Origin of the sequence: Mycoplasmopsis anatis, assembly GCF_900660655.1 — a bacterium.
Classification (GTDB): Bacteria; Bacillota_I; Bacilli_A; order Mycoplasmatales; family Metamycoplasmataceae; genus Mycoplasmopsis; species Mycoplasmopsis anatis.
The window spans coordinates 807,400-865,070 of sequence record NZ_LR215035.1; the positions used below are offsets into that span (position 1 = coordinate 807,400).

Consider the following 57,671-nt stretch of genomic DNA (forward strand, 5'->3'; position numbering starts at 1 on the left):
ACAGAAAGCAAATTCATTTCCGAAAATAAATTTGCAAAAGAACTAATCAATTCTCAATTTCCTGATGAAACACAAAAAAAGGATTTTATATACAATCAATCAAAAATAATCGCTAATAAAAAGCAAGAATTAAAATCTGCACTAGTATGATTTAGTCCATTAAGAGTTTCATTAATCAACAGTCAAAGTGATTATAAAAATTTAATAGAAACAAGTCAAAAAATACTTGAGAATAATATAAACAAAAACTGACTTTGAATATTAGATAATATAAAAAGTTTTGAATTTGTATTTAACCCATACGGTTCAAAATTCGATGATCAAGGAACTGATTATTTTAAGAATGTTTTAGAAAATGTAGAACAGTTTAATCCAAGCTTAAAAATATCAATTAATAATAATCAAATTCAAGATGTCTTAACAATTAATGTAAATAATGATAAAGAAGATTTATTTCAAAATAAACAAATTCATTTTTTAATTTATGATAATAACAAGGCTATCAAAGTAGTAACTTACACTCAAAATAATCAAAATTATTTAAAATTAATTCCAGATTTATTTTACTCGCCATTTAGCAAAAATGTTGACAATTTTAAAAATAATTTACTAAACTTGGAAAAAGTAAATATCAAGTCCAAGGAATTACTTATTAACAAAGATATCGAATATAACCAAAATTTTTATGATAACTACAATCATCTTAATAGTTATAAAACGTTTAATGATTTCAATCAATTCAAAACTTTTAGTTCAATTTATGCTGATATAAATGAAACAACAATGAAAACAATTTTAACTGATCAAAGTATAGAAAATGAAAACAAAATATTTAGATATACATGGAGAAATATCAATGATTAAGAAAAGAAAATTTATAATGTTGCTTTTGTCACTTTTTGGTGTTGGTAGTATTGTTTCATGTAATAATCAAGCAGAGATTAAAAATTCTTTAAGCAAAATAATTGATGAAAAATATGATTATATCGATAAATTAGAGAGCGCTGAAGAACAAAGAACAACAAAAATTCTCAATGATTTGCTCGATAAAGTTTTTGCTGATAATCTAGTTGAAAGAAGAGAGTTTTTGGATCAACAAAATGATGTAAATTATCAAAAAGAAATACTAAAAAAATTACAAGAATTATTAGATGAAGCTAAAAATCAATCAAATTCAATTATTGATCAAGAAGTCAAAACAAAGTTTATAGATAATTTTTATGAAAACAAAATTTTTCCATTCTATTCAGAGAATTGATATTTCATATTAAAAAACATTAATCTATTTTATGGAGAATTTTATAATTGATTAACAATTCCTAAAGATGACAATTCTGGTTCTTATCACTCTGAAAAATTCTTAAGTTCATTAAGGAATTTAAAAACACCTAAAAATGTCATCTTTATCAATTCAATCTTAGACAAACTTGAAGAAGGTGAGGAATCTGCTGAGAGTTATAGTAATTACATATTTTACCTCTCAAAAAATAAAATAATATTTAGAATTAAAATAAGTAGAAATTCAACTTCTAAAAATAAATTAACAATTGAGCCATGAATTTGATACTTTTCATTTTCAAAAACAAATAATATTTCAATCAAATTAATTTCAAATATTTTACACTCTGCCTACGTTCATGGTGATCAAATTGGTTTTGATCGCTTTGAAACAGATTTAGTTGAAAAATTGAGATATGGTGTTCCTTCAAAAATAATATTAAAAATTAAGGATAATTATGAAAATTAATAAATTACTTACATTATTTTCTATACTCAGTTTATCAATTTTGCCATTAAGTTGTCAAAACACAGGAAGATACTCAACAAAAAAAGAAATCATTACAACTAGTATAAAAAATGAAAATTACGTTCTTGAACAACAATGAAATAACTTCATAAAACAAGAATCAATAAGTAAAATTTTGAATTTAATTTTTGATGACGATACTAAAAAAACTGAATTTATTAATGCACAATTTCAACTAATCCAAAACACTAAGTATGCAGAAGAATTTAAGAAAAGTTTAATTTTTTCAAATAATGTTTCATTAGGTTTTGGACTTGATGGCGGTTTTTTTTCTGAAAGACCGTACATATTAACTCAATCATCTAAATTTTTAGAAGAAGCTAAGAGTAAAAATTGACTTTGACTTTTGTTTAACTTAACAAAAATTGAGTTTGTAAACTTCCCTGTTTTTGATCAATTTGTTTCATCAACTGATGAGACTTCACTAGAAGCTAAGAAAAACGGAATGGAACTTGGAATGTTCTACACTCCTAAATCTAATATTTTTATAGATTACACATATAAAATTGAGTCAATAAAAGATTATTCTGATACATACCAATTTTATTTATTAACTAATGAAGGATTTATTCTTAACTTAAATATAACAAAGTATGTAGACAATTACTCTTGAGAATATAGTAATTTAATAAACAATGATGGCGAAAATTTCATAGAAGAATTGAATTTAAGTATCAATGAAAGTAATGATGAATCATTTAAAAATCAAGTAAATAATATATTAAGTGAATTTACTCAAATTCATGCAATATATAAAGCTAAAGTAAAAAATAGTAATAATGAAATAAAAGACTATAGAAATGCATTTAATAATTATTCAGTTGAATTAACTAAATATAAAAACCAATTAGGGTTGTTAAAAAATGGTGCAAATTGAAATATTCAAGAGCCTATAAAAGCATCACAAAAAGTTGATGATGAAGTTGAATTATTTTCATACATATACGTCTATAGTAAAGTATTTTTAAATAAGAACAAAAATGATATTTTCGATATAAAACAATATGTTAAAAACACTGTGTCTTTTAATGATATACCTCATAATAACGAAACTAACAAAATAATATTCAATGATTTCTATGGTGGTAGACCAATAAGATACACTTTTTATAATATAAAGTTATAAACAATCTTAAAAGTAAAATTAATTTACTAGTTAATTACATTTAAAGCGGGTGGTGACTCCGCTTTTTGATTACAAAAAAATGAAGCAATAACGCTTCATTATTATTGTTTGAATATTAGTTACCTTTAACAACAGACATAACTTCATCAGCAAAGTTAGATTCAACTTTTTGAATTCCTTCACCAACTTCATATCTAATAGCTTTAACTAATGTTGATTGTGAATTTGATAAATATTTTTCAACCGAAACACCATCATCCATTACAAATGGTTGTTTAACTAATGTGATTTCTGATAATTGTTTTTCTAATCAACCTTCAACAATTTTTTCTTTAATATTTGCAGGTTTGCTTGCGAAGTTAGCAGGTTCAACAAAACCAGCTTTGATTTGTTCCATTCTATCAGCAGGAATATTTTCTACTAAAACAAATTCTGGGTTCATTGCAGCTAAATGCATTGCTACATTTCTTGCAACTTCTGAATTTGAACCTTGAATAGTTGTGATAGCTCCAATACGCCCATTAGTATGAAGGTATAATCCTAAAACTTGGTTAGCACCTGCTTCTACCTTTACGAAACGACGAAGAGAAATTTTTTCTCCGATTGTAGCAGTAGCTTGTGCACAAGCTTCAGAAACAGAAACTCCACTTTCAAGAACAACTTGTTCTGCTTCTTCAAGTGTTTTTGCATTTGATTTGAATAAACCGTTAGCCACTTCTTTTAATAATTTAGTAAAGTGTTCATTTTGTGCAACGAAGTCAGTTTCACTATTAACTTCGATCATAACAGCTGATTTTTCATCACCAACAATAGCGATTAATCCTTCAGCAGCAATTCTTCCAGCTTTTTTAGCAGCTTTAGCAATTCCGTTTTCACGTAATCATTCAATAGCAGCTTCAACATCTCAGTTTGTTGCTTCTAATGCTTTTTTACAATCTGATAATCCAGAGTTAGTTCTTTCTCTTAATTCTTTAATTAGGTTAATGTTTGACATAATTATTCCCCTCTTAATTCTTCGGTTTGTTGTCTAACTCTTCTTGGTTGAGCTTGTGATGTTTGTTTCTTTTGAACTCCTTGAAATTCAGGTAAAACAATTTTTTCATCTGGTTGGTAAGCAAATAATTCCTTGCCACCTTGAGCTTTTACAATAGCATCAGCAAGAATTGTCATAATTAATGAAATACATTTTGCTGAATCGTCATTAGCAGGAATACCAAAATCTACGAAATCTGGGTCTGCATTTGTATCAAGGATACCAATAACTTTGATTCCTTTTCTTTTTGCTTCTTTAACAGCAATTGCATCTTCATTAGGATCAGCAACAATCATAACTTGTGGTAAACGTTTCATTGAACGAATTCCATCAAGGTTTTTGTGTAATTTATCTAATTCTTTTTGGAAAAGAATAGCTTCATTTTTAGTGTATCCTTTAAATTCGTTTTTAGCTTTAGCTTCAAGTTCTTCCATTTTTTTAACACGAGACATAATTGTTTGGTTATTTGTTAATGTACCTCCCAATCATCTTTCTGTTACATATAATGAGTTTGATCTTTCAGCAGCTTCTTTAACAGCACTTTGAGCTTGTTTTTTTGTTCCAACAAAAATGAAAGAAGCTTTCTTACTTGCTAATTTATTTACAAGCGAGTAAGCGAATTCAAGATATTTTTGAGTTTTGGTAATGTCAATTATGTGTGCACCTTTATTTTTCTTGTTAGGTACAATGTAATCTTTCATTTTAGGGTTTCAAGCATGTGCTTTGTGTCCAAAGTATGCTCCTGCTTCTAATAATTTATCCTTTGAAACAATAGGATTTTTAGGTTGTTTTTCAACTTTTTCTACTTTATTTGTCATTTTTCTCCATTTTTTAGTTTGTTAGTTTAACTTTTACTTCTAACGCCTAGCACTTTAATAAAAGCACACCCATGCGAATCCATAAAAGTAATTTGGTTTAATTCAAATTTTAATTAGTATTAAATATATTTAATACTTTTTTATTTTACCATATAAGTTGTTTTTTGGAAATTCATTTTACTTAATGCTAGAATTTTATCTAAAAAAATAAATTAGTTGATTTATAGTACTTTTTTTCATTAAAAATATTACTAAATTGTAATATATGATATAATTGGCACATGAAAAAATTAACTAAATTTATATTTTTGGGTACACTATCAATGAGTTTTATACCTTTTATGTCAACAAGTTGTTCACAAAACGAAACTAGAAAAGTCGATAAAGTGACTCCTGCTGTGATCAATAAAAATAATGAATTAAATTCTACAGTTAACCAATTTAATGAATTATTGACTCAAATATTAGAAGGAGATACAGAGTTAACTTCATCAATAAGAAATATTGAAAAATTTATTTTTGAAAAAACCTTTAATCAAGAGTTAAACAAAAAAGATAATAATATTTACAATGCGTATAACGAATTTAAAAATTCTTTAGGTGAGTCATTTAATGATAATAAATTCAATAAAATAAAGCAAGAAATTTATAGAGAAGTTTTACATTTATCTGAACATAATAGAGAAAATATTTTGATACAAATTCAAAATATTAAAAATTTTAATAAAGCCTCTAATTATGATGATTTTATCAAAAGAATAAATTTAAATCAAGAACCAAAAAATGAGGAAATTCAAAATCATCAGTTAAAAATTTATAAAGCATATGAAAATTATGTCTTTGATAAAAATTACTATGAGAATATTCAGTTAAATCATAAAGATCATGAGGGTCATGATCATGAAAATGAAAATCATATTGATGTCGATGGTCAAGAAAATCATAGTCATGGCTTAATTAATTTAATAAAAGACATTGATTTAGCTATTCAAAATACCTTGAATAAATTTAATTTTGATGAATTATCTGATAGCTTGAATGAGGAACAATTAAATAAGCTAAATAACTTAAAAAATTCAGTAAAAAGTTTTATAAGAATTTACGAACAAAATGATTTAAACAAGTTAGTGAACAAATTAATTGAATATGTTAATAAAATAAATAATCTTTCAAAAGAAATTTCCAATGAATTACTTAAATAACTAATATAATAGATTTATGAAAAATTCAAATAGATTATCAAATAAGAAAAAATATTTAAATTATGTAGAAAAAATGAAAGATGCAACTAAGGCTAATAATGCTTTGATCTACTTGATATTTGTATTTTTAGGTGTTATTTGTTTGGGAATTGGTATTTACAATACTGTTACAATCAAATTTAATAACATTGATTATTTTGCACTAAGCTTTGCAGTTGTTTTATTACTTTCAGGATTATTATTTCTAGTATATGGAGTAATTTTAACTATTACAACTTGAAATTTTATTTCTAGTAAAAATCACAAAGAAAAGCTTAAATGATTTAAAATAATTAGAAGATTCTTATTTGATTTTAACAATTATGACTATGAAGAAATATTTAAGAATGAGTTGCAAAACCCTGAGTTTGATATAGTTAAAACTGAAGAAGACATTTATAAAAGACTTTTTTAATTTTTCAAAAAAATAGTATGATTTTTAAGCATTGGTTGACAGCTGTTATTTTTAATAATAGAGGAAAGTCCGCGCTAGCACAGGCTGAGATGCCTGTAGTGATCATGCCAACATTAATAAGGTTGGGGTAATTAAATTACACGACTAGCACCACAGAGACGAGAATTGTGAAACGGGTAAGCTCCATGAGCTAGAAACTCAAATTAAGGTAGAGGAATCTAGATTCGGGAATTGAACCGATATAGAAGTTTATAACTAGATAAATTGTCAACACCTATATTAATAGGTACAGAACGCGGCTTATAGATGCAAAAAATGGCTTATGCCATTTTTTATTTATAGAGTAAAATAATTATATGAAATATAAAGTAGGCGAAATAGCATATGGTAAAGTTTTTGAAATTCAAAGTGATTACATTATTGTCAAAACATTAAATGAATGGGTATTTAAAATTTATTTATCAGATATTTCTGATTGAAAGAATATTGATCTAAATAAAATTTTTAATGTTGGTGAAATTATTAATTTCATTATTAAAAGTGTAAACCCATCTAAAAGAGGTATTGGAAACTTTAAGGCAAATCATCCTAATTTTTTGAGAAGTCCGTTTAATCATGAAATTTTAGAAACAGCTGGTCATTTTGATAAATTAAGAAGACATAGTCTTAACGAAATAGGTCTTTATGAGCATAAAAATATCAAAGTCAAAAATAATAAATAATATTGAATTTAACCCAAAAATTATGAATCAAATAAACGAAGTAAATTCAAAATTTAAAAGCAAGAACTTTTTGAATAGTGATTATTTCGAGTTTATGGAAATTGCATCTAATGTGAATAATAAAAAAATTTCTCAAATTATTAATTGTTTAAATGAAATTATTGAAAATAAAACTCAGACACTTGTTGTTTATTCTAACAATAGGGTTGAACATAATATAAATCTAATTAAAAATTATTTGTATAGTAAGTCAAAAAAATGATTTAATTCCACTATTGAGATAGTTTTTTTAAATTCAGATGATAATACTGAAAAATACAATAAAAATTTGGAATTTATATTAAATAAAGTATCAAAATTTAGTTTTATTATTATTAGAAATGAATTCAATTTATATGAAAATACAAGCCGTTTCAAAGATTTTATTAAATTATTTACAAATAAATTAGGATTTGAATATTTCGGAAATAATAGTTATCTTTTTATACCTTCAAATTCCACTAAATTTATCAATGAGTTTTCATTAAATAGTAGGTTCATTTCATTAATTAGCTCTAAAATTTCAAGAAATTTATTTTATTTTACTGATTATATGTTACTTCTGTATGCATTTGCTGGCGTCAATATTTATGAATTTATTAAAGGTTATAAAACCTGTTTTGCACTTAGCAATGAGGATTTTGAAAATAATTTGCCTCTCGAAATTGCATCACAGCTTTATTTTAATCTGACTAGAAAAAATGAGTTTAATTTAATTTTCTTAGCTTACAATTCACCATCATTAAAATTGTTAATAAATGATTTAACACAAAATTTAAATTACATTGATTCATCAAATTTTTATGATAGGTTTGAATTACCACATAATATTTACCAAAATTATCAAATGTTTTTAGAGTACAACAAAAATAAATCGGTTCTATTTTTTAACTTACTAAATGAAAAAATAGATTACCAAATTAGTCCGGAAGTTGATAATGACTATCTAGGTCAAAACATTATTATAAATTCTCTTGAACAGCTCAATAATGACGTTTCGAATTTATTTATAGATAGTTTAAGTTTTAATAATTCATATACTCAGTCTCTAATTGTTGAAATATACAATAACGATCATTATCATTTAGGGTATATTCTTAGTTTAAATTCATTAATTCTTGTTTATCTTTCAATTTTTAATAATGTAAGTGCATTTAAAAAATAAAAAACTCAAGTTGAGTTTAATTATGCAAAAACCACAAAAGATAATCAAAATATAAATATTGTAATTCCAAAAAAGATCAATGTTGAAATCGCATCGGTTAATGTCGTAAGAATTGGTGCGGACATAACAGCAGGATCTTTTTTTAGTTTTAGAGCAAAAATTGGAATAATTGTACCTAAAAATTTAGCTAAAATTATGACTAATCACAAGGCTATGGATGAAGCCAAAATCATAAAAACAATCGAAATTCTTTCTTCATTATTTAGTAAATCACCAGAAACTAAAAAGTAAATACTCAATCTTAATACATTCACAAAAAATAGAATAAATCCAACAATAACAGAAATGTTAAATTCTTTAAGTATTACTCTTTTTATATCTTTAGCTTCAATTTCCCCTAGAGCTAAGGAACGAGTTATAGTTGTTGAAGATTGCGATCCTGCATTTCCTGCTGCACCAGAAATAACTGGTATTAACGAAACAATGATGGCAGTTGATAAAGTAACTCCTAACGACTTAATAAAATTCTCTGAAATGTCAGTAAAACTTTGGATAATAAATTGGCTTAGTGTAGCCGAAACCATTAGAACAATAAGTCATAAAATCCTTGACTTTACAATACCTAGTACAGTTGTTTTAATATATGATTCTTCTTTATCTTCTATAGTAATACCAGCCATTTTATACATATCTTCAGTTGCAGAATTACGAACAATATCAATAACATCATCAGATGTAATCATACCAACAAGACGATTATCGCTTGTTACAACCGGAAGCGATGACATGTCGTGTTCGGCGAATATATTTGAAGCATGCTCAGTATCATTGTGAGCATATACCGAAGGTACAGCTGAATAAAGTGACTCTATTTTTTCATTTTCATTAGCAAAAACAATTTCTTCTAAAGAAATAGAGCCAAGAAGAACACCTTTATCATCGGTAACGAAGAAATAGTGTGATAGTTCAGCATTATTCTTTTTATAATCACGTTTGATTTTATTCAATGCTTTTTTACAAGTATAATCAGCCTTAATAGTTGAAATATCAACTGACATGATACTTCCAACTTGATCTTCTTTATATTTTAAAATGTTATTAATTAAATTTCTTTTTTCAGGCGGTGTTTCAAAAAGTATTCTTTTTTGAATATTAGCTGGTAGATCTTCAATAACGTCTGCAAGTTCGTCACTTTGAAGTTCTTGAAGTATCTCCATTCCTCACTCTTCAGTAAAGCTAGTTGCTAATTTTGTTTTAACATCATCTTCAAGATAGCTAAATAATTCAGCAGCTTCATCTCTTTTTAAGACCCTTAAATAAAATAATTGATCTTCTAGTGAAAGTTGTTCAAAGCAACTTGCAACATATGCAATTGGATATTCATCAAGGAATTCTCGAGATAATTTTACGCTCTTATTTTTTACCAAACTTTGTAATTCTTCGAACATTTGATCAATATTGTTGTCCATATGACCTCCTTGAAGTTTTTAGTTAAAAAACTAGTATTTACTAGTCTTTTAAATATTTAATTAATTGCTCTTGAAACTCTTCAAGTTTTATGGGAACAATGTTTCCATTTTTAGCAATTGAAATAGTACCTGTTTCTTCAGAAACAACTATAGTTGTAGCATCACAAATTTCACTAATTCCCATTGCTGCTCTATGTCTAGAACCATATTTATTGTCCATACTTTTTCTAGTAATTTTATAGAATGTTGATGCATAGTAAATCTTATTATTTCTAATAACCACAGCTCCATCATGTAATGGACTTTCTTTATTAAAAATCGAAATTAGTAGAGAGCTTGAAATATTGGCATTTATAATAACTCCATCAGTTCTTAAATTGTCAATATTATCACTGTTCTCTATCGTAACAATAGCACCAACTTTATTTTTGCTAAGAAAGGCAACCGCTTCTCTTAATTGGTTGATAAGTCTAACTTGAGTACTTCTTCCTAATTTGTCATATTTACTTTTCATCATTTTTGATTTAATAAGCTCAAGTAATTTTGGTAAACCAACCAAGATTAAAACAAAAGAAACCAAAGCAGTTATAATAATTAACAAAATTAATTGAGTAGTTTCTAACATTTTTCCAGTTGACACACTTGCAGTAGTCACTGTGCTTGAAACATCTTTAAGTACATTAACTAACATGAGACCTCCTAAACTAATTAGTAAAGAAATGAACAAAAGCAAATGCTAAAACTATTAATGATAAAACTAATAAACTACCTAGAATTTTAAATAATAATTCATGTCTATTGCTTTTTCTAACATAACTAGATGCATTTGATTTATCATTAACTTTAACTGTAACATCTTTGTTATTTAATTCAATTTGATTCTGTTCATAATCATTTTTAAGAGCTTTTTTTCTTGCTTCAATTAATTCGTTGTTGTTCATTTTTCTCCTAAATATATAAATTATACTAAATAATTTATTATGAAATTTTAATGGTTTGTATTTGTTCTTTGATTAGTTTATCTTCAAGAGAACTAATCATATCCAATTCTTCTTCTAATTTTATAACCGTTTCTAAGTCAGGTTTAGTTACAGGTTCTTTTGGAGCAAAAAGCTCACATGTTTCGTTTGCTTTAATAATCGACGTTTCATAAGTTCCAATTCTACGAGCAATATTGATTATTTCGTTCTTATCATAACTTAATAATGGTCTAAGAATTTGCATTTCGGTGCTTTTACCTATAACAGCCATAGATTCTAAGGTTTGTGAAGCAACTTGTCCAAGATTATCACCATTAGAAAGAGCGATAATTCCTTTATTTTTAGCTATAGATTCAGCTATTCTATAAAAACTTCTTCTCATTAGAGTAATTTTGTAACTTTGATTTGATGTTAAAGCTAAATAATTCATTAATAATGTATAGTTTGCTAAATGTAAGTAACTTACACCTTGATATTTGCTTAAAACTTGCACAAAATGTTTCATTTTGTTTACTGTTTTTTCATCAGTGTGAGGAGGTGTTATAAAACTAAGAAACTCAATTTTAAGTCCTCTTTTCATTAATTGCAAGGCTGCAACAGGACTATCTATTCCACCACTGAGTAAATGCATAATTTTTCCACTTGATCCAACTGGCAAACCGCCTATTCCTTGGATATAGTCTGAGAAAATGTATACATTTTTTTCTCTTACTTCAATATAAAAAGTCTGATCTGGATCATGTACATCAACTTTAAGATTAGAATTTTTTAATACATGAGCACCTAAAATATTGTTGATTTCGCTTGAATTGATAGGATATTGTTTGTAATGTCTTCTAGTTTCAATCTTAAAAGTTTTACTTTCATCTCTTATAAGCATTAAAACATTTTTTTTGATTTCTTCCATTTCGTGAGAACATACTATAACAGGCGAGTATGAACTAATTCCAAAAATATATTGTAGGTTATTAATTGTTTCTTCTGAATAATCGGTGTACATTCTATCAAATTGTACGTCCACTTTTTGGTTTAAAATTCTTTCTGCATTTTGTTTTAAGCAGTTAGTAAAAAATTTTCTATTTTTTTTCTTTAAGACTAGCTCACCATATCTAATTAAAATTTTGCTATACATTGTTATGTCTCTCTTTCTTTTGATAAATTTCTAATATTTCTTTGAAAGCTTGATTATATTTTTTATCATTATATAAATTTATAGCATTTTCAATAATTTCATTATTAATTGTAGAGTTTTTTAATTGGTTTATTCTATCATATATAAACTCAAATGAATCTTTATATCATCTTGCTTGCGAATATAAATTAATTATATAAATTAGTTGGCTTTTTCATGCATCCATTATAGAGTTTATTTCATCAACTTCAATAAATTTATTATCAAGTGCTTTAGAATATGCTAAATGAATTTCCTTAAGTTTATTTAGTTCTATTTCACTAACTTCATTTTCAAGAATATCTACATTTAATAATTGATAATAAAGTGATTTAGTGTTTTCAAAATATTCTATAAAATTCTGTTTTACTTGATTATCTTTTTCTTTATTTGTTATATTTTCTTCAACTAATCTTAACGCCTGCGAACAGTTGTTTAAGAAAAAGTTTATATTGTTAAATAAATCTTGGTAATTCTTATCATCACACTTTTGTATAATTTCATATGATTTATTAATATTCTCAAATAATTCATTTATTTGATCCTTAACACTTAAATCAAATTTAGCAAGTTTTACATATTCATAAATTTCTTTGAAAACTTCAAAATAAACTTTGATATTTTCTACTATTATTTTCTTGTTATTTTTATTTGTATAAAGTTCGAAAATTAGTTTATAAATTTGTCTTAATTTCTTTTCTGTTGATTCACAATTTTCCACTTTTAAGTTTTTTTGTAGTTTAATAATGTCATTTTTCAAATTAGATAAATATATATTATTTTTGTTATTTTTTAATACATCTGGCAAATTATTGTATAACGATCATTCAAAATTTGCCGCCTTATCTATTCAAATTATCAATTGATGCATCTTATTTTGCAAATCGTTGATTATAAAATCAAGGTTATCAAAATCCGCTGATACTTTTTTATTTTCAACGGTATTTAATTCTTGTGAAATTAAATTTATTTGTTCTATAATATATTCAAATGAATTAACTAACTTAAATCGATTTAAGTTTGAATATTGTCTTAAATTAGTAATTATTTCATACATTTTTGATCATATTTCATCAATTGTATTTCATTTCTCATTCAATTCTTTTGAAATGTCGAAAAACTTAACTGTTAGTTCATCTAACTTTTTGTTATTCGCAACGATTTTTTTGTAATTTTTAACTAAATTGGACAAATTCTTAATCGAGTATAGCTCATTCATTTTTTGATAAATTTCTTTAATAACATCAGTTTCTAAAATAATATTTCTATTTAACTCTGACAGCTCTTTGTAGGAGATAATTGAATCGTTTTTTCTTTTCCGTACATTTTCAAATCTAGTCATAATATTACTAATCTTTTGGACTTTTTTATTTACCGAAGTTTTAAGATTATTAGTTTTTTCATAAATTAACTTCACAACTAACTGTAACACTAAATATACTATTGCAGCAAGTAAAACTGCAACAGCAACTGATATAATAGTTATAACTACAATTTTTATTGTTTCAGACTTAATTGAAGTGTTATTAGCAATTTCAAAAAGTTTATTTTTAATGTCCATATTTAGCTTCCTCTTATGTTTTAAAATAATTATATAAAGATTAGTAAAAAAATGAAAATATTATAAAATATTTAAGCATAAATACAGCGGTTTATTATTTTTAGAATTGATTTTGTTAAACAAAGTGAAAAGTAGAAGAGCTGAAAATTCGAAATCTTAAAATAAAATCAACTAATTAGGAGTAAACACCTTTATGCAGAAAGAGGAAAAAATGTCAAGATATACTGGACCAGTATTCAAAAAATCACGTCGTTTAGGTTACTCTATCTTAGAAACTGGTAAAGAATTTGCTAAAGGTAGAAAAAGAACATATGCACCTGGTCAACATGGAAACAAAAGAGTTAAACTATCTGATTATGGTTTACACTTATATGAAAAACAAAAAATTAAATTTGTTTTTGGAATTAACGAAAAACAACTTAGAAAAGTTTATGTTAAAGCTTCAAAAATGAAGGGTGTTACAGGTACAAATTTAATTCAATTACTTGAAAGCCGTTTAGATAACTTAGTTTACAGAGCTGGTTTTGCCACAACAAGAAAACAAGCTCGTCAATTAGTTAATCACGGACATTTCACATTAGATGGTAAAAAGGCAGATATTCCATCAATCAGTGTTAAATTAGGTTCAAAAATTGAACTTAAAGAAAAATCAAGAAACAATATTCAAATTAAAGAAGCTTTAGAAAATTCTAACGCATCAGCATGATTAACAAGAAAAGATTTCACAGTTACTTATGATCGTTTACCAGAGCGTAATGAAGTTCACACAGAAATTAAAGATGCTTTAATTGTTGAGTTCTACGCTAAATAGCATTAAGGGAGTAAATATGAAAAAAAATATTCATCCACAATATCACGAAGTTAAAGTAACTTGTTCAACATGCCAAAGAGAATTTGAATTTCGTTCAACTAGAAAACAATTTACAGTCGATGTTTGTTCTGGTTGTCATCCTGTTTACACAGGAAACAGAGCAAAAGTTAAAGCTACAGGTAGAATTGATAGATTTAACAGAAGACTTGAAAAAAAACAAAATTAATTTAATTTATAAAACACCAACAAGTAAACTAGCACAACGAAAGTTGACAAAAAATTATTTTAAGACATCATTGCAAATTACTTTGGTGTTTTTTTTTTTTTTTTTTTTCGCTTTGACAATCTACAATTTTAGCATTCTCATAAAAGAATATATTACTAACAAAGCAATTTGAACTACCTACTTTTAAAGTAGTAAAATTATATTGAGATTAAATTTACCAAAAAATAATACTAGGAGATGAGAAATGTTAAGAGAAAAACAAAATGATAGAGTGAGACGGAAGAAAAAAGCAGCTTTATGAATTTTACTTCTAGGTTCAGCTGGTTTAGCTGTCACTGTTGCATGTTTGCATACAACAAAGTTAACATATTCAAAAGAACAAGAAACTCTTAAGACAACTATAAAAAATATAGAAGATAAATTAAATGAATTTAAGAGCGATGATAACTCAAGCACAGAATTAGATGAATTTAAAAAATCTTTAGAAGAGGCAAAGAAAGTTGCTAATTCGAATACTGATGATTCAGAATATGTAAATACAAAAAAAGATATAACTGACAAGTTTAATAAAGTAATTTCAGAACAATTAGCAAATCAAAAAAATAAATTGAATAACAATATCAAAACAACCAATGATTTGATAAATAACTCATTAAATTCAGAGATTTATAAAAATATTGTAGATGAATTAAAATCTTTAATTGATAACTATAATCCTCTTATAAAAAATGAAGAAGCAACCTATACTGAATTAGTTAAAGCCAACAAAACTATTGAAGAAGCTGTGAAAAATGCGGAGGAACAAAAAAATAAAATAGATAATTCAAATTCTAACAAGGACAAAGATTATCACTTAAAAATCGAAGAAATAGAAAATAAAATAAACGAAATTAAAAACAATATTATAAACAACAATAAAGAAAACAATGATGAAAAGCTAAATGAGATCATTAAAGATTTAGTTGATTTTATTGATCAAATTGATGGTAAAATAAACCAAATAGATCCTGATAAAATTGACGAAAAAAAGAAAGAACTAGAAAATTTAGTTATCGATACACAAAACAAATTAGATTCATACAATAAAGAGAAAGAACAAAGTTCTGATAAATATAATGAAATAATTTCAGAAAAGGATGAAATCAGTAAAAATCTTACAGAAAAAGATCAAGATTTAAAAAATGAATTAGATCAGGCTTTTTCTAAATTGCCTACACCAGAAGAGATTAAAGATAAAACACTTTCAGAAATTGAAGAAAATATTAATAAAGCCGAAAATATTTTGACTGACATTAAAGACCGATTAGGAAATAACGGTTCAAGCAATAATAATTCAGGATATCAAGAAAAAATACAACAACTAAAAGATAAAATCGCAGAAATTAAAGAAAACATCCTTAATCCAAACAAAAATAGTAATGATCCTAAAGTGGATGAGATATTAACTGATTTAACTAATTTAGTGAATTCTTTAGATGGTAAAGAAAGTACTTTAACATCTCAACAAATCAACCAAAAAATTACAGAACTTATAACTTTAGAATCCTCTACTAAAGAAAAGTTAAATGAATACAATAATCAAAAAAATAACAATTTAAATCAATATAATAATACGCATAAAGAAAAAGACGCCTTATCAGTAGAATTAACAAATAAAGAATTCTTAGATTTAAAAAATGAATTAGATCAGGCTTTTTCTAAATTGCCTACACCAGAAGAGATTAAAGATAAAACACTTTTAGAAATTGAAGAAGCTATTACAAGAGCAAATGCTGAAATAGAAAAAATTAAAAATAAAATTATTGGAATTGAGAATAAGAGAAACGAAATAAACAATACACATGATAATATTTTAAAAAATGAGCTTAACAAATACGAAGGTCTTGATATCAAAGAACAGTTAAAATCTAAAATAGATGAATCAATAAAAAATGTGGATAAAACCACAAATATTGATGAATTAAATAGAAAATTAGAGGAGATTAATTCTGCATTAAAAAGGGCAGAACAAGATAAAAAAGAGTTTGATGCTGCAAAAAACAACCTCAATGAAATGGTATTTAACGCAAGTAAAGAAGATGTATTCAAATATGTATTATTTAATGGGTTATGAGATGAAATGAAAACGGTGTTGGATGAGGTAAATGGTAAAACATATAGAAATACATTTGAAGTTGAAGCAAGTATATATCAAGTGGACAATAAGTACAAAGATTTGGTAATGAGAAAAAATGAAATATTAGAAAACGCTATTAATACTGAAACTAATGAAATATACTCAACATTAGGTGATGACTTATCTAGTTTAAGTATGGCAAGTGATATAATCGACGAACTTAAAGCAAAAGTTGATAATGAAAATGAATCTGAAAAAATTGTGTACTATGAGAATTTAGTAAACATTAAAGAAAACGCAAAAGAATATGCTAAATACTTGAATTTATTTAATGATATAGAATTTAATTCTAATGTTCTTAACGGTAATACTTCACCAATAGAATTTACTAAATTAAATACACCTTTAGCAGAAACATTCTATAATTATTATCTTGAACAAAAATCATATATTAACCTAGTTAAAACACCAATTGAATTTAACAAAAATATAAATACAGTTGTTAATAATTTGAAAATAAAATACGAGGAATACAAAAAAACTCGTAATATTAACTCAATTAACATGATTTATGATTGAAGGTACAAAAGTCTTTCACTTAACCGAATCGATATATATGAAATTCAAGAAGAAAAAGATAAAATTAAAAAATTATTTGAGGAAATGCATTCAAACAATGAAAATCTTACAAGTGATGAAATATATCAAAAGTGAGAAAGAATTACTAATGAGTTATTTAATATTTATGTTCCAAAATCTCAAAAACTTGATAGTGACATTAAAGAAAATAGTAACATTGATTTAAATAAATACACTAAACTCAATAAAGAAATACAAGACTTATCAAAAGTAGAAAATAATCCCAAAATAAATACATATAACTTAATTTATTCATATTATAGTTGTTTAACTCAATATAGTGCATCTATGGAATCTGTAAAATTTATAAGTAAAATTACAGAAACAGAAAACTTTATAAAAGATTCACTTGGTGAAAATGAAAAATATTCATCAATAAAACAAGAATTACAATCAACTCTAACAAAAGTAAAAAATGACTTTGACCTTTATAATTACAGATCTCAAAGTGAATATAAAAATAGAACTACAACATTAGAATATGCATTAGAACGTGCAAAAAAGCAAAAGTTAGAAATAGATAACAAAGCTTAGTTAATTTATTAGTTATGAATATAGAATCTAAATTAATTTTTAACACAAAATTTCATAAAAAAAATTAAGACATCAAAGTAAGTTACTTTGGTGTTTTAATTAATTTAAGCTGATTAAAAAAAAAAAAAAAAACGCCTCTTGCGTTCTTGGTGCCGTCTATAGGACTCGAACCTACGACCTACTGATTACAAGTCAGTTGCTCTACCAACTGAGCTAAGACGGCGTGGTGGAAGATAAGGGACTCGAACCCATGACATTTGCCTTGTAAGGGCAACGCTCTCCCAACTGAGCTAATCTTCCAATGGCAGTCTGTACGGGGATCGAACCCGTGTATGCATGGATGAAAACCATGTGTGTTAACCGCTTCACCAACAGACCAAATATAATGGCGCCGATTATTGGGATTGAACCAACGACCAACTGGTTAACAGCCAGCTGCTCTACCGCTGAGCTAAATCGGCACTTTTTATTGCACGTTGCTGTGCTTTAATATTTTAACACATTTAAGCAAAATCCAAACAATTTTTAAATATTTTTTTGATTAAATTTTGTTTGTGTTAATTGAGTAAATTATATACTAAAAAATAATTATTCAACATCTTTTGATATAAATAAAACAGATTTATTAAAACTATATAGTTTTTCCTTCACAATATTCATACCATTTGGTATTATAATCATATTTCTATTATCAGTTTCAATAATTACATTACCATTTTTATTTAATAAACTTTTTTTATTAATTAATTCTAAACATTTATTGATCAATTCATAATCTTTAAATGGTGCATCCATAAAAATAAAGTCAAAAGTTTGATTATTCTTCAACAAATAATCATAACAATCAGTTAGAACAACTGAAGCATTATCGATTTTTAATTTATTTAAATTATTATTAATAATTTTATACGCTTCTTTATCTTTTTCTAAACCAATAGCATATTTAGCTCCGCGGGAAACAGCTTCAATAATTCAAGCACCACTTCCGGTAAATAAATCTAACACTACTGAGTTTTCTAATTCAAAATGAATACTAGAAAAAATCGCCTCGCGCACTTTCTCAATAGTTGGCCTTGTTGTTTCTCAACTTGGTCTATCAATATAGTGATTTCTATACTTTCCTGAAATTATTCTAAGTCGATTAATGACTACTTTTTCTTTTTTATTTTTCATACAAAGAATTATAAAACTAATTAAAATAAATAATCCTAATATTTAATTCTTAAATTTAAAATATAAAAATCATATGTTTTCACACATGAAAATTAATTGGAATTAATCGTATCTTTTAAGAAATCTGATTTTTTTAGCATAATTAAGATAATCATTAGTAAACTCTTCTCAAGTTGTTACCTTTAAAATCAGCTTAGAAAGCATTTTAACATCAGATTGGGCATTATGATGTATCCCTTGGATATTAAAGTGCTCACATAAACTTTCTAAATTTCATTTTTGTAAGGTTGGTAACTTGTTTCTAAAATAAGTTAATGTATCAAAGATTATCATATTAGGTACTTCGATACCCCTTAATTTTAATTCATTTGCTAATACAGCGGCATCAAAAGGAGCATCATGAGCAACAAAAATATAATCTTCAGTGAAAAATTCAGATATTTTAGATCAATGATAATCTAATGTTTTTGCCTTTAACAAGTCTGATTCAGACACATTGGCTGCATTATATGAAAATGGATTAATTTTTTCTCTATTTGGTTTAAGATAAAAATTAAATGATTTAAAATATTTGTAATTTTTCACAACTAGAAAAGAAATTTGCACCGGATTATTTCTTGAATCTCAAGTTTCGAAGTCAATAATAACAAAGTTGGCTGGTAAATTACATCTTAAGTTCATAAATTCTTTAATCGTATATTCATATTTATTTGATAATTTGGAATTATCTTTGCTCTTTATTACATGTTTTGATAATTTTTGCTTTGTTTTAGTTTTTACTATACTTAAATTGTAGTTTAAGTTTGGATTTATTAAATTAGTTATTGTATCAATGTTGTAACTTTTAATGTTTACGACATTATTTCCAAGACACTTTTGGATAAACTCTTCATCATTTATTTCAGTTAATTTATTATTTGTTATATACTCAAAAATCATTTCAATGATTTTCTTTGTATTTTCTACACTCACTTTTAATTCAATTGCTGAATTATTTTTGATGTTATACAATACATATGAAAATTTAGCATATTTCTTGTTTTCTTGACATAGTAAATATTTATAGAAAATCAATTGAAGAATATGTTCTGTAGATAATTCGTTTACAAATTTAAGTTCATATACAATTTTCTTTCTTTTATCAATTTTGTCAATTTTACCTAAAATTAGGGTATCATTAATTTTAGTTGTTACCAAATATTCAAGTAATTTAGTGTTCTTAATAACTTTTTTAAGAATTTTAACAACTTCATCAATTATCACTTTAGTTAGAAACCCACAATCTTCATGTTTAATTTGCATCATGGATACTTTATCCTGTGTTAGTATCCAATTAAACACAAATGATATGTAACTCAAATCATTAACTGATGCGTTTTTTTAATAACTTTATGTATTAACGAATTAAAATAATATTTATTAGATAGAATATATCTAACAAAATATGAATTATTGAATATCATATTAATTTTTAGGAGCTTATTGAATTCTCTTTTAAATTTTCTTCTTTTCTTAAGTGCTAAAAATATAGTCGATAATGAACTTCCTATTATTGTTTGCACTTCTTCATAAATTCTTTTAGACGATGAAGATAGTTCAATTTTGTAAGGAATTTCTCTGAAAATTTCAATTTCATTTTTATTTAATTTTAGAAAGTTTTCATATATTTTATAATCAAACATTTCCTTAGCTTTTTCAATAATGGAAAGTGGTAAAAATTTAACCATATCGGTAACAATTGCAAATTGTTTATTGATATCTATATTAGTTTTATTCATAATTTTTATATTGTTATAAATAGTTAAATTCATTTCTTCGACGTAACTCGACGAATTAAGTCATTTTTTATCTATGAAATCAAAATATTCGTTTGTTATATCATGCATTATATATAATTCTGATGAGGCTCTAGTCAATGCCACATATATTTCATTATCTGGGATGCTAGTTCTTTCCTTCTTTCCAAATTTGTAGTAAGAAGCATCAAAATTAAATAGAAATACATTTTTTCTTTCCATACCTTTTGTTTGATGTATTGTAGAAATAACCAATTTGTTTTTAATTAAATCCCTATCGTTAATTCTATCTAAATCATTTTTAGTAATAAAAAAATAAATATCCTTATTATATTTTTCATTTAATATTAATTTAATATCTTCAATCAATTGTGAAATATAAAAATTTTTAGAAATAGATGGTGCAATTATAAAAACTTCTTCCTCACCATCTTTTAATATTTTTTCAACAATCATTTCAGCTACTTGTACGTAAGAGTGACTATCATTTGAATATCAATAACAATATTTAACCTTATCTTTAACTAATTTTCTGCCTTTGCTTTCCCTAACGCTTTTAATAATACTTTTTCCATATATTTTATTTACAAATTCACAAACTTCTTCTTTAACTCTGTAACTATTTTTTAGCTCTCTTGTAGTTCATTTATGATTATTTATAAAAACTTTCTCAGCTAGAGTTAAATATCTTGAATCCGCTTCCATAAAACCGTATATACATTGTCTTTCGTCACCAAAAATTATTAACTGGTAGTTAGGGTTCTCCATCGCATTTAAAAATTTAGTTACGATTTCAAAATATAAAGGAGTAAAGTCCTGACATTCATCAAGTATTATCAAATCATAGTTAAGTTTATATTTGTCACTTTCACTCAATTCTTTAGCTAATATCTTTATTAATGACTCATCATTTTTTACCAATGAATTAGTTACATAACCTGCAAAGCCATGAATAGTATAAACATCCAAGTTTTTTACCTTATATTTAAGAGTTCTTATTCTTGTTTCATTCATTAAATGGTTATTATATGTTAGTAATAAAATTTTCTTAGTTTTAAAAAGATTTGTCAAAATAAGACCGTAGTGGTTTTACCACTACCAGCAACAGAGTTAACTTTTACATTATAACCTTGATTAATATCACTTTCAATTTTCTTAATATCATCTGAAACAATAAAGTCACTTAAAACTTGCATATATTAAAGTATATCCTGTTTATAAAAAATATCTATAGAATCAGCAAATATGATTTTTATTAGGTATTTCTCACATATTTACAATATTATTTTTCTTAATTTATTTTGTAATATAATTTAAATAAATTTAACAATAAGTAAAGAGGTAATTATAAAAATGAGTAATAAATTAGAAAAAAAATTAGTTGCTTCAATGCAAGGGATTGCTCTTGACTCAATTAACAAAGCAGGTCAAGGTCACATTGGTATGGCTATTGGTGCTGCTCCAATTACATACACACTTTTTGGTAAACATTTAAACATAAACCAAAATGATCCAAAATGAATTAACCGTGATAGATTCGTTTTAAGTGCCGGACATGGTTCAATGTCAATTTATTCTATTATGCACTTTTTGGGTCTTTTATCTAAACAAGACATGATGGATCATAAGCACTTACATTCAAAGACTCCATCACATCCAGAAATTGATTCAAACGACTATATTGATGCTTCAACTGGACCACTTGGTCAAGGTGTGGCTATGGCTGTTGGAATGGCACTTTCGCAAAAATATCTTCAATCAAAATTCAATAAAGAAAACTTTGAAATTTTTAATCATGATGTTTATGCTCTTCATGGTGATGGATGTATTCAAGAAGGTGTAGCTCTTGAAGCAATTCAACTTGCTGGTACACTTAATTTAGATCGTTTAATTTTAATTCACGATTTCAATAATATCCAAATCGATTCACATTCTGATGAAGTTAATGGAGTTAATTTAATTGAATTTTTCAAATCACAAAATTTTGAAACATTCGTAGCAAATGTAAATGATCTTGAGTCAATCGATTTAGCAATTCAACAAGCTAAAAAAGCTAAAAAACCATCATATATCCAAGTTCATTCAGTTATTGCCGCAAACACACCAAACGCTGGAAAAAGTTCAGGACATAATGGTATTCTTAAACCTGAAGAAACACTTGAATTTAAGAAAAAAATTGGCTTAACAAACACAATTCCGTTTGAATACGATAATGATGTCTATGAATATGCACATTCACTAATGGAAAATAAAAATGTCGAATATGAAAAATGATTAAGTTTATTCGAATCATATAAATCAAAATATGAAAAAGAAGCCGAAATGATAAGTGCTATTTCTTCAAAAGAAATTAAATATGATTTAACAGGTGTTGAATTTACTGAAACAAACGTACCAACAAGAAACTACATTAACACTATTATGAAATATATTGATAAAAACTTTGATAGTGTTGTTGGTGGTTCGGCTGACTTATCTGCAGCTACTAAAGTTGCTTTCTCTAAACAACTAAATTCTGAGTCAGGAAAAAATATTAAATACGGTATTAGAGAATTTGCTATGGCAGCAATTAATAATGGTATTTATTTAGATATGAACCTCAAAACTGTTGACGGAACATTTTTAGCCTTTGCTGATTACATGAAGGCAGGTATTAGACTTGGTGCCTTAATGGAAATTCCATCAATTCACGTATTTACACATGACTCATATCAAGTTGGTGGAGATGGACCGACACACCAACCATTTGATCAAATTCCAATGTTACGTGCTATGTCTAATGTTAAAGTTGTTCGTCCATGTGATGAGTTTGAAATGTTAGGAGCCTTTCAATATGGATTAAATAGCAAGAAAGATCAAATCGCTATTATTGGATGTCGTCAAAATATCAAATCATTCAACGCTATCAAAAAAGGTTCTTTACCAGCTGCTTACGTAATTAAAAATCAAATTAGTTATGATTTAAGTATTTTAGCTAGTGGTTCTGAAGTACAACTTGCTGTAGAAGTATCAAACTTACTTGAAGAAAAAAGAATTAAAGCTCAAGTTGTTTCAGTACCTGTTCTTCAAGACCTAGTAACAAACGAATCATTAATAAAAACATTAGGATTAAATAGCAAACCAATCTATGCAATTGAAGCAACTAGTGATTCAATGTGATATCGTTTAGCAAAATACAATAAATTTGATGCATTTTTAGCTGAAGGATACGGTTGATCAGAAGATGGTCAAAAAGTTTATGAATTAAAAGGATTTGAAGCAAATAAACTTGTTGAAAGAATTCAAGAATTCCTTAAATAATTAAAATTTTTAAAGTCGACTAAGGTCGATTTTTTTATATTCAAACATAAAATAGAATCTAATATTTCAATTATCTAAGGTAATAATTCCATTAATTTTTTTTCTGAAAATTTCAAAAATTATGAAAATGCCAGGAAATTTTAGAAAATAAAAATAATAGGAGCATAAATGAAATTTAATAAACGTATTTTACTTTTTTCAAGCATGAGTATTACAGGATTATTAACCACTTTATCTGTATACTCATGCAAATTTAATGAAACAAATAACAAAAATATAAAAACACTTCAAATATTAAAAGAGGATAAACTTGAGACTAATCCATATTTTTTGGATTACTCTACAGTAATGAAAACAAATATTGATTCTGATAATATATTGCAGTCTTCGGTTGCGGCACAACTTTTTAGAATTATTACTGTTAAATCACCAGAATATGAAAAAAATTCAAGTTATAAATTAAAATCGTCAGGAGTTTATGCATATAAATTTGAATTAGCCGAGAAGATTATTATCGAAACTATTAACGGAACAGAAATTGAATTTAATAACGATGACTTTGAACTTATTGACAGTAATGCCGAAATATATGAAAAAGCTATAAGTTCAAATCCTAAATCAATTAACTCAAGAGCTTTTATTCAAGCGATGAATAATGCTAAAAAAATGAAGATTAAAATTAAAGACAATGTGTATTGAGTAGATTCATCAGGAGAAAAAACTAAGTATACCATCAACGCAAAAGACTTCTGATTTTCTTATTTAAGAAGTTATTATAATGGTTTTTTCCAACGTTCTTTTACCAATCAAAATGGTGATTATAGAACTTCAATACTAATAGATTTAGAAAATAAGAAAAGACTTAATGACTTATCAAATCAAAGATTTGGTACCAATTTATTCACAAATAACCAACAATTTGAAATCCATGGTATAAGTTCAAGCAAATTTATTGAGTTTGCTGACAATTTAGAACCTAAAAATGCAGTACAAGATAATTTTTTAATTTTTGAAGAAGATGAAGATTATGCGGAAGTAAAAAATTTTATGGGTTTCTTTGATTTAATGTTAGTTAATTCATTAATTTTTAGCCCGGCACCAAGTGACTTTATCAAAGAAGAGTCAAAAACTCTTAATCAAACATTCAATAAGAACGATAAAGAAATACCACTTTATGGTTATGGAATAATAAAAGAAATCGGATTGTATTTTTACGGTGTAAATGGGTGAAAACAAAATTTATATGCTGGTCCATATATACCTAACAAAAATGCATCAGATACAAATAAATTGGTGCTTACAAAAAATAAATACTATTATGATAAAAATTTTGTTAACTCAAAGGAAAATATTGAAAGAATTGAATTAAAATACTCTCAAACAGATCCGATATTAAATTTTAACAAGATTAAAAATGACAACAATACACTAGTTAATCTACTTTCTTTAACACAAGAACAACAGAAATATTTTAATTCTAACACTAAAGATTACAAATTTATTCCTTATAAAAAATACAATAAAACAACTTCAGTTGGGAACAATGCATTTAATATAACTCCGAAACCTGATGAATTAGTTAATGTTAATTCCTCTTCAATATTAAATTCAATTGATTACAATTCAATTGCTTTTAATGATAATTTCTCCAAAATTGTTTATGGTTCTTCAATTAAAGAACTAAAGCAAGGATATCGGGGAGAATTTGATAATAAACTGTCTATATCTTCGGGTGTTTTTGAAAATAATTCAATATCATTCCGTTCAATAATAAATGCATCAATAAATTGAAATTATGTAAAAGACTCATTAAATCTTAGCTCAGATCTTTGAATAACAAATGCAGCCCCAGATGCTAAAATAGGTGGAACAAATCAAAATACCAGCAAGTTTAAAACCCTTAGAGAAGCAAAAGAAATTGTCAATGACTTGATCGTTATTAATAATGAAGGCCAAAAAATTGAACTGAATAAGCAAAATTCAAACCAACTTAAAAGTTCAAGTTTTAATATCTTACAAAAACATATGAAAAAATTGCTAGATCAGTTATTTAACAATAAATCCTTAGGTTTAAACAAGTCAGAAAATATAACTTGAATAATTTACAACAACCGTTTATTAAATCAAAATGAAATAAAAATGTATGAACAAATAATAGAAGTTATTAAAGAGATAGATCCAAGATTAAATCCAGTCTTTAATTATTTACCAACTCAAGTCGAAATTGACAAGGTATATGGTACATCTAATGGTACAGGTAATAATTCAACTTATCAATTTATTACTTATTCATATGAAAAAGATAGTTTAGCTCCTTATCTTGATAAAATTACCCATGCAATAGGTATGAGTCCATTTGCACTTTGATATAAATTCAGCAATCTCAAAGCTAATGATATATTAGCAATTAACTTCCCAGAAATAACTAGATTTAGCAAAATAATGAAAGAAAAATTCGAAGAAGGTTTTCTGAAATTAAATGAAATATATACTAAAGACAATGATAGTAACTTATTTAGAAAAATAAAATGAGATGATTTAAATAAGTTTAACTCATATGAGGAAAGAAACTTATATCTTAGAGGAATTTTAAAAACAAATGAAAATAATCAAACTGGATATACCAACTACGGTTTTGGTGGTTTAGGTTATTTATGAGACAACAATAAAAAAATATTTAAGATCGATAACATTATCGAACAGGCCAAATTTGCAAATTATTATCTAACAATAAGCACTAATGAACAATTAATCGAACTAATAAGAGAATTAAACACTTTTAGATCATTCGGTATCGACTTAGATAAAAAAATTGATTCAATTAACTTTTTAGATTACAAAATTGTAAATAAAAACTGAGTATATAACATTCCCTATAATGATGTAATTTATGTTCAAGATATCAAAATTAAATAAAAAACATTGAATATATTTTTTACTTAAAATTTTATATTCATTTATTTTCTTTATGATTTTGATATCGACTATATATGTCTTATTCGATATAAATTCTGTCACACCTCTTAAAATTAGCGAAATATGAAATGATTCAAGCACTTCAGAGGAAGTTTTATTAAAGATAAATAATGAATATTATCTAGAAAAATCAGTAATTTTTAGATTAATTAAATTTTGAGAACGTTTTTTCAATGGTCAATTAAGGAATTTTTCAACATTAAATGAGAAAATAGGAGTAAGCAATCAACTTTTAACTAATAATTTTAATTATTGGATTAAAATAAACAAATACTCATATTTTGTCGGTATTATTAGTTTAATTATTAGTATACCACTTGCATATACAATATCTTTTATTATGATTTTGAAAAAATATAGTTTAAGAGATTATCTACTTAACACTATAATTTTAATGTTTTTAAGCGTCCCGCTTATTATATCTATTCCTTTTGTTAATTTAATATTAAGTTCGTTAGGGTATGACTTTAACTTTAATAAAAATAACTTGCTAACAATGATATTACCTTTGACTAATCTAGTACTATTTAACTGCTTTAGTTTAATACAAATTTTAAGACCGGTAATGATAAATATTAGTGAGTCAAATTCATATCTGTTTTATAAGCAATTAGGTTTTAATAAACTGAAAATATTTTTTCTATTATTTTTACCACTAACTATTAGAAAATTTATGAATGCTTTACCTTTTTATATTGTTAGTATCTTTCTTTATGGTATTTATTTCGAAACTTTTTATAGCTTTCCTGGAACAATAAGTTATATTTACGGTGTAATTAGTAATTATGAAACTGACTCAATTTGTTATTTTTTCACTACTATCATCTTAACTTTTATTGTAAGTTTTTTATTTATGGACTTCCTAATTAATCTAGTAACAGTTAAGGATAAGTATGCAAAATAAAAAATTCACTCTTGCACAGCCGCATAACTTAACCCCTATGTATCATAGAAAAAGAAACTTTTTTACTGAATTAATAAATAATAAAATTTTTATATTTTTAACAATCACACTTTTGATATTAGTAATTTTTTCACTTTGTTCCTTTATTTTTAATAATAAAGTTCCTGAAATATTATTTAAACTTGGTATTGAAAAAAACATTAAAACAACCCTAATAACTCAAAACAACATAGTTGAAATTACCTATAACCCAGAGTCAAACAGTAAAATAAAAATATTAGAAGAATATCTTATAAACAACAACATAAATTATAATATCGATAAAGAAAAGATAATTCCAATATTAAGTTTTAACATAAAAGATCTACTAAGTTACTGAGATAAATTTACTTTAGCATTAGGTTCAAATAATTCGGGTGAATCAGTTTTAATTGTTAATTTACAAAAATTCAGTTTTTCAATTTTATATGCAATATCAATTTTTATAATTGAATTATTTTTTAGTTTACCAATTGGATGTTGAATATCAATTAATAAAAGGAGTTTTAAAATTTTAAATTCAACACTTGCATATTTAATCTCTATACCTGACTTATTAATTTTTATGTTTATATTGGTAATGATAAAAAATTTTCTTCTTCTAACTATAATTCTGATTCTTACTGGAATTATTAGGATGACTTATTGAACAATCCAATTTGCAATTACTGAAGTCAAAAAAGAGTATATGATAATATTAGTCAATTCAAACATGAATAAAATTTCAATAATTTATAAACATCTAATTCCAAAGATTGTCTCAAAAATATTAACTATATTTTCAGCTAGAATAGGTTATATTTTAGGTCTAATAAGTACAATAAATTTAATTGGTTTTCCAATACAATGAAATGTTTTGAACAACATAAGAGAATATTGAAAATTTCAAGTAGATAACATCCTGCAAGTTCTATTTCCTCTATTATATTTAAGCGTTTTTTTGATTAGTTTTAGAATTTGATGTATCGCAATCAGTAGGACAATCGATGTTACAAAATAGGAGAATTATGAAAAAATTTAATTTTAACGGTTATGATTTAGAATATTTTGAACAAAATACTAACAAAAATAAAAATATGATATTTATTCACGGTTTTGGATCTAATGTCAATTTTTTGATAGTCTAATTAATGAATTTTGTGATGAATATAACATTTTTGGACTTAACATGCCTGCACATGGTAATTCAGAATATGATAATAAATTAATGAATTTTGAAACATTTTGTGAGATTTTTAGGCAATTTTTGAACTTTCTAGATTTAAGAAATGTTACGCTTATTGGTCATTCGCTAGGTGGTGGAATTGCTGGTGCAAATTTAATAAATTCACATCAAATTAAAAAATGTATTTTAATTGGACCGATGAATAGAACTAGTTTAGCTAAGGTAAAAGAATTTAATGATTGCTTTTTTCCAACAAATCTCAACGAATGAGAAAAATTAATAAGACTTTGTTATTTTAACCCTGATAGCATTATTTCAAATCAAGAAATTAGAAAAAAAACTCAACAATATTTTGTTGAGAATTGCGTCCAAATTGAGTATGTCTACAAGTTAGGTAAAAATCTACCTTCAAATAAAAATATGGATTTAATTGAAAATGGATTAAACAAGTCTAATACTAAAATTGGATTATTTATCGGAGACCATGATGGAATTATAGATTTAGAAAATATAGTTCCTTATTATCAAAATGTGGTTAAAAATCTAAAAGTTTATAAAATTAATAATGCGGGACATTCAATTTGACTAGAAAATTGAAATGACTTTGTTAATAAACTACATGAATTTTTAAATGAATTATAAACTGGTGTTTACATAGATGTAACCATCGGTTTTTTTAATATCAATAACTGTAATTAAAATATTTTCCTGTGTTTCCCACTTAGTAGCATAAATAAAAAACTATCAAACACTAATTTGTTTGGTAGTTATTTTTTTATTTTGTAATCTCATTAAAAGCAAATTTAATAAGATTAAAATCTTCTCAAGATTGCTCTGTAATGTTATTTTTAATCTCTAAAGTTTCAATTAATTTTCCATCAAAATATTTTTCTGTTTCTTTAACATCTCTCATAATTGAGATTATTTTTTCGACAGTAAATTTATCATCTCCAGAAAGTCCTGTAAATTTGTTTATTTGATAAACTAAGAATTTGATCATCACTAGACTTAAAAATGAAAGACAAATATAACCTTTAATATGATTTCAAGTTGAAAGATACATTGGTCTAAGGGATAAATTTCCTTTAAGAACCCTAAAATTCTCTTCTGCTTGTCATTGCTTTGAATACAATGAAACTATATCACTTTCCTTTAGATCAAATCTATTTGTTTCGTAAATATAGTATCCATCGTATTTTTGATCTTCCTCAATTTTTTCTATATCTAAAATATAATAAGCTTTATTTTCAATTGCTTTAAAGAATCTATATTTTTTGTTAGCTGTCATATTTTCAAATAAAACTTGACCTTTTTCGTTTGCTATTTTATTAAAATTATCAATTAATTGTTCACGATCTTTTCTGTCTTTTAACGCTCTTTTTGAACTAAATGTAATTATTTGTTTTCTATAATTCCCATTATTTCTACCATTTTTATATGTCGAAACAATTTCTCTACTTTTGAATAACATCCCATTTTCTTTTTTATATCCATCTTCATTTATTACATATTCCTTGAATGCTTTACTTGAAGATTTAAGTCTATATGAAATGATGTAATTTAGTTTTTTGTCTTCTAAAAATCTTATGTTTTTATTAACACTCATCCCTTTGTCTGCGATTATTGTTACATTCTTAATTTCATATGTTTTAAGTAATTCTAAAACAAATGGTATAAATGTTTTTGAGTCAGCTGTATTTCCAAGGAAAACTTTGTAATGTAATGGTATTCCATTAGAATCTGTTACTAAACCGATTACAATTTGGTCTTCTTTGAATTTTCCATCTTTTGAAAATCCTGGTTTTTTAAAGCCTTTTCTATCGAATGTCTCGAAATACGATGTTGTTGAATCATATCATACAATCGAAATATCTCTTTTGTATGTTTCAACAATTTTATTATTTACATTCTTTAGTATTTGTTCTTGATTTAATGCTATATAATCGAGAGATCTATAAAATGAATTTTTCTTAAAACTATCTTTATTGTGTTTTAAAGATTCTTTATATGTAGCAAATACACTTATGGGATTAGTTATTTTTTGGTAAATTTGTTGAACAACAATTGTATTAAGACTAATTGATTTTGTATCGGTGCAATTTTCAAATATGTTAAAGTAATCGACCATATTTTTTATCAATTCAATACCCTTATATTTTTCATAAACTTCAGATTTTTTAACATTTTTTTGCTTAATCTTTTTATCAATTATTTCAATAATTTTCTCCTTTGTTCAGCTTAAAGGAATATCTCTTATGATTTCTTGAATTATTTTTACTGAGTTTGGTTGAAATGAGTCAAACTCTTCCTCATAACCAATTCCAAATCTTGTCTCATATCCCGAACTATCCAATCTTCTATATCCTATCGAGATATAAGTCCCTTTATTTCTTTTTGACCTAGAAATAATTCAATTTCTCTTATTTGTCTTTTTCATACCCTATATTATATCACATTAGTAGCATAATAGTATAAAATTTTATATTTATAAATAAATATAAATGAAAAAAAATCCTACATTTTCCACATTAAGTGGGAAATGTAGGAAATGACTTTGTTAATAAACTACATGAATTTTTAAATGAATTATAAACTGGTGTTTACATAGATGTAACCATCGGTTTTTTTAATATCAATAACTGTAATTAAAATATTTTTGTCGTATTCCCTAATTAAACTAATTAAATCTGCTGCATCGATATACATGCAATTAGTGAAAATCATAAATTGTTCCTGTTTTGAGTAACTTCCTATGACTTTAGAAACACTAAAAGAGAATCTGCTACTACTATTTTCGTAAATAGTATTGAGTAATTGTTGATATTCTTTTGCAAAAATTTGTACTTGAACTGTCTTGTATCTAGGGAAAATTAAATTAATGCAAACTTGGAAAATAGCCATCATTCCTAAACCTGCTAAGAAGTTAGGACTAAATAGCACATCTAAAGCTAGTGTATTTTCTTGAACCTGAGTTGTATCAATTTTCTCAGTATTTAGAGCTATTATTGCTGGGATAAAGTTACCTATTAAATTAGCAAAAATAAGCGAAATAACATTAAGGATTGTTAAAACTTGACCCAAATCTTTATGCTTCTTTTTTGCAATCATAGTTCCAAGTATATCAAAACCTCCAGAACAAGATTCAAGAATGAATAACGCTCCTGTAAAGACACCATTAAGACTTCCTCAAGCCAATCCATACAAAATAATTGAAACTTGTTTTGTTGCGTCTGAACTTGAATTTCAAAGTGTCATATAGATAGCGTAATCGGTAAAACCTACTGGAGAACCTTTATTTAAATTAGCAAATATAAATACATCTTCAACACTTGGAATAAATCCAATAACTAACCCAACTAAAGTTTGAACAAATAAGAACAGAATCGTAAAGTAGAAAAATCTTTTTGATAGATATTTATAACTAAGTAGTAAAAGAGGAATATTCAATATAAAGTAAAGTATTCAGAAAATTAAGTTATATCAAAAATACGATAGTTCAACTGAATATCCATTATATCTTAGTAAAAATTGGGTAAGTCTACCTATTGATTGTCCGATTGCACTTAGACCTAACTCATAAAGTCCTGTGTTTTGTACTAAAAACACTAAACAAGTACCATATAGAATACCTATAAAAATTATTAGTAAAACTTGTTTAAAATTACTTTTGTTGTTATATAACTGTGAAAAATAAAGAACTGAACTCTTAACTTTAACACGTTGGTATGCATTTTTCTTTCGAATTTTATGCTCTTGTGTGCTTTCTTTTTTAGTTTTTTTATTACTTTTATTTATATTTAAATTTTCATTGTCTTTTTTCATGTTTTAATTATATATTAAAAATTTTTACTTCTTTATTTTAAGTAAAATAAATAACAAAGTTCTCTTAATTCTGCTACTTGTATAACGTTTGGAAACGCATCTTTGTACAAATGAATCATAATCAAGAGAATCAATGTTTTTTTTAAATAAATTTTCAATCCCTTCATCCACCATTTTATACTTTCTTAGTTTTTCTGGACTATACTTTGAAATTATCTTTTGAAGTTTAGGATAGTAATCTTTAATTGTTTTTTTCTTAAATCATGATTTTGGTACAGGTGTTAATTTAGAAAAATCTTCTCCATTAAAAAACATCTCTCTAATTTTTGTTGCGCTCCCATAATGTTGATTAATTTCTAATGAGTGATAATTAACAGTTCTTTCGTGTGTAACTGGAATGATATTTAGATCATTAAAAATTATTGTTTTGACATATTCATTTGCCAAAATATCATTTGGCAACTCAATATTTTTCCCAGAAAGTTCTTGTAATGCTAAGTTTGTTGCTCTAGGAAAAGAATTGCCTTTTTGTTTTAGATATTTTTTAACAAGTGAATTGTATGTATCTAAATTGTTCTTAATTAATTTAGCACATTCAACAAAAACATTAATATCATTAGTTTCACAACCAAAAACTAGATAGTTAATTTTTTGTTTATTCAATTTTAAAATTGCTCTTTCTGCAAAAATATGTGCTGCTTGAGAAGTATCCTCTACATTAAGCGGGATTACTTTTGAAACTCCATAAGATTTTGCAATTTTTTTTCTTTTTCTAAATGATAAAATTGCTAACTCACCCCTTTGAGTATATTTTTTGCTCAAGGCAACGATTATCTTAGCATTTGGAAATTTATTTTTTACTCAATTTAATTGATAAATGTGACCATTGTGAAACGGATTATATTCAGCTATTATTCCTACTTTGATTTTCTTAGTAAACATATTATTATTGTATAATACATCTATGATAAAAAAAGATAAAAATAAAGCATCTTTTCAACCACTAATAAGTATTTTGATACCAACATATAATATAACAAAATATTTTAATGATACACTTAAGTCTATAAATAAGCAAAGCTACAAAAATATTGAAGTTATTATAAGCGATGATAAGTCAAGTGATGTTTATATTAATAAACTAAATGATATTGTCAAAAATTACAACGAACTAAACATAAAAATATATCAACAAAGTGAAAATAAGGGAGTTGCATTTGCTAGAGATTTTTTAGTAGAAAAAGCAAATGGAGATTATGTTTTGTTTCTCGATGACGATGATAGGCTTTACTCAAAAAATACAATTTTAAATATTGTGGAAAATTTAGAAGAAAAAACAGAAATATATGCAGGAAATTTTGTTTTTTCATTTGATTTAAAATCAAATGACCCTAACAAAAGTTATTACGTAAATTATCTAATTAATAATACTGTCAAAAATACTAACAAAGCAATTGATTACTACTTAAGTAAAATCACTTTTATTTGGGGAGTTTTATATAAGAAGAGTTTTTTGACAAGTAATAACATTAAATTCAGTGAACATAACCTAAGAATTTTTGAAGATATAGCATCATTGGGTAAAATTTATTTTTTATGTAAACATTTTAAATACACCAACAAACCCACAGTTAGATATTTAAGAAGAAAAAATAGTCTTTCAAACTTAAACATAGATAAATTTAACCTAAAAATGTCTTTATTAGAACAAGCATACACATTTAACAGAAAACAAATAATAAAAATTTTAGACTCAAAAAATCAACAAGATACAGATAATCTTATAAAAAAACTTGATGATGCAAAGTTTGTGGAATTTCTTAATTTATTAACTCAACATTACCTAAAATCATGTAAAAACAAACAAAACAAAATGATAGTAGAATCATTTATTAAAGATAATATTTTAAGAATTAAAAATGATCTTTTCGAGAATTCTAAGCTTAAATTATGAACAAAAAATATGTATTATTTACCTATCTTTAGTAAAATAAGAAAACAACTTAAAAATAAATAGGTTGCAAATCCTTTTTCAAAAAAGTCAGTTAATTATATTAAATTTTTATTTTTATATTTTAAAAAAGTATATATAATAGTAATGCTAATTATTAGAACCACTTGAATAAGGAGGAAAAATGGCTATTGTACCAAAACGTAAAACATCCAAACAACGTAAACACAAGAGAAGAACCCACGATGCACTAACAACACCTAACCTTGTTGCATGCTCAAATTGTACTCAATTGATCGAACAACACTGTGTATGCAGATTCTGTGGTTTCTACAAAGGAAAAAAAGTTGAAGGTTTTACACCAATCAATAATTAATTATATTAAATAATGCACCTTATAAAAAGTATTATGCATAACAAAATGCTAGTATATACCTTTTATGGGGTGCTTTTTTTGTACTTTTTTTGTTTACCTTAAAATTATCCGTTATATTAAAGTGGAGGTTAGATATGATACTGTATAGAATAGGTGAAATTATGCATATTAATGCACAAAATATAATTTTTGAATCAAGGGGAGAAGGATACTCATTAATAGTACCCAATTCATCAAGATTTAATAATAATCAAAAGGTTAAACTTTTTATATATGAATATAAAAATGATTATAATACACAAACTTATGCTTTTAAGGATTACATGGAAAGGGTTTTATTTGTTGACTTAATTTCTCTTACTGGAATTGGACCCAGAATAGCAATGAACTTGCTTGATAATGATTGAGAAAGAATAGCGAACTATATTGCATTATCAGATGTAGAATCATTAAGTAAAATACCTTATGTCCAAGACAAACAAGCAAAATTAATTGTTGTAAACTTGCAAAATAAGTGAAGTAAAATCTTAATCAAAAATAAAGAGTTAGCTAAAGACTCTAACGAAATAAATAATTTAAATGACGTTGTAACTTCATTAAAAATTATGGGATTCAAGGAAAAACAAATTAATGAAGCAATTAGCAAAATAGAAAATAAGGGTAATGTTGAAGAAATGATTCAAAAAAGTATTGAATTCATTTCTAAACAAATAAATGAAAGTAGAACTACAGCCAAGTAATTTTAATGAATTTATCGGTCAAACTAATGTAAAAAATACAATTAAGACAATGATTGAAAGTTCATTAAAGCAAGGCATTAATCTTGATCATATGTTATTCCACGGAATCCCAGGAACTGGAAAAACTTCACTAGCAGGAATAATAGCCAATGAATTGAATAGACAAATACATTATGTTCAAGCTTCAAATTTAGAGAAAAAATCTGATTTAATAACCATATTAACCTGTTTAAATGAAGGTGATATTTTATTTATTGATGAAATTCACTCTCTAAATTCTATAATTGAGGAATCATTGTATAATGCAATGGAATATTTTGTATTCGACTTAATTATAGGAGTGGATGCTAATGCAAGAACAATGAGAATGAATCTCAAGAAATTTACATTGATAGGTGCAACAACTAAGTTAAATATGATTTCAAAACCTTTCAAGGAACGTTTTGGTTATATTGCAAGGTTTAATAACTACAGTAAAAAGGAGTTGTGTCAAATTCTTAAAAATAGTGCTGAAAAAATGGAGGTAAAAATAAATGATCCAGAGATCTTTGAAATCTCGACATTTTCAAATTTTACCCCACGTATTGCAAATAATTTACTCAGGAGATGCAATGATTTTAGAATATCAATGAATAAAGATGTTATCGATCAAGAAACTGTAAAGAAGACTTTTTATAACTTAGATCTTTACAAATTAGGATTAGGTAAAGAACACGTAGAGTATTTAAAAATGTTGAGAGAAAATTTTAATGAAAAATGAGTTTCACTTGAAACAATTGCAAATTTAATGAGCATACCTAAAGAAAATATATTGATGAATATTGAGCCAATTTTGTTATTGCACGGATTATTAATAAAAAGTTCAAGAGGTAGAAAAATTAGTTCGTATGGAATTGATTATTTGCTAGATTTATAAAAAAATGCCCATAGGAGGGCATTTATATTATTAATCTTCGTCTTTTGATTGGATATTTCTACGTTTGATAATTTCATCAGAAATATTTTTTGGAGTTTTTTCATAGTGATCAAATTGCATTTGATATGTTCCACGTCCACTTGTCATACTACGTAAATCTGTTGAATATCCAAACATTTCTGAAAGAGGAACAGCAGCTTTAACGATTGTAGCTCCATCATTTCTTTGTTCTTGGTCGTTTACAAGTCCTCTACGACGTGATAAGTCACCAATAACATCTCCAATGTAATCACTAGGAACAACTACAGAAACATCCATAATAGGTTCTAATAAAACAGTTCCAATTGCATCTTTAGCTTTTGTAAGAGCTTTAGAAGCAGCAATTTTATAAGCCATTTCAGATGAGTCAACATCGTGGTATGATCCATCAAATAATGTAGCTTTAATATCAATCATTGGGTATCCTGCTAAAATACCGGCAGCCATTTTTTCCTCAAGACCTTTTTGAATTGGTTTGATGTATTCTTTTGGAATTTTACCACCAACAATTTTGTCAACGAATTCAAAACCACCATCTGGATTTGGTTCAAATTTAAGTCAAACATGACCATATTGTCCTTTACCACCAGATTGTTTGATGTGTTTTCCTTCAACTTCAGCAGTTTTTGTAATTGTTTCACGATATGAAACTTGAGGTGCACCAACTTTAGCTTGAACACCAAATTCACGTTTAAGACGGTCTACGATAATGTCAAGGTGTAATTCACCCATTCCCGCAATAATAGTTTGTCCTGTTTCTTCATCAGTGTATGTTCTAAATGTTGGGTCTTCAGCAGCTAATTTTTGTAATCCTAATGATAATTTTTCAGTAGCAGCTTTAGATTCAGGTTCAAGAGCTTGTGAAATAACTGGTTCTGGGAATACCATTTTTTCAAGCACAAGTTTCTCTGATTTTTCAGAAATTAAAGTGTCTCCAGTTGTAGTAGATTTAAGCCCTACAGCTGCAGCGATATCTCCTGCACGACATTCATCTATTTCTACACGACTATTTGCATGCATTTGTAAAATACGTCCAATACGTTCTTTTTCACCTTTAGTTGAGTTATAAACGTATGTACCTTTACTTAATACTCCACGATATACACGGAAGAATGTTAATGTACCTACATATGGGTCAGTCATAACTTTGAATGCTAAAGCAGCAAATTCTCCATCATCTGTTGATTCAACATTAACTTGTTTTTCTTCACATTCAGCTTTAATTGCTGGAATATCGATAGGAGAAGGTAAATAATCAACAACTGCGTCAATCATTTTCTTAACACCTTTATTTTTGAAACTTGTTCCACAAACAGCTGGGAAGAATTCACTTGTTAATGTTGCTTTACGGATTGCGTTTTTGAATGTTTCTTCATCTACTTCAGCACCATCTAAAACTAACATCATAAGATCTTCATCAAAGTTTGCTACAGCTTCAAGTAATTCTTGACGTTTTAATTCAACAATTTCTTTTAATTCGCTAGGAATTTCAATTTCGATTTCTTCTTCGATAGCTTCACCATTGTATGTAAATGCTTTTCTAGTTACTAAATCGATAATTCCTTTAAAGTCAGCTTCTTGTCCAATAGGTCATTGGATAGCAACTGCATTACCACCTAAACGAGTTTTAACAGATTTAACAGAAGCAGCAAAGTCTGCACCAGCTTTATCCATTTTATTTACATAAACAATACGAGGTACTTTATAATTTGTCGCTTGTCTTCAAACTGTTTCTGTTTGAGGTTCAACTCCTGATTGAGCATCTAAAACAGCTACAGCACCATCTAATACTCTTAATGAACGTTCAACTTCAACTGTAAAGTCAACGTGTCCTGGAGTATCGATAATATTAATTCTTTTTCCTTTTCAAAAAGCTGTTGTAGCAGCTGAAGTAATGGTGATACCACGTTCTTGTTCTTGAGCCATTCAGTCCATTTGACTAGCTCCATCATGTGTTTCACCAATTTTGTGAATTTTACCTGTGTGGAATAAAATTCTTTCTGTTGTTGTTGTTTTTCCTGCATCAATGTGGGCCATAATACCGATATTACGGTAATCTTTTAATTCAAAATCTCTAGCCATAAATTAAGATCTTACTATCATCTAAAGTGAGCGAAAGCACGGTTAGCTTCAGCCATTTTGTGTGTGTCTTCACGTTTTTTGATAGCTCCACCTGTTTTGTTTGATGCATCGATAATTTCGTTAGCTAAACGAACATCCATTGTTTTTTCATTTCTAAGACGAGCGTATTGAACTAATCATCTTAATGAAAGTGTTTGTTTTCTACGAGGAGAAACTTCAGTAGGAACTTGGTAGTTTGTTCCTCCGATTCTTCTAGTTCTAATTTCTAATTGTGGAGTAATGTTTTCCACAGCTGCTAAGAAAACTTCCATTGGATCTTTTTGAGTTTTTTCCTTAACAATTTCAAATGCTGAGTATAAAATGTCTTGAGCGATTGATTTTTTACCATCTAACATAATAGTATTAATTAACTTAGTAATTAAAACTGAGTTAAAAACTGGATCTGCAAGAACTTCTCTTATAGGTGCACTTTTCTTTCTTGACATAATTTTCCTTTCTTTAATTTTTAATTTTTGTTTAATTTTATTTATTAATTAATTTTATATTATGCTTTAGGTTTTTTTGTTCCGTATAAACTACGACCTTGCATACGTTTATTTACTCCAGCAGCATCTTGAGTTCCACGAACGATGTGGTATCTAACCCCAGGTAAATCTTTAACACGTCCACCACGAATTAAAACAACTGAGTGTTCTTGTAAGTTGTGTCCTTCTCCTGGAATGTATGCAGTAACTTCCATTCCGTTTGATAACTTAACACGAGCGTATTTACGTAAAGCTGAGTTAGGTTTTTTAGGTGTCATTGTAGCCACACGAGTACATACACCACGTTTGAATGGCGAAGCCATTTTTTTAGCTTTTTTAATTAATGTGTTGTAGGTTACACTTAAAGCAGGAGCGTTTTGTTTCTTAATTTTTGATTCACGTCCGTTTGTAACCAATTGGTTAATTGTAGGCATTTTAATTTTCCTTTCTTTTGTTTTATGTTAAACCTATTATAAATAACTGTTATATTATATAACAACTTACCCGAGTGTATCATTTTTTTTTAGTTTTTTTAAGCCTATAAACTAGTCAAATTTGTAAAAATATAATAAAAAAACAAATACACTTAAGTATTTGTTGAATTATTTTTGATTTTTTGTGTAGATATATATTTTTTCTGCTAATTCTTCTTTAGTTAAATCCTCATATCCAAAGATATTTAATTTCTCTGCGATTTTGAATAGTTTTTGGTTTGGTAAATCTAATAATTTTTTAATTTCTTCTTCTCTTATTAAATCATCCTTAGTTTTAACCTTTTCATCAAGGGGTTTTTCTTTACTAATCTCTACTTCTTCAGTCTCATCAACTTCTTTTATATTTTCTTCTCTAGCTTGATTATATTGATTAGCATTTGGAGCAAATCCACCCATAAAAGGATTATACATACCATAAGGGTTGCTAGCATTTACGCCCATATTTTTCATCATTCTCATAAGATTCTCTTGTTCTTTCAAAATTTCTAATCTAACAAAAGCTCTTTTAATCGCTGTTATTTCTCTGCCTAGTAAAATTCCAAAAATAATTGTTATTATAGACTGAAAAATATTTAATCCTAAAATAGCAATAGGAAATTTGCCCATAACAGATACATTTTTATAAAAAACACTAAAGTCATTAATCAAAGTAATAAAGCTTATAATATTTATGAAAACAGTTAAATAAACTAGACTAATTACAAATAAATTTAAATATTTAAAATTTCTATTTTCGTATGATTTTTGTATTCCGAATACAAAAAAAGTTAATAATGCAACATTATAAATAATTTGGACAATAACACCTTGCATAAATTTTTGACTAATAGCATTAATAGCATCATGGTCTAATGGTTTGGTAGTACCAACGATTAATGCTGGGTTAATACTACTAAAATCGGCAAAATAATACAAAACAACATTAATAAGCGAAATAATTACAAGACTAAGTAAGAAAGCGAAATAACTTCAAACTCAAAATCTAAATGTTGTTTTTTCGTGAGATCATAATTTTTCAATTGATTCTTGTTTTAGATAGTCACTCTTTTTTAACATTATATCCTTTCTATAATACAAATTTATTTAAATTATAGCTTATTATTTATCTTTCAATTGTTCAAAATTATATTCACTAATATTAAATTGAACAGGTGGATTGCTATATAAAACAATTTTTTCATTAGTCTTAGGATGAATAAATTCTAATTTATATGCATGCAATCTTTGATTAAAATCATCGATCTCATTTCCATAAATTGGATCACCATAAACAGGATTTTTTAAATAAGCCAAATGCACTCTGATTTGATGTGTTCTTCCTGTCTCTAACTCGCATTTAACTAAGGATAAAGGTTTGTTTTCAAAATAAAAAGTTTTTAATAATTCTACATGAGTTATTGCTTCTTTGGAATTTGCTGAAGTTACGGTCATTTGTTGTCTATTTTTTGGATCACGACCTATCGGAAGATTTAATTTGATTTTATTTGAACTTAATATACCTTCACAAATTGCAATATATGAACGTTTAATGTTGTGTTGTTTAAATTCATCAGTCAAAATTTTGTGGATATCATTATTTTTAGCGATCATCAACAATCCTGATGTATCTTTATCAATTCTATGAACAATACCAGGTCTTAGTAATCCATTTTCATTTGATAAATTATTTTTAAAATGGTAAAGCAAGCCATTAACTAATGTATCGTTTAGATGACCTGGGGCTGGATGAACAACTAAATCACTCGGCTTATCAATTATTAAGAGATCTTCATCCTCATAAACAACATTAATTTCCATTTCTTGAGGCTTAATATTAGTTTCTTTTTCTAGTAATTTGACTATTTCGATTATTTGTCCTTCTCTGACAATATATTTAGGTTTTATAACATTAGTTCCATTAACAAAAACTGCTCTTTGTTCAATTAATGACTTAATATCATTTCTAGAAATTTCTGTATTATTGCTGATATATTTATCGATTCTTTCTTTATAAGTTACTTCTAATTTAATCATATTGATTATTATACAAAATATGTATATTTTAAATAGTGTTTAATTACATCATATTTAATAATAAAAAAGCCAAATAAATTGACTTTAATTATTTTTTATATTTAATTCCCAACGCATTCAACATTGGCATTAAGAAGAAGTTAAATGGCTTGTTAAAGTGTGGTAAGAAGAATACGTCTGTTAAAGCAATTTCTGGAAGTGTCATTCTTCTTTGAATTGCTAATGCAAACATGTAAACAACTTCAACGTGAATGTCTTTTTCTCATGAACCAATTTGAACACCTAGAAGTCTAAGTGAGTCTTTTTCATAAGTTATTTTCATTGCTACTTTACTGTAATGTCCGACAAATTCGCAACGGTCATTATCCATTCAGTACTCTTCCCCAATATTATCAGCATTGAAACCAGCAGCTATAGCAGATTGTTTAGTAAATCCAGTTGATGCATAGTGACAATCAAATACATTAATAGCATTTGTACCAGCTACACCTGGGAATGGTACATGAAGTCCCGCTAGATCCAGTGCAGCAACTAATCCTGATTTAACTGCGTTTGTTGCTAGAGCGACATGTGAATAATCATTTGTCACACAATTCTTTAACGCACATGAATCACCAATTGCATAAATGTCTTTGTCTGAAATTGAACGTTGGAATTCATCAACTTTAATAGCACCATTTGGTAATTTTTCAACATCACTTAAAACATCTGTTCTAGGTTTGAATCCAATGCATAAAATTACTAAATCAGCTTTAAATTGTTCTTTATCAGTTGTAACTCCTGAAACATTTACTCCATCTTTAGAGGTAAATTCAACAACTTTTTGACCTAGAGCTAATTTAACACCAGATTTCACCATTCTTTGTTCCATTTCGTGAGTGAATTCTTCATCGAAATAGTTAGGTGTAACTCTTTCTTGTAAGTCAATTAGTGTAACATTTTTACCTTTTTGGTGAAATGCTTCAACTAATTCAACTCCAATGTATCCAGCACCAACAACTACTACATTTTTAACCTTTTTATCATTTGTTTTTTCAACAATTTCTTCAGCATGTTGATAAAGTTTTGATAGTAAAATATTCTTGTATTCGCGACCTTTAAATGGAGGTTCGATTGGTCATGTACCACCAGCAAACACTAATTTATCATATGAATCTGTAAATTCTTTACCACTTTGGTTGTCTCTTACAACAACAGTTTTTGAAGCTCTATCAATTTTAATAACTTCGTGGTCTGTTTTTAAATCTACACCATATTCATTTCTTAAAATTTCTGGTGAAGAATAGAATAAAGCAGAAGGATCGTTAAATGCTCCACCTACTCAAATTGCAATTCCACATCCCAAAAAAGATGTGTTAGTATTTCTATCGTATGCTACAACTTCAGCTTTAGGATTAACAGTTTTAAGAGTTCTTAAAAAAGATGTTCCAGCGTGGTTAGCACCTACAACTAAAATTTTCATAATTTCCTTTCAAATTTCTTAAATTTATTAATAAATTTAGTTTTTTTAATCATACTAATTTTACAATAATGTTAATTTTATCATTAATTAATTTAAATGCGATTTTTTTCACAAATATGAAAACATGAAAATGATTGAAGAATAATTTAACAATTCTAATTTCATGTTTTAAATTCAACCTTTAATATCTTAGCATCAACAATATCTACTAAAACTTTGGCATAACTATATGAACTGCCAAAACGAGGGTAAGTTATACTCCCTGGATTAAGAAAGGCTGGAAAATCGTTCTTACTTTCAAAATAATTAGGAAAATGAGTGTGTCCATAAAGCACTAAATTATAGCTTTTATACAATCCGAACGCTTCAATCAACCTATCGTAATTCATCAATTGTTGATAACTTCCGAATTCATGCCCATGTGTAATAAAAATTTTAAAATTTTCTAATTTTATTTCACTCCTAGTTTGCAAAAAACTAGAAAAGTCATTATTACCTTTAACACTGAAATTAAAATGTTTATCCACTCAAGAATCTGAAAGTTCACTATCACCACAAAAAAAAGCTCAAATCATATGTTTCGTTTCTTAAAATATCATCGGCTTTTTTATGATTTCCGTGGATATCAGACATGATTAAAATTTCTAAAGTATCGTTCATAATATTATTATAAAAAAAATAAAATAGTTTATGATTTTAATATGCTACAAATTTTTAATAACATTTCAAATTATGCAACAATTATTTTTACTGTTGCATTAAGTATTCCGCAATTAATAAAATTACTAAAAGATAAAAAAACAGGGGAAATAAATTTTTATTCATTTTGAATTTTTCACATAGGTATATGTTTATGGGTATTTTTTGGTGCATTAAGTAGCACCGCAAATCCATATATTTTAAAAAATGTTGTTATTGCCGATGGAGTAAGTTGTTTCTTAAATGGTTTAATGACATACTTGCTTTATCATTTTAAAAAAGAATTTACTAGAAAAGTTAAAATTTATGCTGCGCTAGGAGTTGTAACTTCTTGAATTATCACTGGAACAATGATAATAATTTATGCTATTTGACCAAGCTTTAGATTAACTCCACTTCAAAATTCAATTTTTGGTGCTATCGCTCCTGCATTCACAACATTTTCATTTTTACCACAATTAATCACTTCTATAAAAACAAAACAATGAAGAGGCATAACTTCATGAATGTTTGTTTTATACGAAGTTAATAACATTTTCTGAATTATTTTCTGAACAACATCAATGGGATTAAATGGACTTGTATGAGACTTAGTAATTGGTCTAATATGACAAATTATTTCACTTTGTCTTTACGCTTATCAACTTACTATGACAGTTATTGATGAACAAAAATTCAAAAAAATGCAAAAAATGAAAGCTTAAAATACATTTCTTATTAATAAAAAATAAAAGTTGAACCTAGTACATCTAAGAACAACTTTTATTTTTTATTATATTTTTTACAAATCGTCAATAATGTTTCTAACATCAGCAACCGCATATCCTATCAGATCGAACTTTTCATCATAATTAATCATTAAACACTCATAACATTCATTAATATCAAAACAATAAATTATTCTTGCTACAGTATCATTACCTTCTTCGTGTCTAACTGATTCGCTGTAAAATTCGACTAATACCGGTACTAATGCTTCATATAGAAATTTTTTTACATCTTTAAGTAGTGCTTTTTTATTAAATTTTTTGGCTAATTTATCCCATAATTCAACCTTCATGTTAGGTTCATTATGAAGTTCGTTTATTGTATTTTCAACAATTTGATCGAATTTTTCAATAAATTCTTGAAAAATATCCAATGTTTCATCCTCAATATAAGTTCCGGGGACATTAAAAATTCTAAAAATTTCTAAATCATCTGTTCCTTCTCAAACCATTCCATTAGGATCATTAAAATTTATTTCTCCAAAAAATGGATGTTTTTTTATTGTCATAGTACTCCAATATGTTTGTATAAATAATCACAATTTTAAATTATATATTAAAAAAAACTTAATATTTTAAGTTGATCATTCTTAAAATATTAAGCTATAACATTATTTTTCTTAAGAGTTTTGATTGTTTTTGCACTAACTCTTAATGTTTTTGTTCCAGAAGCTGTTTTAATTTTAACTTTTTGAAGGTTAACGTTAAATTTTCTTCTTGAAGCATTCATAGCGTGAGAACGCTTATTTCCAAATTGTGGTCCTTTACCTGAAATTTGATCTCTTCTTGACATGAGGACTCCTTTCTAATATATTAGCTAATAAATAGGCCTATTTATTATATTAAATTTTTAAATATAACAAAATAAGTTTTTATTGTATTTTACTAAACTCTAAATTTCTAAAAAGTGAAAATACTGTGCACTTTTGAAGTGCAAACATTGAATTTTCAGTATACAAACAATTTACAAAAAAAGTAAAAATGGTATAATGGTCAATATGAATAAATTAGAAAAAATTACACCTTTAGAACAAGATTTTGCTAAATGATATACTGATGTTGTAAAGCAAGGACAATTGATCGCTTATGGTCCAGCTAAAGGTACATTAGTTTTTAAACCTAACTCTTATGGAATTTGAGAGTTGATTCAAGAAAATTTAAATAAAATCTTCAAACAAAAAGGAATTCAAAATGTTTATCTACCTCTTTTAATACCCGAAAAATTATTCGAGCTTGAAAAAGAACACGTTAATGGATTTAACCCTGAGCTTGCAACAGTTACTAGAGTTGGAGATCGTGAACTATCTGAAAAATTATATATTCGTCCAACTTCAGAAGTTTTATTTGCTAACTTATTTAAAAATTCAGTTGAGTCATATAAAGATTTACCAATCATTTATAACCAATGAGCTAATGTTCTAAGATGAGAAAAAACTACAAACCCATTTCTTAGAAGTAGAGAATTCTTATGACAGGAAGGTCACACATGTCATTCTAATGCGTTAGAAGCAAGAAAATTAACAAGAGAAATGATTAAGGTTTATGCTAAATTCTTGAAAAAATACTTAGCAATTCCTGTTATTGTAGGTAAGAAAACTTCACATGAAAAATTTGCTGGAGCTTGCTCAACATACACAATTGAAGCAATGATGAAAGATGGTAGAGCTTTACAAGCTGGTACAAGTCACTATCTTGCTCAAAATTTCTCTAAACCATACGAAATAATATTCAAAAATCAAGATAATGAATATATTAATGTGTTTCAAACTTCTTGAGGTGTTTCCACTCGCCTTTTAGGTGCAATAATAATGACACATGGTGATAATCATGGAATTGTTATACCTCCAAGAGTTGCACCAACTCAAATTGATATTTTAGAATTATTCGCTGATAAGAACTTAGAAGTCAAAACAGTTTCTGAAAAAATATCCAAAGAATTATCTAAAAAATGAAGAGTTAGAATTGATTCAACAAACAAAAACCCTGGATTTAAGGCTGCAAATAGTGAAATTCAAGGAACTCCTCTCAGAATAGAAATTGGTCCTAGAGATTTAGAGGATAAAAATGTAACAATAGTTAGAAGAGATACTCTTGAAAAAATAACTGTAAAAATAAAAGACGTTAAAACATTAGTGGGTAAATTGCTTGATGAAATACATGACAATTTATATGAAAACGCATTAAGAAGACTCAATGAAAACAGTGTAACTGTATTTTCATATGATGATTTTAAAAAAGAAATTAATAATGGAAAATTTGTTACCGCTCCATTTTGTTGCTTAGATGAAGCTGAGGTTAAAATAAAAGAAGAAACAGGAGCTTCTACTAGATGTATACCATTAAAACTAGATAAACCTGCAAAAAATAGAAAATGTATTTTCAATGAATGTAAAAAAGAAACAAATAGATATGTTATTTTTGCGAAATCATATTAATATAAAGATTTTAAAATAAGTGTTGTCCCAATATAATGTGGAAAAAACACTTATTTTTATTTTTCATTTTTTATGGTTTTTCATAATGCTAATATTTAGGTGGAGGTATTAAGTGAATGAAAATGAAAAAACAATGACAAAAAGTCAAATAATAAAGAATATAGTTGAGACAAATCGACTAGGAAAGACAATAAATGAAATTAGAAAAAATGGACAATGCAATAATTCATTACAATATAAATTACCTAAAGATTTCGAGGTTAATTGAAAAAATGAGGATATTGACTGAAATTGAGAGACAGAATATGTTAAATTTATACTAAAAAATATGTCTAAAATAAATTCTATGATTATAGAAAAAACTTATATACAAAATAATAACAATAGTAAAGATAAAAATTGATATAAGGATTATTTTTCCAAAACTACTTTCTACAAGAAGAAAAAACAAGCTGAATTGGAGTTTTTAACACTTTATTTTGCAAGTAGGTCTAATAAACAACATATCTCAAATTAATGAATTGAACAAAAACAATATTTTAGATCCTTATAAATTTTCATCAAAAGTTATTGTTTCCGATAACTTTGATAATCTGAATAACAAAATTGATATTGAATTATATTTATTAAGAAATTTCAGAACAAATAAATTCTCTATAATTTTTAAAACAAATAAAGAAATAAAGAACTTTCTTAATTATTTTGATATTCAATTTGACATTATTGTAAATGGCAAGACCATATTAAAAAACTCAAAAAACTTTAATAAATATGGTCTGATTTTAGATGAAAAACTTAATCTATCATTAAATAGACTTAATGAAATAAAAATAATTGTAAAAAACAATGACGAGGAATTATATCAACACAGAATTCAAAAATCAGATAACATAATAAATAATTTTGAAATAGAAACCAAAAATATGTTTTTCACTATTAAAATACCTTATGTGTATAAATTCGAATCATCCTCGAATAATTTTCAAAATAGAAAAACAATATTTAACTTTCAAACATTTATAAAGTTTGAAAAATCAGGTGAGAATGTTGATACATTTGCTAAGTTTTCATCAAATTTTAACTTAGTTTCTGATAATGAAATTTTCAGAAAAGTAAGTCTATATTTTCCAAAATTTCTTAATTTAAAACTAAGTAATCCTTTAAGTAAAAAAGAGATAAAGTTAATAGATCAAAACGAACTATTAAATGACAATTTTATTAATGAAAATATTGAACTTAAGTTTAATAACCTGAATATTATTTTTAACAAAAATCAAGAATACAACAATCTGTTAAGTAATAATTTAATCAATGATTTGAATGTTTTTTCATTCGATATTTCCGATGTAAGTGTTATTATAAAACATAAAAAATTTTATGATACAAATTCATTAAAAAGCAAAATTGAAAAAATAGCTATATCGGTTCAGGATATTAATACACTCCAAAATGATCTTATACATATTAAAAATGAAGACTGAGTTGAGTTTATAAATCTAGAAAAACTCTCATATGATGACTTCATTATTTATATTAGAAAAAAATATGAAATTTAGTAAAAGAAAATTAGTTTATATTCTATCTTTCTTAGGTATAGGATTAATGGCAGCAGGTTCGTTTTATATTTATACTAGTAAATTTAAAAAGCAAAATGCAGTTGAAGAAATTAATAAAAATAATGATTTGGGAGAAATTCAAGAACTAAGTGTTTTCCCAAATATATCAGATTCATACTACCAGGAGTTTTTAATAAAAAATGATTTTGGTAATAGCAAAATTGATGATAAGCTGGTTGTAGTCTTTATTAAAGACATTCTAAAAAGAATGTCAGTTAGTTATGGGGAAATTTCTTTTAAATCGGAAATTACAGATACTAAAATTATAATAACACTTCAATGACAATATAAGGAAAAATTTGAAGTAAAAAAATATACATTCCAAATTAAATCTATATAATTAAAATATTATGAGTATAAAAGAAATGGTTATAAAAGAATTTAATAAATTAGCAAAATCTAAGAAAGTAAAAGAAGATGACAATATTAAAGATTTAGAAATCGATTCATTAGATTTTGCAGAACTTATCATTAATGCAGAAGAAAAGTTTGAGATTCAACTCCCAGATTCAGAATTAGCAAATTTGGTGACTGTGAATGATGTAATTTTATTAATTGAAAAAACAAAAAATACTATATAATAGAAAATGGACTAGGAGTATAGTTCAACGGTAGAACAACGGGCTTCAACCCCGTGTGTTGTGGGTTCGAATCCTGCTACTCCTGCCATTTTTATTTTTAAAAAACATGTAAAATTTCATTTAGGAGTATGAAATGGACAAAAATAAAATTGCAATAATTGGGACCGGAGCTTGAGGATCAGCTCTGGCTAACGTTTTACTAAAAAACAATCATGAAGTAAAAATGTATGGTGTTAATCAAGAAGAAATTAATGATATTAATTCAGGATATAACAGAAAATATTTTGGTAATAAAAGATTTCACAATTATAAAAACTTATCTGCAACGAATAATTTAGCGATGATATTAAAAAATGTTGATTATGTTATTTTGGCAACCCCATCAGGTCATATTAAGACAATGTTAAAGGATATCCAAAAAGTACTTAACTACAGAAAAATAAATCTAATAAATGTTGCTAAAGGAATTGATAGTGAGTCAAAAAACTTTTTTTCAGAATTGATATATTCTAAGTTTAGAAAAAATTTAAAAAATATGGCAACACTAATAGGACCTAGTTATGCCACCGAAGTTTTTGAAAATGAGCTAACAATGATTAATGTCGTAGGTAGAGACTTAAATTATCTAGCAAAATTGACCAAAGTTTTTAATAATGATTCATTTAAGTTGGTAATAAGTAAAAACGAGAAAGGTTCAGAACTTTTTGCTGCATTAAAAAATGTTTTGGCAATTGGAATTGGCATAATTAGTTATTCAAACAAAAGCAAAAACACTCAATCAGCAATGTTAACAATTGGAGTAAAGGAAATTCACAAAATATACAAAAGCCTTTTCCCAGAATTAGATGATGAAATAGGTTTTGAACTAGCGGGGATAGGAGATATTTTTCTTACATGTTCCTCTAATAAAAGTAGAAACTTTTCTTTCGGTTTAGATATTGCTGATAAAGGGTTAAAAGAAGTACTAAATAGTCAAACAAAAACTGTTGAAGGTTATACTACAGCAAAAATTCTTGAAAAAATCATCAAAGAAAAAGACATTTACGTTCCTTTTATGTCAAATATAATAAATGTTCTTTATCACAACAAGTCACCTTTCAAAATTTTAGATTTCTTAGAAGAGTATTAAAATATAGTTCAATATAAAATAAAATAGTTTAAAATTATAAATATTTATGTAAAGGAGAATGATGATAAAAGCTATTAAAGATGATAAAAATCAAACAATAACAGTTACAGTACCAGTTTCTAAAGAAGAATATTCAAAAAATCGTTTAAAAGCTGAGCAAAAAGTTATCGGTAAAATTAAAATCCCAGGATTTAGAAATGGTTCTAAATTACCTAAAAATGTTCTAGATAAATACTTATCTCAAGCTCAAGTAGAACATGAAACAATCAACTTAATTGCTGAAGCAAAATTTGTTGAGGCTCTTAAAAGCGCCATGGAAGTAACTAAATATTTCTTTGATAAACCAACATCAATCGATTACAAAAAAGTCGATGGTGATAACCATGGAGAATTGATTATTGTTTTCGATAGAACAGTTGATTTAGATTCAATAAAACTTGATAATATTAAAATAAACTTTGTCCAAAGAGAAGTTACTGATACTATTGTAGAAGATGAATTGAAAAAACTTTTACAAAAATATTCTAGCTATGAAGAAGTAGAGGAAGCTTCTAAATTAAATGATACAGTTAACATTGACTTTAAGGGATTTGTTGATGATGAACCATTTGAAGGTGGTGAAGCAGAAGGTTTTGATCTTGTATTAGGTTCAAAACAATTTATTGAAGGTTTTGAAGATCAATTAGTTGGGAAAAAAGCTGGTTGAGAAGGTGAAGTTAACGTCACATTTCCAAAAGAATATTTTGCTAAATCCTTAGCAGGGAAAAAAGCTGTTTTTGAAGTAAAAATTAATAAAGTATTAAAACTTAAGGAAGTTGAATTAACAAATGATAATATCATGTTAATCGGTGGAACTCAAGGTGATACAATTGAACAAGCTAAAGCTAAATTTAGAGAAAAATTAACTATTACTTACAAAAATGAAGATAAACAAAACTTTTTTGAAACTTTAATTAAAGAAGCTGCTTCAAAAAATGACCTAGTATTTAGTAATTCAATGATTGAATTAAAAATGAAAGATGTTGAAGGAACAATAAATAAACAATTAAAACAACAAGATATTAAGAAAAACGAATACCTACAACTTCTAGGTATAAATGAAGAAGAATACAAGGAAAGACTTAGAGAAGAAGCTAAACAAGAATTAAAAATCGAAGTAATAAAAGAAGCGATTGTAATCTCATTAAATCTTCAAGAAGTAACAAGTGAAGAAGTAGAACAAAAATACAACTCTATTAGCGAAGAAGTTCAATTACCAATAGATAAAGTAAAACAATTTTTACCAGAAGCTAGAGTAAAAGAAATCATTCATGTTGATAAAATGTTTGATTCAACTATTCAAAAGTATAGTAAATAGTGAAAAAGGTGGTAAAATTCCACTTTTTTTATTTTATTATTAACTTGACTACTCATAATTAACGATAATTGTTTATACTTTTATTATTTATAGGAGGCAATATGCAAATTAAAGGTATAGGAGCATCTAAGGGTGTTGCCTTAGCTAAAGTTTTAAAAATTGAAGAAAAGGAAATTAAAGTAAGCGAAAAATCATCAAGATCAATTGAAGATGAAATTAAATTATTCAATGAAGCTATTAAAAATGTTGAAGAAAAAATTAAAAAAGGAAAACAAATGGCCAAAGATCCGGAACATGCCGAGATTTTTGAGGCACACTTGAATTTTCTAAATGATCCTTTTACAACAGAAAGAATTATTGATATGATCAATCAGGGATATTCGTCAATCTATTCGGTTTCTAAAGTTTATGAAGAAAATGAGCAAATTTTCTTGTCGATGGATGATGAATACATGAGAGAGAGAGCGGCTGACATTAGAGATATCAAAAGTAAATTACTCTACTCATTAAGTGGAATTACTGAACATGACCTTTCTTCAATTTCAGAAGAGGTTGTTATTGTCGCTAATGATTTAACCCCTTCTCAAACAGTACAATTAAACAAAGAATTTGTAAAAGGTTTCGTTACAAACATTGGTGGTCCAACATCTCATACAGCTATTATGGCTAGAAGTTTAGGTATTCCTAGTGTTGTTGGAACCAATAATATTCTTGAGCAAGTTCAAGATGGAGATTGAATTGCCATTAATGGAGAAAAAGGTTATGTAATTATCAATCCAAATAGCACCGAAAAAGTAGAAATAGCTAAACAACAAAAGTTATATCAAGAATATTTATTAAAACTTAAGTTATTTAGAGGTAAAGAAAGTGTTACAAAAGATGGGCATAAAGTTGAGTTGGCCGCAAATATAGGTTCTCCTAATGATCTACAATCTATAATTGACAATGATGCCGAGGCAGTTGGCTTATTCAGATCTGAATTCTTATACATGGATAATGTAGATTGACCAAGTGAAGATGAACAATTTGAAGCATACAAAAAAGTAGTATCAGGAATGAATGGCAAAAGAGTTGTTATCAGAACATTGGATATAGGTGGTGACAAAACATTAAAATACTTCAAATTCCCAGAAGAAATGAATCCATTCTTAGGTTATAGAGCAATACGTTTTTGTTTACAAAATGAAAAAATATTCAAAACTCAATTAAGAGCATTAATCCGTGCAAGTTACTATGGAAAAGTAGCTATAATGATACCTATGATCACTAATGTTAAAGAATTTTTAGATGCTAAAAAAATATTCGAAGAAACATACTATGAATTAAGCGAAGAAACTTCAGAAATAGCTCCATTAAGTGAAATTGAGTTTGGACTTATGATGGAAACTCCTGCTGCAGCAATATTATCAGATAAATTTTGTAAATATGCTGATTTTGTTTCTATAGGTACAAATGATTTAATTCAATATTCAATGGCCGCTGATAGAATGAATGAATCTATTTCATATCTTTATCAACCATTAAACCCTTCAATCATTAGATTAATTAAACATGTGATTGATGGTGCACACAAAAACGGTAAATGAGCTGGAATGTGTGGTGAAATGGCAGGTGATAGAAGAGCACTTCCTATTTTAGTGGGATTAGGACTTGATGAATTTTCAATGTCAGCATCAAATATACTAAATACTAGAGAGATGCTTTCTAACTTATCTCTTCAAAAATGCAAAGAGATTGCTAATAAAGTTCTTGAGATGGACACAGACGAAGAAGTACAAGAATTCCTAAATAAAGAATTAAAATAAGAATCAAAAAAATATTGCATTGTAATTTGCGATATTTTTTTGATATCATATATTTTGCTATTCAGCTTGAGTCAAACTTATGTATTTAGAAAGCATATTAGTTGTATCTGTGACTTTTGAAGTGTCAAAGTTTAATAGTTGCTTTAACCAGTGATATTTTTGGGTGAAATAGAAAATGTAGAGAATAATTTCTCCACACATTTTTTCCACCACCCATATATTTTTATATTATTAATAAAATAAGCCAAACATAAAAAAACACCATAGCTTTTATCTATGGTGCATAAAATTATTTTCAGATTAACAATTTTATAAAAAGATATTTTTATTTTTAGTGTTTTTATGCTTAGTTTTTTTGATAACATCTAAAATCAATTCGATAACAAGATACACAAATATTAATACAGCACCTATCATAACTCATGCATCAGCCAAGTTAAAGGTACCTTTATCTATCCATGGGAAATAAAATATATCCTTTACATACTCATTGAAAATAAATCTGTCTAGCATATTCCCAAAATCACCCGATGCAATAAAACATATGAAAACTGTTAATTTTTTATTTATCATTAATGGTACAAATAAACAAAAAATGAATATTAAAATACTTATAATTTGAATGATTGTTATACTAAAAGTACTTGGTAAGAATGTTACACCTCTGTGTCAAATTGATCTAATTCCAAATATTCCATAATTAATTATACTTTTATAATTTATAGATTCAGGATTTGATCAATTACCATTCACATATACTAATCCATTTTCATTGATATTATGTACATCTCCATGAACAAATATAAACGTTTTAGTTAATTGATCGACCAACAATAAGATAACAAATAATACTATAAAAATTAAATAATTTACCAATATTTGTTTTTTATTATTTTTGACATATTTAATCAATTCATTAAATTTGACTTGAATTTTATTCATCAAATTCCTTTAATGAAGATATCACATCATTACATCTTACGCAAATTTGTTCATCGTGCATTTGGCCATTTTCAAAATGATTTCAACATCTTTCACATTTTAGACTATCAAATTTTTGGACTTTTGTTTGAGATGAAAACGATACTTTTCCAACCATTAATAAAAATTTAAGATTTAAGTCTTTTATAAATTCACTTTCAGTATTAATAAATAACTCAAGTTCATTACTTCTTTTAACTTCTCCATTTTTAATTGAGTTTTCGATTAAAACATTAACTTTATCTCTTAAATCAAAAAATTCTTTATATTTATTGATTAATTCATAATTAGGTTCTGATGATTCTAAAAATCTATCAATCATAACCGATTCTTCTTTATTATTTTTATTAAAAAATGAATAAGCTTCTTCAGAAGTAGTTGGAATAATTGGTGCTAATGCTAATATTAAAAAGTCTGTAATCTCATATAGATTTTTAAGAACCATTTGACGTTCATTATTGTCTTTTGATTCAACATATAATAAATCTTTTACTATAGAAAGATAGAAACTAGATAAATTAACAATATAATTATTGATTTCTTTAATTACGTTTATAAATTTATAGTTATTATAGTTTTCATGAACATTTTTAATCAAAACTTTTAACTCTTCATTAATTAGTTCATGAATACCTTCTAATTTAAGATTTTTATTATATTTATATTCATTAGTATTAGATATCATAAATCTTAAAGTATTACGAATTTTTCTATAAATTTCTGAGTTTTGATTAAGAATTTCTTCTGATATATTAATATCATTAGAATACTCACTATTAGCAGCTCATAATCTTAAGATGTCTGCTCCTTTTTGATTAACTACATCTAAAGGTGAAATAATATTTCCTTTAGATTTAGACATTTTTTCGCCTTTACCATCAAGAACAAATCCATGACTAATTAAATTTTTATAAGGCGCTACCTTTTTGTATGCTACTGAGTTAATTAATGATGAATTAAATCAACCTCTATATTGATCTGATCCTTCTAAATATACATCAAATGGAGAACTAAAGCCATAAACATCAGCAGCAATACTTGAAGCTCCAGAATCGAATCATACATCCATAATATCCATTTCTTTTGTATAACCTTTATTTCTGTGATTTTCTGGCAGTAATTCATCTGCTTCTTTTTCTCATCATATACCAGATCCGTTTTCTTCAACTAGATTAATAACATAGTCAAAAATAGTTTCATCAATAACAGGATTATTGTCTTTGTCATAGAAAATAATGATCGGAACTCCCCAAGTTCTTTGTCTTGATATTGTTCAATCTCCTCGGTTTTCTATCATATTTGATAATCTTTTATATGCTCAATCAGGATACATTTTGACATTTTTCAATTCTCTTAAAATATCATCTCTGATTTTATCAATCGAAACAAATCATTGAGGAGTACCTCTGAAAATAATCGGTTTATGAGTTCTTCAATCATGTGGATATGAGTGTTTTATCTTATTTGATAACACCAATAAATTATTATTACTCAAATTTTTAATAATTTCCTTGTTTGCATCTAAATAAAACATTCCTTTATAATCACAATCAAAATCAATCTTTCCATCATCAGCGATATGCATTATCATGTCTAAATTATTCTTTTTACCAATAATAAAATCATCCTCACCAAAAAGTGGCGCTATGTGAACAAGACCAGTACCAGCTTCTAAAGTAACATGATGACCAATAACAACTTTAGCTTTTTTAGCAGTTATTGGAGTTTCGTATTCAACACCAATTAAATCACCACTATTCAATTCTTCTACAATTTCGATATTATCTCATTTAAAAGTTCTTTGAAGATTCTCTAATAAATCCTTTGCAATAATATAAGAACTATTATTATTTTTAACTTTTATATAGTTTATATTTTCACCTATTGCAACACCTGAGTTTGCTATTAATGTTCAAGGCGTTGTTGTTCAGATAATTAGATTATCATCAATATTTACTTTTTGATTTGTTGAATTTGTAACCTTAAATGAAACAAAAATTGAATCAGAAATTACATCTTCATATTCTACCTCAGCTTCCGCTAGAGCAGATTGACTTGATGGAGATCAATAAACGGGTTTTAAATGTTTATATACTAGTCCATCTAAAACCATTTTTTTGAATAACCTAAGTTGTTTAGCTTCATATTTTTTATCTAAAGTTACATAAATTTTCTCTAGATCTGAAAATAATTGTAATGTTTTAAATTGTTTCTTTTGATTATCAACTTGTTTTAAGGCATATTTTGCAGCTTTTTTTCTTAAAATTACTGGATTAAGTTCATCTTTAGAAATATTTAATTCTTGTAACATTTTATGTTCTATTGGTAAACCGTGAGTGTCTCAACCAGGAACAAATGGTGAATAAAAACCATTTAATGTTTTATATCTAACAATAATATCTTTTAGTATTTTATTCAAGGCATGACCAACATGTAAATCACCATTAGCATATGGTGGACCATCATGAACAATAAAGGGGTCATTATTTTTATTCTTTTCTAGCGATTTTACATAAATTCTATTTTCTTCTCATTTCTCTCTATATATTTTTTCTTTTTGAGTTAAATTTGCTCTCATTTCAAAATTTGTTGTAGGCATTAATAATGTTTTCTTGTAATCCATGACTTCTCCTTATTTATTATATTGTTTACAAGT

Annotated in this window: 54 protein-coding genes, 5 tRNA genes and 1 other RNA gene (2 of these 60 only partly in view); 30 read left to right on the forward strand and 30 right to left on the reverse strand. The window is 26.2% G+C overall.

The features are described 5' to 3' along the window. The 3 genes in view from EXC66_RS03400 to EXC66_RS03410 are tightly spaced (each overlapping or abutting the next) and all read left to right on the forward strand, a layout consistent with a single transcriptional unit that may run on beyond the window. Positions 1–864, forward strand: partial view of an aromatic motif membrane protein gene (locus EXC66_RS03400; protein WP_006886735.1) — the 3' portion only. Its footprint begins 114 nt before the window's first position; only the last 864 of its 978 coding nucleotides appear in the window; its start codon lies off the left edge, out of view; it ends in the stop codon at positions 862–864. Continuing rightward, positions 857–1,747 carry an aromatic motif membrane protein gene (locus EXC66_RS03405; RefSeq protein ID WP_158004706.1) on the forward strand — a complete coding sequence of 297 codons (891 nt, stop codon included), beginning with the start codon at positions 857–859 and terminating at the stop codon, positions 1,745–1,747. The genes EXC66_RS03400 and EXC66_RS03405 overlap by 8 nt, the downstream gene beginning before the upstream one ends. Then, positions 1,737–2,933, forward strand: a complete 1,197-nt coding sequence (locus tag EXC66_RS03410; RefSeq protein WP_006886733.1) for an aromatic motif membrane protein — start codon at positions 1,737–1,739, stop codon at positions 2,931–2,933. Before EXC66_RS03405 ends, EXC66_RS03410 begins: the two co-directional genes overlap by 11 nt. A gap of 115 nt (positions 2,934–3,048) precedes the next feature. Here the strand turns inward: EXC66_RS03410 and tsf are convergent, their stop codons facing one another. After that, on the reverse strand, positions 3,049–3,933 hold the full coding sequence (gene tsf / locus EXC66_RS03415; protein ID WP_408633924.1) for a translation elongation factor Ts: 885 nt from the start codon (positions 3,931–3,933) through the stop codon (positions 3,049–3,051). Continuing rightward, positions 3,930–4,784, reverse strand: coding sequence for a 30S ribosomal protein S2 (gene rpsB / locus EXC66_RS03420; RefSeq protein ID WP_006886731.1), 855 nt, complete (start codon positions 4,782–4,784; stop codon positions 3,930–3,932). Before rpsB ends, tsf begins: the two co-directional genes overlap by 4 nt. A gap of 281 nt (positions 4,785–5,065) precedes the next feature. Here rpsB and EXC66_RS03425 point away from each other — a divergent pair, with 281 nt between their 5' ends. From EXC66_RS03425 to EXC66_RS03445, 5 genes are all read left to right on the forward strand, one after another. Further along, a complete protein-coding gene (locus EXC66_RS03425; protein ID WP_129622387.1) occupies positions 5,066–5,986 on the forward strand; it encodes a hypothetical protein in 921 nt (306 codons plus the stop codon). 16 nt (positions 5,987–6,002) lie between these two features. Continuing rightward, a complete protein-coding gene (locus EXC66_RS03430) occupies positions 6,003–6,440 on the forward strand; it encodes a hypothetical protein (protein ID WP_006886729.1) in 438 nt (145 codons plus the stop codon). A gap of 27 nt (positions 6,441–6,467) precedes the next feature. Then, an RNA gene (rnpB, locus tag EXC66_RS03435) (RNase P RNA component class B) lies at positions 6,468–6,748 on the forward strand. Positions 6,749–6,796: 48 nt separating this feature from the next. Further along, a complete protein-coding gene (locus EXC66_RS03440) occupies positions 6,797–7,162 on the forward strand; it encodes a S1 domain-containing protein (protein WP_006886728.1) in 366 nt (121 codons plus the stop codon). After that, on the forward strand, positions 7,125–8,366 hold the full coding sequence (locus tag EXC66_RS03445; protein WP_006886727.1) for a hypothetical protein: 1,242 nt from the start codon (positions 7,125–7,127) through the stop codon (positions 8,364–8,366). Before EXC66_RS03440 ends, EXC66_RS03445 begins: the two co-directional genes overlap by 38 nt. A 20-nt stretch (positions 8,367–8,386) precedes the next feature. Here the strand turns inward: EXC66_RS03445 and mgtE are convergent, their stop codons facing one another. From mgtE to EXC66_RS03470, 5 genes are all read right to left on the reverse strand, one after another. Continuing rightward, positions 8,387–9,835, reverse strand: a complete 1,449-nt coding sequence (gene mgtE / locus EXC66_RS03450) for a magnesium transporter (RefSeq protein WP_006886726.1) — start codon at positions 9,833–9,835, stop codon at positions 8,387–8,389. A 40-nt stretch (positions 9,836–9,875) separates the two neighbouring features. Further along, positions 9,876–10,460, reverse strand: a complete 585-nt coding sequence (locus tag EXC66_RS03455) for a diadenylate cyclase (RefSeq protein WP_112579268.1) — start codon at positions 10,458–10,460, stop codon at positions 9,876–9,878. Between the two features lie 79 nt (positions 10,461–10,539). Beyond that, the gene (locus EXC66_RS03460) at positions 10,540–10,776 is read right to left on the reverse strand and encodes a hypothetical protein (protein WP_006886724.1); all 237 of its coding nucleotides are present in this window, start codon (positions 10,774–10,776) and stop codon (positions 10,540–10,542) included. 37 nt (positions 10,777–10,813) lie between these two features. Then, the gene (thiI, locus tag EXC66_RS03465) at positions 10,814–11,947 is read right to left on the reverse strand and encodes a tRNA uracil 4-sulfurtransferase ThiI (protein WP_006886723.1); all 1,134 of its coding nucleotides are present in this window, start codon (positions 11,945–11,947) and stop codon (positions 10,814–10,816) included. Then, positions 11,940–13,547, reverse strand: a complete 1,608-nt coding sequence (locus EXC66_RS03470) for a hypothetical protein (protein WP_006886722.1) — start codon at positions 13,545–13,547, stop codon at positions 11,940–11,942. The genes thiI and EXC66_RS03470 overlap by 8 nt, the downstream gene beginning before the upstream one ends. 211 nt (positions 13,548–13,758) lie before the next feature. On the opposite strand from EXC66_RS03470, the gene rpsD reads away from it, so the two are divergent. The 3 genes from rpsD (at position 13,759) to EXC66_RS03485 (ending at position 17,873) form a co-directional block, all read left to right on the forward strand. Further along, positions 13,759–14,358 (forward strand): 30S ribosomal protein S4, encoded by a 600-nt coding sequence (rpsD, locus tag EXC66_RS03475; RefSeq protein WP_006886721.1) that lies wholly within the window; start codon positions 13,759–13,761, stop codon positions 14,356–14,358. A gap of 16 nt (positions 14,359–14,374) precedes the next feature. Beyond that, positions 14,375–14,584: a 50S ribosomal protein L31 gene (rpmE, locus tag EXC66_RS03480; protein ID WP_006886720.1), complete on the forward strand. Its 210-nt coding sequence runs from the start codon at positions 14,375–14,377 to the stop codon at positions 14,582–14,584. 244 nt (positions 14,585–14,828) lie between these two features. Then, on the forward strand, positions 14,829–17,873 hold the full coding sequence (locus EXC66_RS03485; protein WP_006886719.1) for a coiled-coil domain-containing protein: 3,045 nt from the start codon (positions 14,829–14,831) through the stop codon (positions 17,871–17,873). A 147-nt stretch (positions 17,874–18,020) separates the two neighbouring features. Here the strand turns inward: EXC66_RS03485 and EXC66_RS03490 are convergent. The 8 genes from EXC66_RS03490 to EXC66_RS04355 form a co-directional block, all read right to left on the reverse strand. After that, positions 18,021–18,096 (reverse strand) — tRNA-Thr (locus tag EXC66_RS03490). 1 nt (position 18,097) lies between these two features. Then, a tRNA-Val gene (locus EXC66_RS03495) sits at positions 18,098–18,173 on the reverse strand. Between the two features lie 2 nt (positions 18,174–18,175). Further along, positions 18,176–18,251, reverse strand: a tRNA-Glu gene (locus tag EXC66_RS03500). Between the two features lie 8 nt (positions 18,252–18,259). Beyond that, positions 18,260–18,334, reverse strand: a tRNA-Asn gene (locus tag EXC66_RS03505). Between the two features lie 127 nt (positions 18,335–18,461). Next, positions 18,462–19,046 (reverse strand): 16S rRNA (guanine(966)-N(2))-methyltransferase RsmD, encoded by a 585-nt coding sequence (rsmD, locus tag EXC66_RS03510; protein ID WP_006886718.1) that lies wholly within the window; start codon positions 19,044–19,046, stop codon positions 18,462–18,464. Positions 19,047–19,148: 102 nt separating this feature from the next. Further along, positions 19,149–20,351 (reverse strand): 3'-5' exonuclease, encoded by a 1,203-nt coding sequence (locus EXC66_RS03515; protein WP_112579223.1) that lies wholly within the window; start codon positions 20,349–20,351, stop codon positions 19,149–19,151. A gap of 17 nt (positions 20,352–20,368) precedes the next feature. Next, the gene (locus tag EXC66_RS03520) at positions 20,369–21,856 is read right to left on the reverse strand and encodes a UvrD-helicase domain-containing protein (protein ID WP_006886780.1); all 1,488 of its coding nucleotides are present in this window, start codon (positions 21,854–21,856) and stop codon (positions 20,369–20,371) included. Between the two features lie 17 nt (positions 21,857–21,873). Then, complete coding sequence (locus tag EXC66_RS04355) at positions 21,874–22,038, reverse strand: hypothetical protein (protein WP_006886779.1); 165 nt, start codon at positions 22,036–22,038, stop codon at positions 21,874–21,876. Between the two features lie 157 nt (positions 22,039–22,195). Here EXC66_RS04355 and EXC66_RS03525 point away from each other — a divergent pair, with 157 nt between their 5' ends. The 5 genes from EXC66_RS03525 (at position 22,196) to EXC66_RS03545 (ending at position 29,868) form a co-directional block, all read left to right on the forward strand. Continuing rightward, a complete protein-coding gene (locus tag EXC66_RS03525; protein ID WP_006886778.1) occupies positions 22,196–24,142 on the forward strand; it encodes a transketolase family protein in 1,947 nt (648 codons plus the stop codon). Between the two features lie 168 nt (positions 24,143–24,310). After that, on the forward strand, positions 24,311–27,058 hold the full coding sequence (locus tag EXC66_RS03530; RefSeq protein ID WP_006886777.1) for an OppA family ABC transporter substrate-binding lipoprotein: 2,748 nt from the start codon (positions 24,311–24,313) through the stop codon (positions 27,056–27,058). After that, on the forward strand, positions 27,033–28,022 hold the full coding sequence (locus EXC66_RS03535) for an ABC transporter permease subunit (protein WP_006886776.1): 990 nt from the start codon (positions 27,033–27,035) through the stop codon (positions 28,020–28,022). The genes EXC66_RS03530 and EXC66_RS03535 overlap by 26 nt, the downstream gene beginning before the upstream one ends. Next, positions 28,012–29,061 carry an ABC transporter permease subunit gene (locus EXC66_RS03540; RefSeq protein WP_006886775.1) on the forward strand — a complete coding sequence of 350 codons (1,050 nt, stop codon included), beginning with the start codon at positions 28,012–28,014 and terminating at the stop codon, positions 29,059–29,061. Before EXC66_RS03535 ends, EXC66_RS03540 begins: the two co-directional genes overlap by 11 nt. Before the next feature lie 126 nt (positions 29,062–29,187). Further along, complete coding sequence (locus tag EXC66_RS03545; RefSeq protein ID WP_334198992.1) at positions 29,188–29,868, forward strand: alpha/beta fold hydrolase; 681 nt, start codon at positions 29,188–29,190, stop codon at positions 29,866–29,868. A gap of 133 nt (positions 29,869–30,001) precedes the next feature. Here EXC66_RS03545 and EXC66_RS03550 read toward each other — a convergent pair whose 3' ends face one another. From EXC66_RS03550 to EXC66_RS03560, 3 genes are all read right to left on the reverse strand, one after another. Continuing rightward, on the reverse strand, positions 30,002–31,663 hold the full coding sequence (locus tag EXC66_RS03550) for an IS1634 family transposase (RefSeq protein WP_112579221.1): 1,662 nt from the start codon (positions 31,661–31,663) through the stop codon (positions 30,002–30,004). A gap of 149 nt (positions 31,664–31,812) precedes the next feature. Further along, on the reverse strand, positions 31,813–33,048 hold the full coding sequence (locus tag EXC66_RS03555) for a YitT family protein (protein ID WP_006886858.1): 1,236 nt from the start codon (positions 33,046–33,048) through the stop codon (positions 31,813–31,815). A 24-nt stretch (positions 33,049–33,072) separates the two neighbouring features. After that, positions 33,073–33,990, reverse strand: a complete 918-nt coding sequence (locus tag EXC66_RS03560; RefSeq protein ID WP_006886859.1) for a nucleotidyltransferase — start codon at positions 33,988–33,990, stop codon at positions 33,073–33,075. A 22-nt stretch (positions 33,991–34,012) separates the two neighbouring features. Between EXC66_RS03560 and EXC66_RS03565 the strand changes: the two genes are divergently transcribed. The 4 genes from EXC66_RS03565 (at position 34,013) to ruvB (ending at position 37,031) form a co-directional block, all read left to right on the forward strand. Beyond that, the gene (locus EXC66_RS03565; RefSeq protein WP_006886860.1) at positions 34,013–35,065 is read left to right on the forward strand and encodes a glycosyltransferase family 2 protein; all 1,053 of its coding nucleotides are present in this window, start codon (positions 34,013–34,015) and stop codon (positions 35,063–35,065) included. A 118-nt stretch (positions 35,066–35,183) separates the two neighbouring features. Beyond that, positions 35,184–35,375, forward strand: coding sequence for a 50S ribosomal protein L32 (rpmF, locus tag EXC66_RS03570; protein ID WP_006886861.1), 192 nt, complete (start codon positions 35,184–35,186; stop codon positions 35,373–35,375). 134 nt (positions 35,376–35,509) lie between these two features. Further along, complete coding sequence (ruvA, locus tag EXC66_RS03575) at positions 35,510–36,115, forward strand: Holliday junction branch migration protein RuvA (RefSeq protein WP_006886862.1); 606 nt, start codon at positions 35,510–35,512, stop codon at positions 36,113–36,115. Beyond that, on the forward strand, positions 36,090–37,031 hold the full coding sequence (gene ruvB, locus EXC66_RS03580; RefSeq protein WP_112579219.1) for a Holliday junction branch migration DNA helicase RuvB: 942 nt from the start codon (positions 36,090–36,092) through the stop codon (positions 37,029–37,031). Before ruvA ends, ruvB begins: the two co-directional genes overlap by 26 nt. 30 nt (positions 37,032–37,061) lie before the next feature. Here ruvB and fusA read toward each other — a convergent pair whose 3' ends face one another. The 7 genes from fusA to EXC66_RS03615 form a co-directional block, all read right to left on the reverse strand. Beyond that, positions 37,062–39,152 (reverse strand): elongation factor G, encoded by a 2,091-nt coding sequence (gene fusA, locus EXC66_RS03585; RefSeq protein ID WP_006886864.1) that lies wholly within the window; start codon positions 39,150–39,152, stop codon positions 37,062–37,064. Between the two features lie 14 nt (positions 39,153–39,166). Continuing rightward, on the reverse strand, positions 39,167–39,637 hold the full coding sequence (rpsG, locus tag EXC66_RS03590; RefSeq protein WP_006886865.1) for a 30S ribosomal protein S7: 471 nt from the start codon (positions 39,635–39,637) through the stop codon (positions 39,167–39,169). 59 nt (positions 39,638–39,696) lie between these two features. Further along, on the reverse strand, positions 39,697–40,110 hold the full coding sequence (rpsL, locus tag EXC66_RS03595) for a 30S ribosomal protein S12 (protein ID WP_006886866.1): 414 nt from the start codon (positions 40,108–40,110) through the stop codon (positions 39,697–39,699). A gap of 168 nt (positions 40,111–40,278) precedes the next feature. Beyond that, positions 40,279–41,226: a hypothetical protein gene (locus EXC66_RS03600; RefSeq protein ID WP_006886867.1), complete on the reverse strand. Its 948-nt coding sequence runs from the start codon at positions 41,224–41,226 to the stop codon at positions 40,279–40,281. 42 nt (positions 41,227–41,268) lie between these two features. Continuing rightward, the gene (locus tag EXC66_RS03605) at positions 41,269–42,183 is read right to left on the reverse strand and encodes an RluA family pseudouridine synthase (protein ID WP_006886868.1); all 915 of its coding nucleotides are present in this window, start codon (positions 42,181–42,183) and stop codon (positions 41,269–41,271) included. An 88-nt stretch (positions 42,184–42,271) separates the two neighbouring features. Further along, positions 42,272–43,645: an FAD-dependent oxidoreductase gene (locus tag EXC66_RS03610; RefSeq protein WP_006886869.1), complete on the reverse strand. Its 1,374-nt coding sequence runs from the start codon at positions 43,643–43,645 to the stop codon at positions 42,272–42,274. A gap of 155 nt (positions 43,646–43,800) precedes the next feature. Further along, positions 43,801–44,220, reverse strand: coding sequence for a metallophosphoesterase family protein (locus EXC66_RS03615; RefSeq protein ID WP_006886871.1), 420 nt, complete (start codon positions 44,218–44,220; stop codon positions 43,801–43,803). Between the two features lie 126 nt (positions 44,221–44,346). Between EXC66_RS03615 and EXC66_RS03620 the strand changes: the two genes are divergently transcribed. Beyond that, positions 44,347–45,048 (forward strand): PQ-loop domain-containing transporter, encoded by a 702-nt coding sequence (locus EXC66_RS03620; RefSeq protein WP_006886872.1) that lies wholly within the window; start codon positions 44,347–44,349, stop codon positions 45,046–45,048. A gap of 77 nt (positions 45,049–45,125) precedes the next feature. Here EXC66_RS03620 and EXC66_RS03625 read toward each other — a convergent pair whose 3' ends face one another. Together EXC66_RS03625 and rpmB are read right to left on the reverse strand one after the other, a co-directional pair. Beyond that, positions 45,126–45,620, reverse strand: a complete 495-nt coding sequence (locus EXC66_RS03625) for a hypothetical protein (RefSeq protein WP_006886873.1) — start codon at positions 45,618–45,620, stop codon at positions 45,126–45,128. Positions 45,621–45,709: 89 nt separating this feature from the next. Then, on the reverse strand, positions 45,710–45,904 hold the full coding sequence (rpmB, locus tag EXC66_RS03630) for a 50S ribosomal protein L28 (RefSeq protein WP_006886874.1): 195 nt from the start codon (positions 45,902–45,904) through the stop codon (positions 45,710–45,712). A gap of 205 nt (positions 45,905–46,109) precedes the next feature. Between rpmB and proS the strand changes: the two genes are divergently transcribed. The 9 genes from proS to ptsP all read left to right on the forward strand — a co-directional run bounded on the left by proS (position 46,110) and on the right by ptsP (position 54,034). Continuing rightward, positions 46,110–47,546, forward strand: coding sequence for a proline--tRNA ligase (proS, locus tag EXC66_RS03635; RefSeq protein WP_006886875.1), 1,437 nt, complete (start codon positions 46,110–46,112; stop codon positions 47,544–47,546). Positions 47,547–47,658: 112 nt separating this feature from the next. Further along, positions 47,659–48,063, forward strand: coding sequence for an MG284/MPN403 family protein (locus EXC66_RS03640; protein WP_006886876.1), 405 nt, complete (start codon positions 47,659–47,661; stop codon positions 48,061–48,063). Beyond that, a complete protein-coding gene (locus EXC66_RS03645; RefSeq protein ID WP_006886877.1) occupies positions 48,026–49,102 on the forward strand; it encodes a hypothetical protein in 1,077 nt (358 codons plus the stop codon). Before EXC66_RS03640 ends, EXC66_RS03645 begins: the two co-directional genes overlap by 38 nt. Next, positions 49,092–49,502, forward strand: coding sequence for an MHO_1590 family protein (locus EXC66_RS03650; RefSeq protein WP_129622393.1), 411 nt, complete (start codon positions 49,092–49,094; stop codon positions 49,500–49,502). Before EXC66_RS03645 ends, EXC66_RS03650 begins: the two co-directional genes overlap by 11 nt. Before the next feature lie 10 nt (positions 49,503–49,512). Continuing rightward, a complete protein-coding gene (locus tag EXC66_RS03655) occupies positions 49,513–49,743 on the forward strand; it encodes a phosphopantetheine-binding protein (RefSeq protein ID WP_040544581.1) in 231 nt (76 codons plus the stop codon). Between the two features lie 13 nt (positions 49,744–49,756). Then, positions 49,757–49,831 (forward strand) — tRNA-Trp (locus tag EXC66_RS03660). 45 nt (positions 49,832–49,876) lie between these two features. After that, positions 49,877–50,872 (forward strand): NAD(P)H-dependent glycerol-3-phosphate dehydrogenase, encoded by a 996-nt coding sequence (locus tag EXC66_RS03665; RefSeq protein WP_006886880.1) that lies wholly within the window; start codon positions 49,877–49,879, stop codon positions 50,870–50,872. Between the two features lie 61 nt (positions 50,873–50,933). After that, entirely contained in the window at positions 50,934–52,229 is a 1,296-nt protein-coding gene (tig, locus tag EXC66_RS03670; RefSeq protein WP_006886881.1) for a trigger factor, read from the forward strand. A 101-nt stretch (positions 52,230–52,330) separates the two neighbouring features. Beyond that, positions 52,331–54,034 carry a phosphoenolpyruvate--protein phosphotransferase gene (gene ptsP / locus EXC66_RS03675; protein ID WP_006886882.1) on the forward strand — a complete coding sequence of 568 codons (1,704 nt, stop codon included), beginning with the start codon at positions 52,331–52,333 and terminating at the stop codon, positions 54,032–54,034. Positions 54,035–54,343: 309 nt separating this feature from the next. On the opposite strand, the gene EXC66_RS03680 is transcribed toward ptsP, so the two are convergent. The 3 genes in view from EXC66_RS03680 to EXC66_RS03690 are tightly spaced (at most 9 nt apart) and all read right to left on the reverse strand, a layout consistent with a single transcriptional unit that may run on beyond the window. Next, positions 54,344–54,976, reverse strand: coding sequence for a signal peptidase II (locus EXC66_RS03680; RefSeq protein WP_006886883.1), 633 nt, complete (start codon positions 54,974–54,976; stop codon positions 54,344–54,346). Beyond that, positions 54,969–57,638, reverse strand: coding sequence for an isoleucine--tRNA ligase (gene ileS / locus EXC66_RS03685; RefSeq protein ID WP_006886884.1), 2,670 nt, complete (start codon positions 57,636–57,638; stop codon positions 54,969–54,971). Before ileS ends, EXC66_RS03680 begins: the two co-directional genes overlap by 8 nt. A gap of 9 nt (positions 57,639–57,647) precedes the next feature. Beyond that, on the reverse strand, positions 57,648–57,671 hold the end of the coding sequence (locus EXC66_RS03690; RefSeq protein ID WP_112579215.1) for a hypothetical protein. 501 nt of this gene lie beyond the right edge of the window; 24 of the gene's 525 nt are visible here — the last part of the coding sequence; its start codon lies beyond the right edge, outside the window — the gene reads right to left on this strand; its stop codon occupies positions 57,648–57,650.